Annotated in this window: 34 protein-coding genes; 27 read left to right on the forward strand and 7 right to left on the reverse strand. The window is 54.1% G+C overall.

Translation table 11 applies throughout. The annotated features are described in order from the left end of the window. Positions 1-55: 55 nt before the first annotated feature. Together FD38_RS05775 and FD38_RS05780 are read right to left on the reverse strand one after the other, a co-directional pair. Positions 56-904 (reverse strand): C39 family peptidase, encoded by an 849-nt coding sequence (locus FD38_RS05775; protein WP_057732207.1) that lies wholly within the window; start codon positions 902-904, stop codon positions 56-58. Positions 905-1,070: 166 nt separating this feature from the next. Further along, positions 1,071-1,625: a cysteine hydrolase family protein gene (locus tag FD38_RS05780; RefSeq protein ID WP_057732209.1), complete on the reverse strand. Its 555-nt coding sequence runs from the start codon at positions 1,623-1,625 to the stop codon at positions 1,071-1,073. A 172-nt stretch (positions 1,626-1,797) separates the two neighbouring features. Between FD38_RS05780 and FD38_RS05785 the strand changes: the two genes are divergently transcribed. The 12 genes from FD38_RS05785 to FD38_RS05840 all read left to right on the forward strand — a co-directional run bounded on the left by FD38_RS05785 (position 1,798) and on the right by FD38_RS05840 (position 15,517). Beyond that, the gene (locus tag FD38_RS05785) at positions 1,798-2,106 is read left to right on the forward strand and encodes a PadR family transcriptional regulator (RefSeq protein WP_057732211.1); all 309 of its coding nucleotides are present in this window, start codon (positions 1,798-1,800) and stop codon (positions 2,104-2,106) included. A gap of 4 nt (positions 2,107-2,110) precedes the next feature. After that, positions 2,111-2,734 (forward strand): DUF1700 domain-containing protein, encoded by a 624-nt coding sequence (locus FD38_RS05790; RefSeq protein WP_057732213.1) that lies wholly within the window; start codon positions 2,111-2,113, stop codon positions 2,732-2,734. Beyond that, positions 2,731-3,690 carry a DUF4097 family beta strand repeat-containing protein gene (locus FD38_RS05795; RefSeq protein WP_057732215.1) on the forward strand — a complete coding sequence of 320 codons (960 nt, stop codon included), beginning with the start codon at positions 2,731-2,733 and terminating at the stop codon, positions 3,688-3,690. The genes FD38_RS05790 and FD38_RS05795 overlap by 4 nt, the downstream gene beginning before the upstream one ends. A 401-nt stretch (positions 3,691-4,091) precedes the next feature. Then, positions 4,092-5,090: a tRNA dihydrouridine synthase gene (locus tag FD38_RS05800; protein ID WP_057732217.1), complete on the forward strand. Its 999-nt coding sequence runs from the start codon at positions 4,092-4,094 to the stop codon at positions 5,088-5,090. Positions 5,091-5,608: 518 nt separating this feature from the next. Then, a complete protein-coding gene (locus tag FD38_RS05805) occupies positions 5,609-6,061 on the forward strand; it encodes a flavodoxin domain-containing protein (protein WP_057732219.1) in 453 nt (150 codons plus the stop codon). Between the two features lie 18 nt (positions 6,062-6,079). Further along, on the forward strand, positions 6,080-6,646 hold the full coding sequence (locus tag FD38_RS05810; RefSeq protein ID WP_057732222.1) for a GNAT family N-acetyltransferase: 567 nt from the start codon (positions 6,080-6,082) through the stop codon (positions 6,644-6,646). Positions 6,647-7,218: 572 nt separating this feature from the next. Further along, positions 7,219-8,583: an amino acid permease gene (locus FD38_RS05815; RefSeq protein WP_057732224.1), complete on the forward strand. Its 1,365-nt coding sequence runs from the start codon at positions 7,219-7,221 to the stop codon at positions 8,581-8,583. A gap of 13 nt (positions 8,584-8,596) precedes the next feature. Then, positions 8,597-9,259: a hypothetical protein gene (locus tag FD38_RS05820; protein ID WP_057732226.1), complete on the forward strand. Its 663-nt coding sequence runs from the start codon at positions 8,597-8,599 to the stop codon at positions 9,257-9,259. 208 nt (positions 9,260-9,467) lie between these two features. Further along, positions 9,468-10,088 (forward strand): WxL domain-containing protein, encoded by a 621-nt coding sequence (locus FD38_RS05825; RefSeq protein ID WP_057732229.1) that lies wholly within the window; start codon positions 9,468-9,470, stop codon positions 10,086-10,088. 262 nt (positions 10,089-10,350) lie between these two features. After that, positions 10,351-11,397, forward strand: a complete 1,047-nt coding sequence (locus FD38_RS05830) for a WxLIP family cell surface protein (RefSeq protein ID WP_057732230.1) — start codon at positions 10,351-10,353, stop codon at positions 11,395-11,397. Positions 11,398-11,443: 46 nt separating this feature from the next. After that, positions 11,444-13,198, forward strand: coding sequence for a WxL domain-containing protein (locus tag FD38_RS05835; RefSeq protein WP_057732232.1), 1,755 nt, complete (start codon positions 11,444-11,446; stop codon positions 13,196-13,198). A 186-nt stretch (positions 13,199-13,384) separates the two neighbouring features. Further along, the gene (locus FD38_RS05840) at positions 13,385-15,517 is read left to right on the forward strand and encodes a WxL domain-containing protein (protein WP_057732234.1); all 2,133 of its coding nucleotides are present in this window, start codon (positions 13,385-13,387) and stop codon (positions 15,515-15,517) included. A gap of 84 nt (positions 15,518-15,601) precedes the next feature. On the opposite strand, the gene FD38_RS05845 is transcribed toward FD38_RS05840, so the two are convergent. After that, positions 15,602-16,837 carry an ArgE/DapE family deacylase gene (locus FD38_RS05845; RefSeq protein WP_057732236.1) on the reverse strand — a complete coding sequence of 412 codons (1,236 nt, stop codon included), beginning with the start codon at positions 16,835-16,837 and terminating at the stop codon, positions 15,602-15,604. Positions 16,838-17,224: 387 nt separating this feature from the next. Between FD38_RS05845 and FD38_RS05850 the strand changes: the two genes are divergently transcribed. The 4 genes from FD38_RS05850 to FD38_RS05865 all read left to right on the forward strand — a co-directional run bounded on the left by FD38_RS05850 (position 17,225) and on the right by FD38_RS05865 (position 22,141). Beyond that, positions 17,225-18,172 carry an ABC transporter ATP-binding protein gene (locus FD38_RS05850; protein ID WP_057732237.1) on the forward strand — a complete coding sequence of 316 codons (948 nt, stop codon included), beginning with the start codon at positions 17,225-17,227 and terminating at the stop codon, positions 18,170-18,172. Then, entirely contained in the window at positions 18,159-19,685 is a 1,527-nt protein-coding gene (locus FD38_RS05855) for an ABC transporter permease/substrate-binding protein (RefSeq protein ID WP_057732239.1), read from the forward strand. Before FD38_RS05850 ends, FD38_RS05855 begins: the two co-directional genes overlap by 14 nt. 464 nt (positions 19,686-20,149) lie before the next feature. After that, positions 20,150-21,277: a vitamin B12 independent methionine synthase gene (locus FD38_RS05860; RefSeq protein WP_057732240.1), complete on the forward strand. Its 1,128-nt coding sequence runs from the start codon at positions 20,150-20,152 to the stop codon at positions 21,275-21,277. Positions 21,278-21,448: 171 nt separating this feature from the next. After that, complete coding sequence (locus FD38_RS05865) at positions 21,449-22,141, forward strand: glycerophosphodiester phosphodiesterase family protein (RefSeq protein ID WP_057732242.1); 693 nt, start codon at positions 21,449-21,451, stop codon at positions 22,139-22,141. A gap of 392 nt (positions 22,142-22,533) precedes the next feature. On the opposite strand, the gene FD38_RS05870 is transcribed toward FD38_RS05865, so the two are convergent. Further along, the gene (locus FD38_RS05870) at positions 22,534-23,049 is read right to left on the reverse strand and encodes a GtrA family protein (protein WP_057732270.1); all 516 of its coding nucleotides are present in this window, start codon (positions 23,047-23,049) and stop codon (positions 22,534-22,536) included. A gap of 146 nt (positions 23,050-23,195) precedes the next feature. Beyond that, positions 23,196-23,750 (reverse strand): NADPH-dependent FMN reductase, encoded by a 555-nt coding sequence (locus tag FD38_RS05875; protein ID WP_057732244.1) that lies wholly within the window; start codon positions 23,748-23,750, stop codon positions 23,196-23,198. 78 nt (positions 23,751-23,828) lie between these two features. On the opposite strand from FD38_RS05875, the gene FD38_RS05880 reads away from it, so the two are divergent. The 5 genes from FD38_RS05880 to FD38_RS05900 all read left to right on the forward strand — a co-directional run bounded on the left by FD38_RS05880 (position 23,829) and on the right by FD38_RS05900 (position 29,731). Next, the gene (locus tag FD38_RS05880; protein WP_057732246.1) at positions 23,829-24,266 is read left to right on the forward strand and encodes a MarR family winged helix-turn-helix transcriptional regulator; all 438 of its coding nucleotides are present in this window, start codon (positions 23,829-23,831) and stop codon (positions 24,264-24,266) included. A 114-nt stretch (positions 24,267-24,380) separates the two neighbouring features. Next, a complete protein-coding gene (locus FD38_RS05885; RefSeq protein ID WP_057732248.1) occupies positions 24,381-25,043 on the forward strand; it encodes a TetR/AcrR family transcriptional regulator in 663 nt (220 codons plus the stop codon). A 30-nt stretch (positions 25,044-25,073) separates the two neighbouring features. Then, on the forward strand, positions 25,074-26,861 hold the full coding sequence (gene lepA / locus FD38_RS05890) for a translation elongation factor 4 (protein ID WP_057732250.1): 1,788 nt from the start codon (positions 25,074-25,076) through the stop codon (positions 26,859-26,861). 170 nt (positions 26,862-27,031) lie between these two features. Further along, positions 27,032-28,441 (forward strand): hypothetical protein, encoded by a 1,410-nt coding sequence (locus tag FD38_RS05895; RefSeq protein ID WP_057732251.1) that lies wholly within the window; start codon positions 27,032-27,034, stop codon positions 28,439-28,441. Between the two features lie 441 nt (positions 28,442-28,882). Beyond that, a complete protein-coding gene (locus FD38_RS05900) occupies positions 28,883-29,731 on the forward strand; it encodes an aldo/keto reductase (protein ID WP_057732254.1) in 849 nt (282 codons plus the stop codon). A 54-nt stretch (positions 29,732-29,785) separates the two neighbouring features. Here FD38_RS05900 and FD38_RS05905 read toward each other — a convergent pair whose 3' ends face one another. Further along, positions 29,786-31,696, reverse strand: coding sequence for an oxidoreductase (locus FD38_RS05905; RefSeq protein ID WP_057732256.1), 1,911 nt, complete (start codon positions 31,694-31,696; stop codon positions 29,786-29,788). Between the two features lie 161 nt (positions 31,697-31,857). Between FD38_RS05905 and FD38_RS05910 the strand changes: the two genes are divergently transcribed. Continuing rightward, positions 31,858-32,469 carry a TetR/AcrR family transcriptional regulator gene (locus tag FD38_RS05910; protein WP_057732258.1) on the forward strand — a complete coding sequence of 204 codons (612 nt, stop codon included), beginning with the start codon at positions 31,858-31,860 and terminating at the stop codon, positions 32,467-32,469. A gap of 65 nt (positions 32,470-32,534) precedes the next feature. Here FD38_RS05910 and FD38_RS05915 read toward each other — a convergent pair whose 3' ends face one another. After that, positions 32,535-33,743 (reverse strand): MFS transporter, encoded by a 1,209-nt coding sequence (locus tag FD38_RS05915; RefSeq protein WP_057732260.1) that lies wholly within the window; start codon positions 33,741-33,743, stop codon positions 32,535-32,537. A 743-nt stretch (positions 33,744-34,486) separates the two neighbouring features. Here FD38_RS05915 and FD38_RS05920 point away from each other — a divergent pair. The 5 genes from FD38_RS05920 to FD38_RS05940 all read left to right on the forward strand — a co-directional run bounded on the left by FD38_RS05920 (position 34,487) and on the right by FD38_RS05940 (position 40,551). After that, complete coding sequence (locus tag FD38_RS05920; RefSeq protein ID WP_057732262.1) at positions 34,487-37,243, forward strand: HAD-IC family P-type ATPase; 2,757 nt, start codon at positions 34,487-34,489, stop codon at positions 37,241-37,243. A 139-nt stretch (positions 37,244-37,382) separates the two neighbouring features. Then, positions 37,383-38,018 carry an HAD family hydrolase gene (locus tag FD38_RS05925; RefSeq protein ID WP_057732264.1) on the forward strand — a complete coding sequence of 212 codons (636 nt, stop codon included), beginning with the start codon at positions 37,383-37,385 and terminating at the stop codon, positions 38,016-38,018. A 540-nt stretch (positions 38,019-38,558) separates the two neighbouring features. Continuing rightward, a complete protein-coding gene (locus FD38_RS05930) occupies positions 38,559-38,780 on the forward strand; it encodes a hypothetical protein (RefSeq protein ID WP_057732266.1) in 222 nt (73 codons plus the stop codon). A 14-nt stretch (positions 38,781-38,794) separates the two neighbouring features. Continuing rightward, on the forward strand, positions 38,795-39,034 hold the full coding sequence (locus FD38_RS05935) for a hypothetical protein (RefSeq protein ID WP_057732268.1): 240 nt from the start codon (positions 38,795-38,797) through the stop codon (positions 39,032-39,034). Between the two features lie 92 nt (positions 39,035-39,126). Next, entirely contained in the window at positions 39,127-40,551 is a 1,425-nt protein-coding gene (locus FD38_RS05940; protein WP_083485289.1) for a C69 family dipeptidase, read from the forward strand. Positions 40,552-40,671: the final 120 nt, after the last annotated feature.

Below are 40,671 nucleotides of genomic sequence, written 5' to 3' on the forward strand. Positions count from 1 at the left end.
CAAAAAAGCCAATAACCACACGCCTTTGGCGTGATTATTAGCTTTCAAGTTTCAGTTAATAACTTAATGCCCGGTAGGCATCGTGTTGCCGATGGTTAGCCAGACCAACCTGAGTCATGCTGGTCTTCTTGTGGGTCCAGGGGTCGTTGTAGTAGGCCCGCGTGGCGCTGTACCCGGACAGGGTGATGGCATGATTGACGAAGCCGTCCACCCCGGCGACCCAGACGACCACGGGATGTCCCTGATCAATCTTGGCCTTGAGCTGTTTAAACGACGCTCCGGTCAGATCTTGGGCGCTGCCCACGTGGTGCCGCACAAGTTTCAACAGGGCCGGCGGGTAGATCCACCAGCCGGATTTCGAATAGGGGCTACCGACGAACCCCTTGTTTCCGTTATGGGTCTTGGTCTTGGGCATTTCCTTGGCCAGACTCATCTTGGTGACCTTGGCGCCAGCGTATTTCAACATCATGGTGGTGGCGGTGATTTCACAGCCGGTCGGTAGTTGTGGCCGTTGGGCGATCAGGGGCACCTTTAATTGGCGGCGACTTTTGACCGTGCCGTTGCGGTGAATCCAGCCGGTCTGGGTGTGATTGTATGTGAATTTGAGCCAAAGCCCGTCGTTGAGCCGTTCCTCCCGGGTAATGTGGACCATCTTGCGGGCGTATTGCCGGCCCGTGGCGATGGGGGTCAGGTTCTTCGCACTGGTCTTCGCCCCACCCGTGGCGTAGACCTGGTAGTTGTGCTTTAGGTTCGACCCAATCTGGGTGTAGTAGTTGACCGTGGTCTTGGCCAGGATAGGCTGATAGGTAGTCGTCGCGGCCTGGGCGCTGGTAGCCAGTGCGAGACTGCCGCCTAACGCCAGTAGGCCACTTAATAGGTAGCGGTAGAACCGGTGATGCAACATGGCAATCCTCCTTTGATTGCTAAACTATTCAATTAACCCCACTATTATAGGACTAAACGATTCGAACAACAATACGGCTGAAGACGGGATAGCCGGTAGTTGGCGCTAAAAAAACGCCTCGCCAGAACGATGAAGGTTCTGTCCGAGACGTTTTTCGCAGGTGGGGTTAAACGATTTTTGCACCCAGTGCGTTCTTAAAATGCCGAAGCGCCCAGTCGTGGCCGGCCTGGTCAAAACTGGCTACACCGGCGCGGTGGATCACCAAGTGATAACCCAGGTTATACGCGTCCACGGCGGTGTGCAGCACACAGATGTCGGTGCAAACGCCGACCAGGTGCAGCGTGGTGACGTGGCGTTCGCGCAACCGTAAGTCGAGGTCGGTACCGGCAAAACTACTGTAGCGGGTCTTGTCGAACTGCCACACGTTGGTCGCCGCTTGGTGCTGGTCGAACCAGTCCTTTAAGGGACCGTACAACTCCCGGCCCCAGGTCCCGCGCACGTTATGCGGCGGGAAAAGCTTACTTTCGGGGTGGTAGGGGTCGTGGGGCGTGTGCACGTCGGTCGGCAGTAAGACCCAATCCCCGCGCGCCGCCATGGTATCGGCTAATTGGACGATGGTTGGCGCCAGAACTTGCCCCGGTTGGCCACAGGTGAGGGCGCCCTTATCCGCCACAAAATCGTTGGTGTAATCGATAATCAGTAAGGCTTGATCAGTTGCCATTGGCAAAAACCTCCTTCTCAATTGGGTTTAGTATGCGGGGCGGGGGCCGCGTCTGTCAACGGTTCGGCCCATCAATTTATTTATAATTAGGGTTTGACAAGGACCTATTTGACACGCTATACTATGGATGAATTGATATTATACGTCATATAGCATAGGGGGCAACGGGATTATGGCGATACAAGTACCCACGGAGCTCTTAGATGGTTGCGTGTTGGGCGTATTGACGCGACAAGATTTCTACGGTTACGCGCTGACCCAGGAGGTCCGCCAACGGTTACCGATTTCGGAATCAACTTTATATCCGGTCTTACGCCGGTTGAAAAAGAACGGCTGGTTAACGACCTACGACGAACCCTTTCAGGGCCGGAACCGCCGGTATTACCGCTTAACGCGCACGGGTCAGGCGCAACTGACCGTGATTCGCGCGGAGTGGGGCGACTTTAGTCAGGCCGTCACGACTTTGTTAGAGGGGGATTAACAAGATGACTGAATACATTCAGGCGCTCCAAAAGCTGCTCTTGCAGCTGACGGCCGCCGAACAACAGGACGTGGTGGAGTACTACCGCGAATACTTACAGGAAGCGGACATTACCACCTACGAGGCGGCCGTGGCCGAACTGGGCACGCCGCAAACGGTGGCCCGCAAGGTCTTAGCCGACTACTCGATTAAAATGACGGAACAACCCGCTGGCCGGCAATCGACGCCGGCGGGAACCAAGGCTAACGTCAAAATGATCTGGTTGGTCATTTTAGCGCTATTGTCTACGCCCGTGACCATTCCATTGATTCTGGTGGTGGGCGCATTAGTCGTGGCCGCCGGTAGCGTGGTGTTTGCCGGGGTCGTGACCGTGTTGGCCCTGCTGGTCGCCGGGTTTGCGGGCGGCATCGTGGGTGTTATCGTCGGGTTGATGACGCTGTTAACGGCGCCGTGGACCGGGCTATTTTACCTGGGTCTCGGGCTGATTGCCTTAGGGGTCAGTTGGCTGGTCACGGTCGTGGTGGTCCGGCTCGTCCAGTGGCTGATTCAGGTGATCGCGGAAGTCGCCAAGTGGGCTTATCGTCGCTGGGTTACGGACCGCAAAGATAAACGGGGGGATCAAGCATGAAACGCTGGAATATGATCAGTTTAGTGGCCATTGTGGTCGGGTTGATTTTGGTGATCTTGGGCGTCGGCCATCACGGCGTCAAGGCCCTGACTTGGAACAACGGGGGCTTTCAGGTCGACGAACGCCGGCAGACCGTGGTGCATCCGGGGGCCTTCGACAAGGTCGTAGTCAATACCAAGTTACCGGTCACCATCAAGCCGGGGAACGTGAACCAAATCACGATTCAACAACACAGTGTCAATCAGAAAAAGCATCCAGTGACGGCCAAGGTGGCTAACCATACCTTGACCGTGGCGGGCGGGGACAACCGCCAGAACATTTTCCGGATTCACGGCTTTTCCATGGGGTGGTCCGACGACGCTTACGATACCAGCGGCAAGATCACCATTGTGGTACCGAAAGCCACGACGGTCAAGACGGTGACGCTCCAACGCAACTGGATTGTGCGGCTAGAGGATTTGACGGTTAAAACGGTCACGGGGTCCCATAGTGGGAGTTTCCAAGCTAAAAATGTGACGTTTAGTCAGCCGTTAGACTTGAGTCGCGGGGACGCCGATATCTTCTTGACCAACGTGACCACGCCGCGGGTCACGGCCAAGACCGGGGATGGCGACATCGTCATCAGACAGAGTCACTTCAAGCAAACCAGTAACGTCTTGCATACGGCCGATGGGGACGTCAGCGTGAAGAACACGCATTTGGGTGGTGCGGACGTGGCCAGTAATGACGGGGACCTGCACATCGGCCACAATCAGGTGACCCGCAGCGTCAAGGCCCACACCGATGACGGCGACGTGTACGGCATCGTCAGCGATACGGCGGGGGTATCCGTTCAGACCAACGACGGTGATATCCAGTTAATGGGAAGAAGCCGCAAGAGTGGCACGCACCTGCGCCCCAACGCCAAGGTCCAGTACGCCTTTAGCACCGACGACGGCGACATCACCGTGCGTTAAGCCGGCAAGGACTTGACGGTGATGGTAGAATAAAGGGACTTATTGTGTAGTGTTAGTTGGGATGTACTTGCGCATGTAAAACATGACAGGCGAATGCTGAAGATTATGGAATGATTTTCGTCAACATTAACATGGTGACTCAGTTTACAGCCTGGAAGCGAGCATGGGCTCAGCCAGCGAAATTATCCTTAGCTAGCGTTCTTTGCTGGCTTAGGATAAGGTCGAGTTTTGAAACTCGCGATTTTTGCGAGGTTCAAAATCGTGCCCGCAGGCGTTCCAGCCCATGAGCGCTGGAAGGCGACCAGTTTATGCTTAACTAACAGCACGCGGTAAGAAGTTGTGCCGCAGTAGCCAGCACCGTGGCACGGACTATCTTATAATTGAACAAGGAGATTTTTATCGTGTCTGATGTAACCAACTACTGGCAAACCATTGCCGCACACGCCAAAGCGGAGAACCGGCCGTTCTTTTCGTTGGCGCCCATGGAGGCCGTTACCAACGCCATTTTTCGCCGGGTCGTCGCTAAGGCGGCCGCACCCGATGTCTTTTTTACCGAATTTACCAACGCCATCAGCGTGACCCATCCCAAGGCCAAATTCACGGTCCAGGGCCGGCTTTACGTGGCGCCGGAAGAGGCCCACATGCCGGTGGTCCAACTCTGGGGCAACCAGCCGGAAGCCTTCGAAGCAGCCGCGGCCGACGTAAAGACCCGGGGCTATGAGGCCATCGACCTGAACATGGGGTGTCCGGATTCCACGGTCATCAAAAACCACGGGGGTAGCGACTTGATTCGCAACCCCGAAGACGCGGCGGCCGTGATTGCGGCGGCCAAGACGGCCGGGTTGCCGGTCAGCGTCAAGACGCGACTGGGCTACAGCCGCTTGGACGAATGGCCGGACTGGCTACGCTTCTTGTTGGAACAGGACATCCCGTTGTTAACGGTGCACCTGCGGACCAAGAAGGAAATGAGCCGGGTCGGCGCCCATTACGAACTGATCGACGACATCGTGAAGCTTCGTGATGAAGTGGCCCCGCACACGCTGTTACAACTCAACGGCGACATCGACAACTACCAGGATGGGTGCGCCTTAGCGGCCGCTCATCCCGGCGTCGACGGCATCATGATTGGCCGCGGAATTTTCACCAGCCCGTTTGCCTTTGAGCACACGCCCCAGGAACACAGCGTGAAGGAATTGCTGGGTCTGTTGAACTATCAATTGGACCTTTACGACGACTTCGCCGAGCGGTTCGACACCCAACGGTTCGCCTCGCTCAAGCGGTTTTTCAAGATCTACGTGCGCAACCAACCGCACGCCGCAGAACTGCGGAACGCCATGATGGAGACCCACAGTACCGACGAAGTGCGGCAACTGTTGGCGGACTCGCCTTTAACCAAATAAGTTACGGCAGGATTTTGTATAAAATACTTGCTGAAAGTTGAATCTCAATAGAGGGACCTCACGAGAAATGCGTGAAGTCCCTCTATTTGTCGTTTAAAAGACAATGTATAGCCCGGAGGCGAGCAGGGGCTCAGCCAGCGAAATTATCCTTAGTCGACGTTTCTTGTCGGCTTAGGATAAGGCCGAGTTTTAGCAATCTTCTGTTTTTGTAAAAGGTAATGTGTTCTTTTTGTAACAAGCAAAATCAACAACCCAATCAGCTAAAAGTGGTAAATTAGACTGGCAAGAAAGTTTTGGTGACATGATTTTGGCAGCAGGACGCCCGAACAAAACGCATTAAATCGGGGTTAACCCGATGTAAGCGATTTTTATCGATAAGCTAGATAATATAAGATTGATAAATTATTTAAGTTCAGGTATGATAGCTAAGTATTTTTTTCTGACCCAGAATTCGACCCACGTGACCCCGCCTAAAGTCTGGTGGCGGTCATCAATTAGATTGAGGAGAACAGAACTTTATGACGCCTACGATTCAGATTATCTTCGCCAGTCTCTCTGGCCGCAACCGAGCCATTGCCATGCATTTACAAGCGCACTTGGCGGCGCACGCGCAGACCCTGGTGACGGAGATTTCTCAAGCCGACGCCTTTACTGTGCCCCAAGCAGATGCGGTGATTTTGGTCAGTTACACCTACCATGACGGCGAGTTACCGGACGAAGCATTGGACTTTTACGAGGATTTAGCGACAGTCGACCTGCAGGGCACTTACTTTGCGGTCTGCGGCTCGAGTTCGACGCAACACGTTCATTACGGGCGGGCCGCGGACCGGTTGGCCCAGCGTTTGGCCGCCCAACATGGCGTGGCCGTGGCCCCGGTCTTAAAGATCGACGGGGACCCCAGTGACGCCGACCGGCAACGGTTAGCCGCACTCGCCGCGCAAGTTTTAACCACTCTAGACTCAGGAAATTAAAGATGAGGTGAAGTCAGCATGTATTTACGGAAAGCAAAAGCAGACGAATTGGACTTAGTATGTGACATTATCGAGGACGGCAAGCAACAATTGGCCGACGCCGGGATCGATCAATGGCAAGATAATTACCCGAACCGCGACACCATTCAAACGGATATCGATTTAGGTCGCGCCACGATTTTTAACAGTGACGACCACGAAACGTTGGGTGTCGCGGCGGTGGTCCAAGCGCCCGATGATTCTTACGATACCTTGATTGGTAACTGGTTGAAGGACACCGAGAAGTACGTGACGGTCCACCGGGTCGCCATCTTCTCGCACCATCAGGGGAAGGGGTACGCGTCTAAGCTCTTCCAAGAACTCTTCACGTACATTGCCGAACACCACCCAGAAGCCGAAAGCATTCGGATCGATACGCACCGGGACAACACCAAGATGCAACATCTGATCGAAAAGTTTGGTTTCAAGAAGGTCGGCCGCATTGTCGGCGTTTACCAACCAACTGATGAATGCTACGTGTACGAAAAGTTGATTCAAAACACCCAGGCGGGGACCGACACGGCCCACACGCCGCACGTGGCCTAACCATGAAAGTTTTCTCATGTGACGTTTCCGCCGCGATTTAGCGCGGTGACGGGACCGAGAAGCCGGCTAACAACGGGCTCAATGGCGCCGATGGCTAATCGGAGTCACGTGGCCTAATCAAAAAATTTTTAATCTCACGGGTCGTCACCGCGAAATCGCGGCGGACGGCCCGTTTTTTAACGGTTTTGGTTTGAACGGGACGCGGACTTGCGAGATAATGTGACCGGTGTCATGAAGGATTAACCCTTGCGTTTAGACGCATAACCGGGTAACCTATGACATAATCTTATTGTTTTATCATAATTGGTGCGCGGCGGATTTCAACGACGACTAAACGAGAGTCGGCGCTAGCCTGGCAGCAGATTGGTCCAACCGCCAGTTGGGTAGAACGAAAAGATAGTATGCGTGGTGCGGGTTCGGTCAGCGGACGGGACCTGCTCTCGCCGAGCGGTGCGGGTAACGGGCCTGAATCCTTGGCGGCATGTCGCGTCGGTTGTTAAATTGACGAACGTGCGTCACGCTCCCATTGACAATTGAATAGCTGACACAGTCAGTAGAAAGAAGGAATTAGATTGCAGAGAAGACTAAGCTCTCGCCAAATGCAGATGATTGCATTGGGCGGAACCATCGGCGTCGGATTATTTATGGGGTCTGGTTCCACAATCAAGTGGACGGGGCCATCCGTCCTCATCGCGTACATTATTTCTGGTATCTTTCTGTACTTAATCATGCGGGCCTTGGGGGAAATGCTTTACGTGCACCCCACGACCGGGTCGTTTGCCACCTTCGCTTCCGAATACATGCACCCGGTTTTCGGTTACCTGACCGCTTGGAGTAACGTCTTTCAGTTTATCGTGGTTGGGATGAGTGAAATGATCGCGTTAGGCGGTTATTTCCGGTTCTGGTGGCCCAACCTGCCAGACTGGATTCCCGGGTTAGTGGCGATCACCTTCCTGTGTATCGCCAACCTGATTTCCGTGAAGATGTTCGGGGAACTCGAATTCTGGTTCGCCCTGATCAAGGTGGTCACCATCGTCTTGATGATCATTGCCGGATTAGGCGTCATCCTCTTCGGGTTCGGTAACGGCGGTCACGCGGTCGGTATCAGTAACCTCTGGAGTCACGGTGGGTTCTTCACCGGGGGTGCCAAGGGGTTCATCTACGCGCTGGCCATCGTGCTGGCGTCCTACCAAGGGATTGAACTGATTGGGGTCACGGCCGGTGAAGCGGAAAACCCGCAACACACGCTGGTCGCCGCCATCCAATCCACGGTTGCCCGGATCTTGATCTTCTACGTCGGCGCCATCTTCGTGATTGTCAGCATCTACCCGTGGAACCAATTGAACCAGATTGGTTCCCCATTCGTGCAGACCTTCGCTAAAATTGGGATTACCGCCGCCGCTTCGATCATCAACTTCGTGGTCATCACCGCGGCGCTGTCCGGGTCGAACTCCGGGATCTACAGTGCTAGTCGGATGACCTTCACGTTGGCCGAGAACCACCAGTTGCCCCGGAAGATGACCCTGTTGAACCGTCACGGGGTGCCGTTTTACTCCGTGCTGGCCATCTCCTTAGGGATCGCCATCGGGATCGTCTTGAACGTGGTCTTGCCGATGTTCTTTAAGGACGCCAGCCAGATCTTCGTAATGGTCTACAGTTCCAGTGTCTTGCCAGGGATGGTCCCGTGGGTCGTGATTCTGGTCAGCGAAATCGAATTCCGCAAACAAAATCAACAGCACATGGCGGAGCATCCGTTCAAGATGCCATTATCGCCGTGGTCCAATTACGTTACGTTGGCGTTTCTGGGGATCACCTTACTGTTCATGTTCATGAACCCCGAAACGCGGATCTCCATTATCGTGGGGGTCATCTTCTTGATCGTGATGACCATCATCTACTTCAAGAAGTACCAACCGCGTGAAGCGGCCAAGAAATAAGGGGGACTGAGTCGTGAGTCGTCCAGGAAAATTTGCGAAGTCTAGTCGGGTCAAGCAACTCCGGCAGTTTAAACGTCGTAAGCAACAACAGGCCGGCAACGTGATTGCCTGGGACCGGGTCACCGATTTCCTATTGGGTCGCTACCAGTTGACCCAGGGCCGGAAGTTACCGGCCACGGTGGCCGCGACCGTCCAGCGGTTCTTTAGCGAATGGCTGACCACCGCGCAGGCCGCCGGTCCCACCCAGTTACAGTGGTCGGTCAGTGAGTTGACCACCGCCACGCTGGCCCGCATAGGTAACCAAGTCCCGTGGCAGTTCTACGCAGTCCTGGCCGGGCAGTTCGGGTCGTGGCAACGGTTCATCCGCCGCGAAGGTCCCGCAGTCCCCATTGAGCCGCGGCGACAAATCGTGGCGTTGATGACGCCGGCAACCTTTAATCGGGCACTGGCGCATCAGTTAGCGGTCAATTTATTGACCGTGACCGCCGCGCCCATTACGCCTGCGCAGGAGGATCAGCTGGTTCATAGTCTGTTAGATGAAGACCAGCTTAATTGGGCGGCCGTCGGGGCGTTATTTACCCCGTTAGGCTTCCAAAACACCGCCGAAAAACGTAGCGACACTTACCAGTGGCTCAACGATTTACAGATGTTAACCGTGAGCGACTTCCATCACTAAACACCTAGATACGAAAGGTCAGCTAATCGCTGGCCTTTTTTTGTTGGGCCGACTACTATCTAAAGTGAATCACCGGTTCAGAAGAAACTTTTGGAAAAAGTTAGTTTTAAGTTATGATTTGGAATACTTTACGACAGATTAAGCATTTACGTTCAAACGCGCAAATCACGAGGTCTGAACTTCAACAGTTTATATAGGAGTTGAGATTATGAAGCGCACATTACGTGTTTCTTTGTTTAGTGGCATCGCTGCTTTACTGTTAGGCTTAGGAGCTGCGGTACCTGCTTCTGCCGCAACTGCCGGGACCACCAGTGCCACAACGAATGCTGCCACTGACTTTACCCCCACTAACGAACCCTTGAATCTTGATTCAGCACCAAACTTTACCTTCGCGGCAACCACGGTTCCTGATACCAAGACCAACGGGAGTTACAATCCTAGCACGATTGATAACCCAGTCGAGGTTTCTAACCCTGGCTTGGCTAGTGGCTGGAACGTTAAGGTCGCCAACACCGAATTCAAGAATTCGGATACAACCGCTACGGCTGGTGATGGGGCCGTCTTGGGCGGTGCTGTTTTGAACCTGTCCGCGCCAACTGCTGCCGCAGCTAACGCCGGCAACCCTTCTAGTGGACCAACTACCAGTGCCATCAAGCTGTCGGGTGACGGGACCGACCAATTGGTTCTGTCGACCGCGGCTAATGAAGGCTTAGGGGTCTGGGATTCGTCCTATGTTCCTGGCGACGTCACACTCGACGTACCAGCTGGGCAAGAACCAGGCAGCTATACTTCCACGATGACTTGGACGTTGGGTGACACGGTTCAATAAAATCGCGTTCTGACATCGAGGTTATGAGATGAACCGGCGATGCAAAAGGCCGGTACCATGGACGCATGGTACCGGCCTTTTGGGACCAAGAAATCATTATTCCCATTAATGATGAACTGATGTGACGAAGCCCTCGTTGAGGGTATGGGCACGGTTTGTCGGGGGTCGCTGGACCGACCGTCGATAAACCGGTGGGCAATCCGGCAACGCTTTTTGTTCGGGAGTCCGTCAGTGATGGGATCATTGAGAGGAAGACAGTCACATGAGAAAGCTTTTGAAATGGGTTTTCATTTTAGTCGGCTTACTCTTGGGTAGTCTGCTGGGCGTCCCAATTGCACACGCCGCCAAGGTTAATCCGGCGGTCGCTGGGGCCGGTTATACGGTTCAGATGGTGCGGCCCCGGGGACAGGTCAATTCAACATCCGGGTATTTTAATCTGAAGGTTCAGCCGGGTGAGCAACAGCGATTAGTTGTGATTCTTCATAACTTGCAGGCTCAGCCGCAGAAGCTGACGCTAGGCATCAATCAGGCCTACACCAATCCGGACGGGGTCATCGACTATGATCGCTATAACGTGAAGCCGGATCCGACGTTAAAGGTGCAATTAAAACAAATTTTCAAGGAGCCGCAACGCACAATCACGTTACCAGCGAACGGTACGGAACGGGTCGGCTTGACCTATGAAGCGCCCGCCAATCCCTTTACCGGCACCGTTTTGGGGGCGGTCTACGTCAGCCAGACGAAACCCGGCAAGAAGTACGGCAAGGGTAAGATTACCTTACAGAACCTCTATGCCTACGCCATCAGTATTGAGATGCGCGAAAGTCTAAAGGCGATTCGTCCCGTTATGGCGATGCATCACGTCGGGGTCGGCCAGGTCGACCGGCAGAATATGGTCATGGCCAACCTGCAGAACAGTCGGCCAACCGTGATGGAACGCCTGAACACCCAAGCGGCGATTACCAAGCAAGGGTCCACGACCGTCTTGATCCACCAGACCAAGAAGGGCATGGGCATGGCGCCCAACAGCAACTTTAATTACCGGATCCCGTGGGGGACGACCACGTTGAAGCCCGGCAACTACACGCTGCATTTAAGCGCACAGGCGACTAAGGGGACTTGGCACTTTACCAAGAACTTCACGGTCACCCAGCAGCAATTGAACCACTTAGCGAACTTGGCCAAGCAACCTAAGCCGAACTACTGGTTGTACATCTTGTTAGCCGTCGTGATTGCGTTGCTGCTGGCCCTGGTCGGATATCTGATTTACAAGAATCACAAGAACAAGCAACAGTTAGCACAGAAATAAGGACATGCGTCAATCAAAGACGCGTGAGTGATAGGGGGGCAGTCATATGCTTAAACGGTGGTTAAGTGTCGGTTTAATCCTGATAGCCGTAGGTCTGACTAGTGGCGTGACTGCACACGCCGACAGTGATGATAGCGCACTAGCTACGGCACCAACGGGGGTGACGTTAACGGGGGCTAATCCGCCCTTAACGCCGTCGACGCAGGCGTTGAACCGCGCGCAAATTGCCCCCAGTCATGCACACTCGCAGGTCGTAACGTTGACTCAAGGCGCGGACCAATTTGGGGCCGTGTGGTCCACCAACGACCACGCGTTTCGCCTGAACCGTAACCAGACCGTCTCCGCTTGGCTTGATTTAGGACAACCGGCGGACGGAGGGATGGCTTTCGTCTTGCAAAACGATTCCCAACTCCTGAACGCGATGCCGAAGTTTACCACGCCAATCGCCGAAACGTTGGGCGTCTGGGGCGTGGACACCACGCCAACCCAGAGTTCGGCTAAGGCGCTGAGTCAAACGGCGATTCAAAATAGTTGGGCGTTGGCGTTCGATGCTGGTAATCACGCGCAGACTAACGCCCAGGCACCGGGACAGGCCAATTCGTTTGACGTGGGGGCAGCTAGTCCGCACGTCGCGGCGGGGTACCCCGGGGCCGCGGCCACGTATCAATCCCACAAGGTGTCCGGTGCACTGGGCGGCTTATTAACGCCTAATCAATACGCCTATAGCTTGGTCCATCAAGGCTTACTGCCGGTGGCGGACCTCGCTAACGGGCAGTGGCACCACGTGACGTTGCGGTGGCGCGCGGCGGCACGCACCATGACGGTGACGGTCAACGACCGCAATCCGCGGACCAATGCCGCACAAACCGGCCAGCGGCGGACCATGGCGGTCGACTTGAATCAGGTCGATCCCAGCCATACCGGTTACGCGCGTTGGGGCTTTACCGCGACGACGGGGCCGCGCGCGACGTCTGACCCGTTGGTGGTCTTGACTCAATTGCCACAACGGACGGTCGCGCCCGGTAAGGTCACCTCGCGGGCGACTAAGGCGATCACTACCCAGACCACAACGTCCCGGGCAACTCAAACGCCGGTGACGGTGCGTTTACAGGGGGCGCGGACAATTAAAATCGCACCACTTCAGCGAGCCATGTTGAGCGGGCAAGTCACCGCTACGGCCAGCCGGTTGCCGGCGGGGTTACGAGTTACCCCCGTGGTAGATGGTCACCGGTTAGCACCGGTTCGTGTCACGGCGACCGGGCAACTGACCACGGGTATCGCCGCGGTACGCCTTCAGCCGGGGACCAACCGGGTCAAGTGGGTCGCGCGGATAGGGACCCGGCAAGTGGCCCAGTCGCCAACCGCGACCGTTGACGTGACGCCCGGACAATTAACGTTTACGGCGTTATCGACAACGGCGGGGTTCCAGCGCACGAAGTTACCCACGACCAGTGAGTTGGTTCCCCGGCAGGCCGGCTGGCAGATCGAAGTCCAGGATACTCGAGGAACCGGGAGTCGCTGGACACTGCTGGCCCAGGCCGGTCGGTTCACGAACAGTGCCACGGGCCGTCCCATGGCCGGTACGCCGGTCTTCGTCAACGGGCAGACGATGACGCCATTGGGCACGACCCCGACGCCCATCATGACCCATACCACCAACGATGGCCGCGCCGCGGGCAAGACCAACGTGGTGGCCCACTGGTCGACCAAAACGGGAGTCCTGTTGCACGCCCAACCCGGCACGGCGGCTGGTCGTTACCAGGGCAAGTTGACCTGGACCCTGACCAATGCGCCGGAATAAGACTAGTTGCGCACAATTGACCCGAAATTAAAACTTTAATTGCGTTTTGGGCCGCTGGGGCTGGCGATTCGCTACTATAGAAGTATCCGACATTGTAAGTCTTTTACAATGTCCACGACTAAATTAATTTGGAAACATCCCGCCCCACAACGGGATGTTTCCGTCAGAGCATAAGGGGGAATGGAGATGTTGAAACGGTGGCTATGCGTTGGCCTGACCGTACTGGCGGTCGGCCTCACCGGTGGGCTGCGCGCCCACGCCGATAGTGACTTTGACCAGGCCTTAGCGACGGCGCCACAGGGGATTTCATTGAACAAGACCAATTCGATCATCGCGTTGGGAACGGCACCGATGAGTCATGCGGCAATTGAAGACACGACCAACGCGAATACCCCGGGGACGCAGGCCGTCGTGGTCAATACGGCCCCCTACCAATTCGGAACGGCGTGGTCGACGGATGAAAATTCCATCGATTTGACCCATAACCAGACCATTGGTTTTTGGTTTTACTTCGGGAACCAAGGCGTCCACGCCGGCGACGGGATGGCCTTCGTGATGCAAAACGATCCACGAGGCCTCGCCGCGACGCCGGACTACACGGACCGCCCAATCGGGGAAACGCTGGGAGTCTGGGCCGTCGATACGAATCCGGACCAGGCCTACGTCAGCGAGTTTGCGAAAACGGCGATTCAGAACAGCTGGGCGTTGGAATTTGACACCCACTATAACGGACTGTCCGGCAAGAGTGCGCTGGGAACCGCCAACGCCTTCGACCTGGGAGAACCCGCGGTCCACATCGCCTCGAATTATCCGGGCAGCGGCGACACCTACGACAAACGCACGGTTTCTGGTGGGTTACTGGGGAAGGACCACTACTATTACAGCATGCACCACAACGGGGTCATCGCGGATAACGACCAACCCAACTTTCTGTCGAACGGGCAGTGGCACCACATGACGCTAAAGTGGGATGCCACGGCCAAGACCATGACCTATACCTTTAACGACCGTAACGCTAAGACCGGGGTGGCCCAAAGCGGGACCAGTCAGACGGTGCCCATCGACCTGAACAAGATTGATCCGGCACACACCGGTCACGCGCGCTGGGGCTTTACCGGGACCACCGGCCAGGATTACGAAAATAACCTGATTATCCTGGATAATACGCCGGGACTGGTCGACGGGACGGCGGAAGCCAGCCTCCAAGACCTCACCCACAATCATCCGGTGACTAAGGACAGCCAAATCGTCAGTGGTGACAAGGTCGAATTGAACTATCAGCTGCACTACAACGGCGGTCGGCAGTCCTGGTCGAACATCAACAGTCGCTTGAATCTGCCCCGCGGAATCACCTATGATGCGGCGGAAATCGACTACGCCAAGGGCCCAACGCAATCCTTGAAGCTTAGTGATATTCAGGATTCTAAACTCGCGATGACGCTCGATCAGTCCCTGGACCGGGATAACGACACGGCGACCGTTAAGCTGTGGGGGACGGCGGACAAGGTAGACGAGACCCTGTACAACCGGACCCAGCCCAACACCTTTTCGTCCAACACGCTGGTGACGAACGCCGATATGCCGGCGTTTGCCATCAACCCGAGCGTGGACTTGGACTTAAACGTGACCTCGGCTAATCCCGTCACGCTGCATACCAAGGAGGACGGGACCGTCACCGGGAACGTGACGGTGACCACCACGGCGGCCGTAAAACCCAGTGTGGCCGTCCAAGCCACGTTGAACGGGAAGGACCTGCCGGATACGGCGGTCGCTAGCGACGGCACCTTTCAATTGAATTTGAAAGCCGACCAGCTCCAGATGGGGACTAACCGGTTACGGTTGACCGCCGCGACGCCTCATGGGGACACGTCGTTAGTCAAAACCGTCCTGATTACCGTGGTCGGGACGTTGGAATTTAGCAACGTGGACACCACCAGTAGTTTTGTGACCAGCACTTTAACGGGGAACCCGCAATTGGTGGCCCGCAACGATGACTGGGCCCTCGACGTTAAGGATACGCGCGGGACCGGTCAACGGTGGGCGTTAAGTGCCCAGAGTACGGCCTTTACCGACGAAAAGACGGGCCGCACGTTGCAGGGAGGTCCGGTCTACGTGGGCCGGTACGGTCGCCAACCACTGACCGACCAGTCCGTGCAAATCATGACCCACACCACCGACGACAGTATCGATGATGGTCAGGTCAACGTCGCCAACTCCTGGGGCGCGCGCAATGGCGTGTTGCTGGACGTCGACGGGGACGCCTTAGCGGGAAACTATCAGGGGACGATCACCTGGTCGCTGACTAATGCGCCGAGTTAACACAAAAAAGGACCTAGAAAATGACTTCTAGGTCCTTAGTTAGCCCGTATGGTGATGGGGCATAACGATTTAACTACATAAAAATTAGGATAACAACCGGGTCACCATGCGTTCATAAATCTTAATGAACCGCCGATACATCTCGAGGTCGACGTATTCGTTGACCTGATGGGCCGTAATGTTACCGGGACCGAAGACCACCACGTCGATGTCGGGGTTGGCCGCCAAGAAGGACGACGCGTCGGTTCCGCCGGGTACCCCGATTTGAGGTAAGGCTTGTTCCAAAACGGCTTGACCAATATCGTTAGCGGCTTGGATCAACGGCGTGTCGGCCGCGGTGTGCATGGGCTGGAAGTCGCTGATCATTTCGAAAGATAGATTGCTTCCCTGGGCGTTCAAATCGGCGATGATGGCCTTGATGGCCGCCGTGATTTTAGCGTTAGGGAGTTCGGGGATGGTCCGAATCTTCACGGACAGGTCGGCGCTGGCCGGCACCGTGTTGACCTGTTCGCCCCCCTTGACCATGGTCACCACGGGCGTCACGGGACCCAGGACGGGATTCTGGTAGGATTTGATGGACTCGAAGTAGGCCTTTTCGCGTTGGTAGAAGGTCATCAACGCGTCAATGGCGTTTTGGCCAATTTCGGGCATCGAACTGTGGGCGGCGACCCCTTTAGAATGAATGGTGAAGGTCAAGGACCCCTTGTGCGCCAGCTCGATGAAGTGTTGCTCGCGGGTGTGGTTGGCCGCGGCGAGCCGGTCAGCGGCCGTTCCGTCGATGGCTAGCATGTGCTGGAGTTCAGGCTTTTGCAACAGGCGCTTGTCGGCTCCACTGGGTTCCCCGACGATGAGCGCACTCAGGTCCTGGGCGTAGCCGGCGTCGGCTAATTGGCGGGCGCCGTATTGGCCGTATTCCTCACCCACGGTCGCCATGAAGCGGAACGTTCCGTGAAGTGGCACGCCGGCTTCCTTGAGGTGAATCATGGCCCAGGCGCCGGCAAGTAAACCGGACTTCATGTCGGAGGTGCCCCGACCGTACATGTTGTCGTCATCGATGGCTCCGGAAAGGGCGTCGACGTGCCACTTGCTGGCGTCACCGAGGGCGACCACGTCTTCGTGACCGTCGAACCCGACCACGGGCCCGTTGCCGTCCCCAATTTCGGCGACCAGACTGACCCGGTCAGGTTGGTAGGCTAGTTGTTTGCAGGAAATTCCGTGTTGTTCGAAGAGTTTGATTAAGTAATCGGCGACTAATTTTTCCGCGCCGTTAACGGTGTTGAGCTTCACCACGTCTTGAAGTGTTTGCACAACTTCATCCATAATTGTCCACCTCGTTTGGTTTGTCAGCTCAGTTCGGGTGTCCCCGGATGAACCGCTTATCTCGATTACAGCACTTTTTATCGGGGGGGTCAAGAATCGGCACGGGGGTTAATCATTCTGTAACTGGTTTAAAGGCGTGATAAATTCACCGAGGAAGTCGTTTTGGTGGGGAATTGACGGTGAACCCGTATAATGGAAGATGATTCAAGCGTCAGACTTGGTGGCTAATCGAGGCTGAATCGAACAAGTGTTCTGGCAATAGTGGTAAACTAGAAAAATACTGGTGATTCTGCCACCAATGCCGGCAATCAGATGTTTTTACAAGCATTAGGGATTGTGCTAGAGTATTACTTGTAATTTATAAAGTTACTTGTTAGGAGGCTCTCAATGATAACGTTCGAACACGTCCAAAAACAGTATGCGGACAAGCTGGCCCTCGACGACCTCAACTTAACCATCCCGACCGGGGAATTTTTCGTGTTGGTGGGGCCCAGTGGGAGTGGCAAGACCACGACGCTGAAGATGATCAACCGGCTGATTGAGCCGACCGCGGGAATCATCAAGGTCGACGATCGTCCCTTACAGGACTACGACTTGCGGGCCATGCGGTTGCGGATGGGTTACGTGTTGCAAAACATTGCCCTGTTCCCCAACCTAAACATTCAAGAAAACATTGCCATTCAACCGGAATCGCTGGGCTGGTCGCGTAAACGCCGGTTGGAACGGGCCCGAGCGCTCTTAGCACAGGTGGGTCTCGATCCCGACCAGTACGCGACGAAACTCCCGCACGAGCTATCCGGCGGGGAACAACAACGGGTCGGCATCGTGCGGGCCTTGGCCACCAAACCCAACGTGGTCTTGATGGACGAACCCTTTAGCGCGCTGGACCCCTTGTCACGCAAGCAACTGCAGGACCTGGTCTTGCGGTTGCACCAGGAGTTACAGATGACCTTCGTGTTCGTGACCCACGACATGGGCGAAGCCTTACGCCTGGGTCAGACCATCGCGGTCATGCGCAACGGCCATATCCAGCAGATTGGGACGGGTGAAGAAATCATGCGGCACCCGGCCAACGATTTCGTGCGCGGCTTTTTCGAGAACCAGAAGACGCCGCGGGCCGCCACGGTCCAAAGCTTACTGGCGCAGGGATACGGTGAGGTGACCACCGCCCCGGCTACCCTGACGGCGACGGTCACGGTGGGGGCGCTGGCGCAGGCCCTCCAGACCCAAACGACCGTGGTCGTCGCCACGGCGCAGGATCACCGGGCCTTGACCACCGCCGATTTACTCGGTTACTTAGCCGCAAAGGAGGCGACGAGTCGTGCAACAGATTAACCACATCCTGCAAACGCAGGGCGGTGAAATCGTCCAATCAATCGGGCAACACATCGGCTTGTCGCTGATTTCACTGTTGATTGCGGCGCTGATCGCCATTCCGTTAGCCATTCTCCTGATGCCCCATCAACGGGCGGCTAACGTGGCCCTCCAGATTACCAGCGTTCTCCAGACGATTCCGAGCCTGGCGTTATTGGGGATTTTGATTCCCATCGTGGGCATCGGGACCGTGCCGTCGATCATCGCATTGGTGATTTACGCGGTGATGCCGATTTTTCAAAATACTTATTCGGGGTTGACCACCATCGACCCCGACCTCGAGGAAGCCGCCGAAGCCTTCGGGTTGTCGCGCCGGAAGAAATTAGTCCGGGTGGAGCTTCCGTTAGCCATGCCCATGATCATTTCCGGGATTCGGATCGCCATGGTCATGATCATCGGGACCGCCACGCTGGCCGCTTTGATTGGGGCCGGGGGCTTGGGGACCTACATCTTGTTGGGGATTGAAACCAACAATAACGCGCTACTGATCATTGGGGCGGTCTTGTCGGCGGCCTTGGCCCTGCTCTTTGGCGCGGCCATCGATTGGCTGGGCAAGTTGTCCTTTAAACGTGCCGGTATCGTGTTGGGCGTGGCCGTGGTCCTGATTGGTGGGGTCGCCGGTTACCGCCGCATCGTCCAGCCCCAAACCACGATTACCATCGCCGGTAAGCTGGGGGGCGAACCCGAAATCTTGATCAACATGTATAAGGATTTGATTGAACAGGACCATCCCAACATCAAGGTCCAGACCAAGCCCAACTTCGGCGCCACGACCTTCCTGTTCAAGGCCCTGCAGTCCGGGTCGATCGACATCTATCCCGAATTTACCGGGACCGTACTGGAATCGTTGGTCAAGGGGCAGTCAAGTGCCGACCACGACCCGCAGGTGACTTACCAGCGAGCGGCCAAGGCACTGAAAAGCCAGTACCAGATGACCTACTTGAAACCGATGCAGTACCAAAACGGTTACGCCATCGCCGTCACGCCGCAGTTCGCCAAGCAGTACCATTTGAAAAAGGTGAGCGACCTGCAACGCGTGGCGACCAAGGTCCACGCCGGCTTCGACCCGGACTTCTACCAGCAGAGCGCCGGTTATCCGGGATTACGCAAGGCGTATAACTTTAAGTTCGGCACCATTAAGACCATGGAACCGTCGATTCGTTACCAGGCCATTGCCCACAAACGCATCAACCTGGTCGACGGCTACACCACCGACCCGGAGCTCCGGGAATATCACCTGGTGGTCTTAAAGGACGACCGCCATTTCTTCCCGCCGTACCAAGGCGCACCGTTGATGACCGAGAAATTTGCCACGGCCCATCCCGAAGTCCAAGCGTCGTTGAATAAATTAGCGGGGAAGGTGACGACCAGCGACATGCGGCAATTAAATTATTTAGTCACGGTCAAGCACGAAAAGGCCGCCACGGTGGCCCGCGAGTACCTGCAACAACAGGGCCTGTTGTCGAAAAAATAGGCGCACGCGCTTGACAATTCTGTGAATCACGCCTAAGATTACCCTTAATTTCTAATGAATTTGTCATAAAACAGCTAGGAGAAGAGTAGTGGTGGACCAACCGTCACAGAGAACCCGGGTCGGTGGAAGCGGGTCGGTCTGGTCACCATGAAGATGAGCTCCCAATAGCTATCAAGTGGTCAACGCTGCTTGGTCGGTAGGAACCGTTAACTTTCCGGGTATTGCGCTGCAGTACCGTTGAGGCCTATTCGCGTGAGCGGTAGGTGAATTAGGGTGGTAAAACGACGCGCTCGTCCCTAGAACTAAGTGATTAGTTCTGGGGACGGGCGCGTTTTTTATTGGCCGACAAATGGCTTAGAGAAAGAACATCTGGGGCGTAACGCCAGATGAATTTAACGTGACTGGCCTACCGTAACCGGGGGACCGCGCCATTAAACCAGTTAATTTTTAGGAGGAATTTTATTATGACAACGACAACTCAAACTGTTTATCCTTACCGCTACGACGTTGTGGGGAGCTTATTACGGCCCGCCGCTTTGAAGGACGCCCGGGGCAAGTTCTCCGCCGGCAAGATTGGGGCCGACGAACTGGCCGCCGTGCAACACGACGAAACCAAACGCGTGGTTCAAGAACAACTGAACTTAGGCTTAAAGGCCGTGACCGACGGCGAATTCAACCGCAGTTGGTGGCACTTGGACTTCTTGTGGGGCCTGACTGGCGTGGGTCATTACGATTACAAGCAAAGTTATAAGTTCCACGGCAGCAAGACCCGAACCGACAACGCCGACTTGGTGGGCAAGATCGCCTTTAACCCGGATCACCCGTTCTTCAAGACGTTTAGCTACTTACAAACGTTGGTCCCAGATGACGTGCTGGTCAAGCAGATCATCCCGTCACCAACCATGCTGTTCCGGGACAACCGCAGTGACAACTGGTCCCAATTCTACGACAGCTGGGACCAATACTTAGACGACCTGTCCAAGGCCTACCACGAAACCATCGAACACTTCTACGCGTTGGGCTGCCGTTATCTGCAATTAGACGACACCACCTGGGCCTTTCTGATCAGTAAGCTCAACGAAACGGCCGATGACGCCACGGCGCACGCCAAATACGTGAAGTTGGCCGAAGATGCCGTCCGGGTGATCAACCAATTACTGGCCGGTTTACCGGAAGACCTGACCGTGACCACCCACGTTTGCCGGGGGAACTTCAAGTCGACCTACCTGTTCTCGGGCAGCTACGACGACGTGGCCGACTACCTGGGGCAACTGAACTACGACGGCTTGTTCCTGGAATACGATAGCGACCGGGCCGGGGACTTCACGCCGCTCAAACGCATCTGGCACAACGATAGCCACAAGCGCATCATTTTAGGCTTGATCACGTCCAAGTTCCCCGAATTGGAAGATCCGGCAGCCATCAAGGACCGCATCCAACAAGCCAGTCAATACGTGCCGTTAGCCAACTTAGGCTTGTCAACGCAGTGCGGGTTTGCCTCGACCGAAGAAGGGAACCAACTGACCGAAGACCAACAATGGGCCAAGTTGAAGCTGGTCAAGCAGATTGCGACCGACGTCTGGGGCCACTAACCTTTACTCAATTTTTACCGAAAATTAAGCGTGACGCGACCTGCCTTTGCTAGACTGAAGATGGTTTAGTGACCAGTGAACCGGCCGGAAAATGTGGGCATTCCGGGGGCAAAAAGGCTACACTGGGGATAACAACTAGGCCGGAACTTTCCGGCGAGGAGGGAACGCGTCATGACGAAAACAACCATGGTGTTCGGGCATCGCGGGTATCCGGCAAAATTTCCGGAGAACTCGTTGGCCGGCTTCACGTACGCCGTGCAGCATCACATTGAAGGTTTGGAATTTGACGTGCATCTGACCAAGGACAACGTGCCGGTCATCATGCACGACGAAAAAATTAACCGGACCACCGACGGGAAGGGCTACATTCGCGACTATACCCTGGCGGAATTACAACGGTTCAAGTTGGCCAACGGCGATAGTTTGCCGACCCTAGCGGCATTTTTACGGGTGGTCGCTAATCAGGATGTTCACCTGAACCTGGAATTTAAGACCGATAAGATCCAGTATCCCAACATCGAAAAGATCGTGCTGGGGATGGTCCACGCCACGCCGTTGGTCCATCCGGTGATTTATTCGTCGTTTCATCTGCCGACCCTCAAGACTTGTCAGACGTTGGCACCGGACGAAATCTACTGCTGGTTGACCGATAAACGGGTCAGAAACGCCGCCTCCTTTGTGAAAAAGGAGGGCTTGGCGGGCCTGCACCTGAGTCATTATCAGGATAATATTCCGGTGGTCGAACGCATCTGGACCGTCGACAGCGTGAAGCAAGCGACCAAGTTGTTCAACGACCACGTGGCGGGCATCTTCACCGATGACTTCGAAACCATGATGGCGTTGAAGCAACAACTACAGGGCTAATTAAAAATGCGACTCTCGCCAGATGTTGGTGGGGGTCGCATTTATTGGTTCAAAATTTAGTTCGGAGGATTCAGCGCCTCCGGGTCAGTCAGAAATGGGCTGGAACGGAGTGGGTACGGCTTCAAGCCCCCCAAACCGGGTCTTGAAGACCGACCTTTGTCTAGGCCGGCGAAGAACACCGGCCAACACAAATTTCACTCCTGAGCCCATTTCTGACTGGCCCTCCAGCTCACATTGATTAGAATGACAACTTAAACGAGTTCATTTCAACTAAAAAATAACGGATAATCAGTTAATCAATAATTGCTCCTTAATTTAAGAGGCACACTAAGTTACTCTCAATGACAATCTAGTCCATGAGCCCGGAATTAAACTATTTGTTGGTTTAAAATTTAGTTCGTGGTCTTTTGCGTTTTCTTATTAAAGATGAACCACTTGGAGAAGAAGTAGTTGCCGAAGATGGCTAGGCCGTGGCCAATCACCTTGGTAATCGTGGCGTGGAAGGACAGCAGGGAGATACCGACGTATAGAATCAAGGCTTCTAACACGTAGGTGAAGACCCGGGTACCGTAGAACTTTCCCATGTCACGGAAGGGGTGCGCCGAGGCGTGTTTGAAGACCAACTTCTTGTCGATCCAAAACGACGCCTGCACGCTGAAGACCCAGGCAATCAGGTTAGAAATTTGGTATTCAACGCCAAAGATATTGTTGAATAAGTAGAAGACGGAGATGTTGACGACCACCCCAAGGGAGCCCCACAGAAGATAGCGCTGAATTTCCTTGTGCGCTTTTTCCTCGACGGCTTCGAGTTGCTCGGCAAATTCATTTTCCGTTTCGGTGAGTTCGGCTTCGTATTCGGATTCCGTGGCGGGATAGCGATGATGCTGTAGTGGTGTTTGATTGTCCATTTCCATAAAATTCCGCAGACCTTTCTTGAACAAGTTGATGCCTTAATTATAGCGTTTTTAAACGACCCTGCAATGGTGTGGACCAGTTTTTCGGCGATAAAAAACGACCAGTCGACACCGGGAAAGGGTGGACTGGTCGTTGGAGGTTAACCTAAAACGTGAGTAAATTCCGCGCTTAGCTGGCGAACGTCAAATTTATACGGCGCCAACGATTTTTCGGGGTCCTTGAAGTGGCCCTGGTCGTCGAGTTCGGCGGCGGGCAGACTGATTTCCAGGTTGTTGCTTAACCGGTTGAATTTTAATCCGCGCAACACCAGCGAAAGGGCCAGTGCGGCTTGGTAGCCGCCCCGGCCGCCGTAGGACACCATGCTGACCGGCTTACCGCGCCATTCGCTGTAGAGGTAATCGAGTGCGTTTTTCAGTGGGGCCGGGTAGCCCCAGTTGTATTGTGGGAAGAGGAGGACGAAGCCCTGGTAACCTTGGATGCGGTCACTCCAGGCCTTGGTGTGTTTCAATTCATAATTGCCGTCGCTGGGCATCTGGTTCTCATCCAGGAAGGGCAGGTCGATTTTCGCCAAATCGAGAATATCGACGGTCAGGTCGGCCGTTTGCAAATTTTGTTGTAACCAGGTAGCGATGCTGGGGCCGATCCGACTGGGCCGGGTCGAGCCGATGATGATGGCAATTTTGGCGACACTCATAACTTAGTCAGCTCCTTATTTGGGAAAACAGTTCGTGCAACGTGCACATGGTAGCACGCCTCTGCTATAATCACAACTATGGATAACGATATTTTTGAAGCCTTATTTGAAATCATGACGTTCTTTCACCAACCGCAAGACGAACGTCAGCAGTTGCATCGCGCGGGCACGGCCTTGGAACCGGCTGCGATGCCGATCATTGTGCGGGCGGGTCAACAGCCCGGCGTCAGCGTGGGAGAGCTGGCCGGCTGGATTGGCCGTAATCACTCGTCGATCAGTCGGCAGGTCGATCGCCTGATCAAGACCGGTTGGCTGACGGAAGCCGAGCGAGACGACCAGCGGATTCGCCGGGTCCAGCTCACGGAAAAGGGCCAACGGGGGTTAATGCAGCTAAAGGCGACCCGAGAAGCGGAATTTAGCCAACGGATTCAGGCCTACACCCCGCAACAGCGCGCGGAATTATTGCGGTCGCTGCGGTTGTTGGCACAGACGTTACGGGAACCGAAGCAGGATTGAAGAGTGTCCAGTTGAGACGCTCTTTTTTAATTTGTCAAAATTGACTGATGGTTAATTTTGAGGTAAACTACGTTAAAATTAACTGACGGTCAATTTTAAAAGGAGATGCGATGAATGGCCAACATTTACACACCAGATCAAAAGAACGCTAAGCGTCAGGCGATGATGCAGGCGGCCGTTCGGCTCTTTACCCAGCAAAGCTACACGGCGATTACCATGCAACAAGTTGCCACTGCGGTGGGCAGTTCTAAGGGAACGGTCTTTCACTATTTTGCGACTAAGGAAGACCTCTTTATGAGTATTTTATTGGAAAACTATCAAGCGTACTTTCAACAGCTCATCACGGAGTTAACGGCCGGCCCGCAACTTACCCGGACGACCTTTAGCGAGTGGCTAGTGGGGCAATCGCAAAACCTGATTGAGCATCACGCGACTTTGGTCCGGTTAAACGCGATTCGGGGGCCCATTTTAGAGGGGAAGGCCAATATGGCAGAAACCGTCGCTCAGCGTAACCGGCTGTACGCCGTTAGCCAGCAGTTGGGAGATACCCTGGTTTACAAAACCGATCACTTACTTAGTCAATCTCAGTTTAGCCATTTATTTGTGATTCAAAGTGGCCAGATCAGCGGGTTGATGAACATGGCCTCGCTGGCGCGCTTCAACCATCAAACCTTAAGCGTTGCCTATCCGGATTTTGACATTCAGGTAGTTTTAGAAGCAAAGCGCCAACTGCGTTACTACTTAACGGGCTACTTACGAGACTATGCGCAGGACTAACCAATTCGAAAAAATTAAAGGAGTTTAGCTATGCAACAACAATTCATTCGTAACTTTGCCATTATCGCGCACATTGATCATGGCAAATCGACCCTAGCGGACCGCATCATGGCCTTGACCAAAACCGTCAGTGAACGGGACAGTCACGCCCAATTACTCGATGACCTGGCCGTTGAACGGGATCACGGGGTGACCGTCAAGTCGCGGACGGTGCGGAACTATTACCGAGACCAGACCGGCCAAGATTATGAATATAATTTAATTGATACCCCGGGTCACGTGGACTTTAACTATGAGGTGGCCAAAAGTCTGGCCGCCACGGAAGGCGCCATTCTGTTAGTCGATGCCACCCAGGGCGTTCAGGCCCAGACCATTGCCAATTACCGAATCGCGCAACAGGACGGTCTGACCATCATTCCGGTCCTGAACAAGATCGATATGCCGGCGGCGGATGTGCCCGCCACTTTGGCCCAATTGCACGACTTAAATCCCGCCTTTGACCGGGCCCATACGTTGATGATCTCGGCCAAGACGGGCGAAGGGGTACCCGCGGTGTTAGAAGCCATTAAGGAACGTATTCCTGCGCCGAGCGGCAAACCAACGGCCCCGCTAAAAGCGTTAGTCTTCGATTCCCTTTACGATCCCTATCAGGGCGTGATCGCCTATGTCCGGGTGCTAGACGGTCAGCTCGATTTAAGCCAACCGCTGACGTTGATGCAAGCAACTCTTGATTTCAAAGCTAAGGGCGTGGGCGTCTTTAGTCCGACCATGCACCCCCAGGCGACGCTCAATGCCGGTGAGGTCGGCTATGTGGTGACGGGAATTAAGGATCCCCGGGCGGTGCGCGTGGGAGAAACGCTGACCCGAAAAACCGCGCCAGCTACGGCGGCACTTCCGGGCTACCGACCGGCCCAACCCATGGTCTTTGCGGGGTTATATCCTAAAGATAACGACTATCCGGCTCTACGGGAAGCGGTGCTGAAACTAGGTTTGAACGACACGTCGTTTTCCTTTACGGAAGAACGGTCCGAAGCCTTGGGTATGGGCTTTCGGTGTGGGTTCTTGGGGGCGTTTCACCTGCAGATCATTCGTGAACGTCTCCGTGATGAGTATGGTCTGGAGGTCTTGGCAACGGCGCCTAACGTGACGTATCAGGTCACGTTGAAGAACGGCCAACACATGGTGATTACCAATCCAGTCCAGTTCCCCGCGTTTGGCCTCATCGAGACTGTGGCGGAACCCTTCGTGCGGGCCGAGATCACGACGCCGGACAACGGCCTAAACGCCGTGTTAAAGCTGGTTGATCACCACAAGGGGACGTTACTGGACTTGGGAAATAGTGGCGATCTCGTGGTGGTCACCGCGAAGTTCCCACTGTCCGAGGTGGCGGCACACTTTTTCTCCGAGTTAAAGTCGGTCTCCCACGGCTACGCGAGCCTCAATACCGAATTTTTAGATAACGAAGTAGCGGACCTGGTAAAAATCGAGGTTGCCATGAATTACGCCCCCGTCGATGCCCTGGCGATGGTGGTGCACCGGAGCGATGCCCCTGCCATCACGCAGGCGTTGGTTAAGCAGCTGAAAGCGACGGTCCCCCGGCAATTGTACCCAACGCCGGTCCAGGCGATTGTGGAGGGGAAGGCCCTAGCGCGAGTCGACGTGCCACCGTTACGCAAGAACGCGGCGGTCAACGGGGAGGCCCACAGCGTGTCGAAAAAAGCGGCCCTATTACGGCGACAGAGTCAAAATAAGCGCCGGGCCACGCAAAGCCAAATCAAACTCCCCCAAAGTGTGTTTAACGCTTTATTGGAATTGTAATCTACGGTCGTTTCGAGTTGATCTTTTGAGGAAGCGGTGGGGGTGACGGTGACCCCGGCGGCCCATGCAAATTCTAAAATTTCCTTAACCTCAGCCTAATTTTAAGGTTCAGGCGGTACAACTAGGCTAGAGCAAGTTAATAGCCTGCTTAATGAAAGGGAGGAATTTGTATGCCAGCAACCAAACGAAATCTAACCATCGCCTTAGCCAGTACCCTGGTTTTAGGGGGACTCGTGGCGGCACCGCAACTGTTAAAGTCACCAGTCGGTGCGGGAAATCCACCCCAAGCCCAGGCCAAGACGAAACCAAGTGGTAAACCGAGTGGCACCGCGGCGCCGGGTCAGACCAGTAGCAGTAGTGCCAAGCTTTCCGGCACCAAGACCATCACGGGGACCAAACGGCTCAGCAACACCACGGTCAAGTCCAGTACGGCGAACCGCTCGGCGCTGTACGTGAAAAAGGGCGGTAAGCTGACCCTGACCGGCAGTCAGGTCACCAAGCGGGGCAACACCACCAGTACCGATAACAGTAATTTCTTCGGCCAAAACGCCGGGATCCTGGTCACCAAGGGCGGGAGTGCTACCCTGAATAAATTGACCGAAACCACGAATTCGATTGGCTCGAACGCCATTTTCGCGACGGGCAGTCAGGCCAAGGTCACCGTGAAAAATTCGACGATTAAAACTAGTAAATCTTCATCGCGTGGGTTGGACGCGACCTATAAAGGTAAAATCACCGCTAGTAACGTGAACATCACCACCAAAGGGAGTCATTCCGCGGCCTTAGCCACCGACCGAGGCGGCGGGACCGTTAGCCTGAACAAGGGGACGCTGAAGACCGCGGGGGATGGCTCGCCGGTCCTGTACTCGACGGGGACCATCACGGCCACCAACGTTACCGGGACCGCCACGGGTGCCGAAGCCGCCGATATTGAAGGGTCGAACAGCATCACGGTCAAGAATTCGACCCTGACCGGTGAGAAGAACAACGGGGTCATGCTGTATCAAAGCATGTCCGGGGATTCCGAGGTCGGCACGTCGGTCTTTACCATGACCAACGGCCGCCTGACGTCCAAGGTCAAGAGTGGCTCCAAGGGGACGTCTAACCACACCGGGGCGTTATTCTACGTCACCAATACCACGGCCAAGATGAACCTGACCAACGTGAAACTCAGTAACGCGTCAAGTACGCTGATTCGCCTGTCTGGCGACCGGTGGGGGACCAGCGGCAGTAACGGCGGTAAGTTGACCTTTAATGCTAAGAACCAGACGTTAAAGGGGAACATCTTGATTGCCAAGGGCAGCAGTCTCAAGCTGAACTTGACGGCGGGAAGTACCCTGACCGGGGCCATCAACAGCGCCCACACGGCCGGCAAGTCGACGGTGACGTTGAAGGGCAACAACCGCTGGAACGTCACCAAGACGTCGCACATTACCGCGTTGATCAGTACCAAGAGTGCCTTGAAGAACATCCACTCTAACGGCCACAACGTGTACTATTCTAAAAGTAATAGTGCCAACAAGTGGCTCAACGGCAAGACCTACAGCCTGACGGGCGGCGGAAAGTTGATTGCGGAATAGAAAAATTAATCGTGAGATCAAAAAATGTTCGGTTACGCCCCTTTGATGGGGAATAACCGAACATTTTTTAGCGCGTTGGTCGAACAGCGCGACCAACAAATTAACCCTATTGAATCAAACTGGGATTTAGTCTGATTCAATAGGGTTATGGACATGATCACCGGTGAACGTCGTGGTAGTTTCCGGGTACCACGGGGTCGGTCATCAAAAAGCTTTAGTTTGTCGTCTGTTTGTTAAGCAATCTTTACGACAGATTTATCATAACAGAGAAATGGCTAAATTTGGGCGTTCTAGACGATTTGTAATATTACAATTTTGCCCACCGAAGAAATAAGGCTTGACGAACAATAACGTTGTTTGTGAATCCGTTACCAAAATCCTTGCCTTCCAGTGGGTCGAAGGGGGTATACTGGCCACAAGCAATGAATTGGAGGGTTATCAATGGCAGTTTTAACGGATAAGTTTAGTTTAGCTAACGGAACGAACATTCCTCAAGTGGGGTTTGGGACCTGGCAGATTCCGGGTGGGCAAACCGCCTACGACGCCGTGGCCAACGCCTTGAAGACCGGCTACCGGCACATTGATACCGCGAAGGCCTACGCAAACGAATCTAGCGTGGGTAAGGCGGTCCGCGACTCCGGCCTCGACCGTAGTGACGTTTTCGTGACGACCAAGTTACCGGCCGAAACCAAGTCCTATCAGGGGGCGCTGGCCGATTTCAAGACCACGCTCAAGAACCTGGACCTAGATTACGTGGACCTGTACCTGATCCACGCGCCATGGCCGTGGAACGAGATTGGTAAGGATTGTGACGCCCAGAACTTGGAAGTGTGGCAGGCGATGGAAGAAATCTACACGTCCGGCAAGGCGAAGGCCATTGGGGTGTCCAACTTCAACGTCCATGACTTGCAAAACATTCTGCATCACGCCACGGTAGCCCCGATGGTCGACCAGATTCAATACTACGTCGGCTACACGGAACCGAAGATTACCAAGTTTGCCCAGGACCACGGGATGTTGGTCGAGGCTTACTCCCCACTGGCGACCGGTGACATGCTAAATAATCCGGCGGTCCGCGAAATGGCGAACAAGTACCACGTTTCGCCGGCCCAACTGGCCTTACGGTTCTGCCTGGAAAACGGGGTTCTGCCGCTACCGAAGGCGACCCACCAAGACCACATCGAAGCGAACGCGCAACTGGACTTCTCCATCAACGCCGCCGATATGGCCACGTTGAACGGGATGGCTGACACGGCAGCGAACCACTTCCATAACGGAACCCAGGGTTAAATTGACTTGAGATGTAAAAAGGACGCCTGAAAGCGTCCTTTTTGTTTACGATAATTAAGCCATAACCCGAATTGCATGGTAGGCTTCGTGAACTGCATCGATAATTTTACGTGGCTTCTCGGCATCACCAACAACGGTTAAATCTACCTTATCCGCAAGAGGTCCTTCAAGGTCATCTACAGATGAGTAACCAGCCGCGATAATTGCCGTATCACAAGGTAATGTGGTGTCTTTTCCAGCAACGCTAAGCGTAATGGATGAATCCGTAATAGTTTTAATTTTAGCTCCAGTCATGATTTTTACGCCTGCAGCAGTTAAGTGGTCGCGTAAGGAAAGATCATTATTTTTAGAATGGTCCGCTGTTAGGAGAATATCATCCAGCATTTCTACAATTGTCACGTCATCAGATTGAGCGCTCATATCAAGTGCTGTCTCACAGCCAACTAGGCCACCGCCGATTACAACAACGTGTTGGCCAGGAGTTTTACGTTCAACGAGATAATCTTCAGCTTGACTGGCATTTTCAATTCCAGCAATATGGGGTGTTTTACTTTTGGCACCGGTAGCTAGGATAACTTTATCGAAATGGCCAGCTAAAACTTTATCTTCCGTAGCAACCGTATCGTAGCGAACGTTGATATCTTGGCGACTCACTTCGCGCTCTAAGTATTTCACGAATTTCATAACATCACGTTTGAAGGCAGGATAACCGGCAACATACATATTGCCGCCTAACCGAGTTGTTTTTTCCCAAAGTTCGACTTGATAACCGCGGCGAGCAGCCGTGATAGCTGCTTCCATCCCGCCAGGGCCGCCCCCAATAACTAAAATTTTTTTAGTGGTTTTGGCTGGGGTTAATTGATAGTCCTTTTCGGCGTAGCAAAGTGGATTAACTGTACAGTAATAATGTTTACCGTTAAAGCCACTCAGAAGGCATTCATTACAGCCGATGCACGGAACAATTCGATCAAAGTTACCAGCTTTGACTTTGGCTGGCCAATAAGGATCGGCAAGCATTTGATGAGCTAAGCCGACGAAATCAGCGTTGCCATCTTCCAATACCTGTTCGGCGTCCTTAGGGTTGTTGAGTTTACCTTGAGTAATGACGGGAATATTAACTGCTTGCTTAACCGCCTTGGCGGCAAAGATTTGATGCATTGGTTTTTCATAAACGGTGGTGATGGCTTTATACCAGACCTCGTAACAGCCAACGTCAACGTGCAAGGCGTCTACTCCTGCGGCTTCGTAAATTTGAGCCATTTTAACGCCTTTATCAAGTTCACGACCACCCTTAATTCCATGATAGGCAGTGAATTTCATCGATACGGGGAATTCTGAGCCACATGTTTCTTTAATCTTTGCGATGATTTCGGTACTAAATCGTAATCGATTCTCTAAACTTCCACCGTATTGATCTTTACGTTGATTCCAGAGGGAAGAATTGAATTGATCAATGAGATAGCCACCGTAACCATGAATTTCAACTCCGTCAGCGCCGGCGGCTTTAGCCAATCCTGCAGAGTAAGCCATTCGTTCTTCGAGGAACTGAATATCTTCAATCGTGAGCGCCCGACACTTTAAATTTGGAAACCAGAAGGAATGAGCAGTATCACTGGCAGAGTACGGCGGTGTGTAAGGATCTGCATAAACCATGCGTCCCAGACCAGGAGTCAATTGGACAAAAACTTTAGCGCCATAGTGATGACAACGTTCAATCATGACAGCTAATTTCTCGACATTGTGAAATTCGGATAATTCATTTTCAGGACGTGCTTCGTATTTGGTACTAACGATATTGGCACCAGTGATAATTAGACCGGCACCACCTTTAGCCCGTTCCTCAAAATAGGTAATTGAATGGTCAGAATAACTCCCGTTAGCTTCGGGTTTAGTTCCCATTGGGGCCATAATAATCCGATTTTTTAACTTAACGTCACCGATTTTTCCGCGTTTGAACAAGTCCATGATATTAGCTCCTCTCAATCGTTACTAATTTCACTATCTTTACTTAAGTAAAGATTAGCACGATTTCAATGTAAGCGCAATCATATTTTCTGAAGTTGAGCAAGGATATGCTAAAATTAAACCAATAATTGATGGGATTAGACGGATAGGAAGCGACCTGAATGGATACTCGAAAATTAATTCTACATACAGCCTATGAGCTTTTTAAAGAAAAATCGTATGAAGATGTTAGTGTTACTGATATTTGTAATGCTTGTCGGTTAACTAAACCAGCATTCTATTATCATTTTTCTTCAAAGTCTGATTTATTACTGCATTACTATGATAATGCGGTCGATCAGATTTCACTTCAAACGAAGGAGAAGAGTTCAAATTACTGGCAACAGCTGGTGTCTTGCTTTGTTCAACTGATTGAAGCGGGAACTGGTTTGGGTGTAGATATCACAAGTCAATTATTTATTGCAAATTTGACTGAGAATAAGGGATCGTTTGATTTTAATCAGCGCTTTTCTGAGATTTGCATTGAGTTGATTACGAAAGCTCAAAAAGTGGGGCAAATTCGAAATCAAAAAAGCCCAGCTGATTTATTTGTTGCCGCGTCCGTCATGTTTACAGGATATGCTGTCTTTTGGGCTGTTAAAAATGCAGATTTTGATCGTGTTAAAAATGTTGTGGCTTCATTGGAAGTCGTATTCGATGTTCCAGAGGATTTACGAACCAGTCAAAATGATATTTGTACGTGGCAGGGCAATTGTGTAATTGAAACAAAATAATAAGAAGATACGCCAATAGACTAGTAAAGGCCCTAGCAGATTTCTCCGCTAGGGCCTTTACTAGTCTATTTTACTTTCTTAGCCGCCAAGTCGCGTTGTCCTTGGCGTTGTTCCATCCGTTGCAGGATGACCGCCACACCGATGCCTAGGACCAGCATGCCAATCCCCAACCACGGGGTGTTGACCAGTTGACCTTGGGCCACGGCTTGACCGCCCAACCCGGACCCCAACATAATCCCAATGTTGAAGGCCGAGATGTTCAGCGCGGACGCCAGCGACACTTCGTTAGGCGTGTAGGTTTCCGCCATTTGAACGATGTAGAGCTGTAAGCCCGGCACGTTCATGAAGGCGAACAGTCCCATGATGACCACGGCCAATAAGCCCCAGAAGTGTAGGTTGACGGTCAACCGCACCAGTAACAGCGCGATGGCCAGGCCCGCAAACATCTTCATGATGGCCGGTAGCGGGTGTCGGTTGGCAAACCGGCCGCCCAGGGTGTTGCCAATCGCAACGGCGACCCCGTAGAAAATCAAAATCACGACAATGGCGCTAGTCGACCAGCCCATTTGCTGGTTCAGAATCGGCGTCAGGTAGGTGTAGACCGGGAACGTTGCCCCGTAGCCCAGCGCCGTGATGATGAGGATCAACAGGAGTTGCGGTTGCTTTAAGATTCGCCAAATACCCTTGATGCTGGTGGGGTTGGGCAACGGTAAGTCGTTAGGCACGACCAAGAGGTTGGTGACTAACCCGATCAGCCCCAGCAGAATCAGGAAGACGAAGGACGCGCGCCAACCGAACGTTTGCCCGATAAAGGTCCCCAGCGGCACGCCGGTCACCGTCGCTAACGTCAGGCCGGTAAACATCACGGCGATGGCGGAAGCCCGTTTCTCGGGCACCACCACGTCCGCGGCAATCAACGACGAAATCGCCATAAAGATGCCGTGAGCCAGAGCGGCTAAGACCCGACCGGCCAACAAGATACCGAAGGTCGGTGCGGCGGCCGCCAAGAGGTTGCCTAATAGGAAGGTGACCATGATGGCAATCAAGAGCCGCTTCCGGTTCCAGCGGTTGGTGACCAGCGCCAGGATCGGCGTGCCGACCGTAATCCCAGCGGCGTAAAGCGAGACGGTCGCGCCACCCTGGGCGAGGGAGATGTCGAAACTCTGAGTTAACAATGGCAATAAGCCAACACTGATGAATTCGGTGGACCCGATGGCAAAAGCACTAATGGCTAAGGAAAACAGGATCCAACCTGATGAAATGGTACGCTGCATAATGGCGTGACCTCCTTTAAATGATTAATTGATGTTGCTTAGTATACGGGCCTGGCGTGTCGCTCACAAGACGGCACTTTAAAGTGCGCTAGGCACCTGGAGGTAACCTTGCGAAACATTAGTTGAGTGGAAACTGCTCGCCTTCCAGCGCTCAGGGGCTGGAACGCCTGCGGGCACGATTTGAAGCCCCGCAAAACCCACGGGTCTTCAAACTCGGCCTTAGTCTAGGCCAGCAAAATACGCTGACCAAGACTAATTTCGCTGGCTGAGCCCCTGCTCGCCTCCAGGCTAGACATTGGTGTTCAATTGAGGGTGGGGTTATTGGTGATTCCGATTGATAGTTGATAAATTGGGCCGCACGCAATCGTGAGCGGTAGGGTAAGTCAAAATGGGCTCAGGGGTGAAATTTGTCTTAGTCGGTGTTCTTGGCCGGCTTAGACAAAGGTCGGTCTGGAAGACCTGTACTATGGGCTTCCAGCCGTGCCCACCCACAACCCGTTTCCGCCCATTTTGACTTACCCGGAAGCGCCTAGTTTGCGCTGATTGGGCTTTTTAACCCCATAAGTAATTGTGAAGTTTTTAAGACTTTCAGGGTCAGATTGTGCAGAGAGTGAACAAACCTGATAAAATAGGCTTACTCAAACTAAGCAAGGGGGTGGCCGTCTTGTACCACGGTTACGAGACTTTCCGCATACCAGACCGCTAATACACACGTTATAAAGTTGAAAGGATGATTTTTTTCTATGGCAGAACAGCCGAATCAAAGTAACACCCCAATTTCCGAAACACCCGACCCCGGACCGGCCACGCCGCTATGGCAACGTAGTACCGCCCAACTGGAGACCGATTACGCCACCAACGGCACCACCGGTCTGAGCGAAGCGGAGGCCAAGGCGCGCTTGGCCAAGAACGGGCCCAACGAATTGACCGCTAAGCCGCAGTCCAACCTGTTGCGGTTTTTAAAACAATTCAACAACAGTATTATCTACATCTTAGCGGCCGCGGCCATCATGACCTTCTTCATGCACCACTACTCCGACTCGATCGTTATCGGGTTAGTGATTGTCGCTAACGCCTTCATCGGGTTCTTCCAGGAACGTTCCGCCGATAACGCGCTGGCGAGAATCAAGGCGTTACTGGTGTCCGAAGCCGTCGTGATCCGCGATGGGCAGAAACTCACGCTACCGTCACGCGAAGTGGTGGTCGGTGACATCGTCCAACTGGAAGCCGGGGATACCGTTCCCGCCGACCTGCGGCTGATCGATGCCGATAACCTGAAGATTCAGGAATCCGCGCTGACCGGGGAGACCGATTCCGTGTTAAAGGGTGAAGATCCGTTAACTGCGAATGACCTGGCGTTAGCCGACCGGTCGAACCAAGCGTTTGCCTCGACGGCCGTGACGAACGGGTCCGGCCGCGGAATCGTGACGGTGACCGGGGCACAAACCGAAATTGGGACCATTCAGCAACACGTCGCCAAGGTGAAGACCCAACCCACGCCGTTGATGCGGAACTTAAACCGCTTAGGCCTGGGCTTGTCACTGGCCATCTTAGTGGTGGCGGTCTTGCTGTTTATTTTAGGGATGATTACCCACGTCTACAGTCTGCCAACCCTGCTGATCGCCGTGATCACCATGGTGGTCGGGTCGATGCCCGAAGGTCTGCCCGCTAGTACCTCGGTGGTGCTGGCGATGGGGACCCAACAGATGACTAAGCAAAACGTCATCGTTAAGACCCTGCCAGCCGTTGAAACGCTGGGGGCTGTGGACATCATCAACACCGATAAGACCGGGACGCTGACCAAAAACGAAATGACCGTGACCGACGTTCTGACCCCGCAGGCCTCCTACACGGTGACCGGGGTGGGTTACGATGCCGCTGGGCAGGTGCAAGACCAACAGGGCCAGACCGTGGCCTGGCAAAACGACGCCAACCTGGAATGGTTGGTTCAAATCGCCGGACAGACTTCCGACGCCGAATTCCACGAGGAAGACGGCCAGTGGGTCCTGACCGGGGAACCGACCGACGGGGCGTTGACCGCGTTGTACCACAAGTTGACCGGTCAAGATCCGGCGCCGCAAGAAATCGATTCGTTGCCGTTTGACTCGGCGATTCGTTACTCCGCCCGCCTGGTCGACCACCGCAACCAGCGTTGGTTACTGGTCAAGGGGGCGCCCCAAACGTTGCTGCGCCTGATGCAAGAGCAGGGGCAGACCGTCGATGTGGATGCTTGGCAGGAACGTTTGTCGCAACTGACCCGCCAAGGAAAACGGGTGGTGGCCTTAGGGTACCAACCCGTGCCCGCCGATGCGGACGAGGTCGACGACTTGCCAATCGGTAAGGACTTGCATTTAGCCGGGATGACCGGAATCATCGACCCGCCGCGTCCGGGGGTGGCCGACGACGTCAAGCAACTGCGCTACGCCGGCATCAAGGTCAAGATGATCACCGGGGACGACCCGGAAACCGCCGCGGCGATTGCGGCGCAACTGAACCTGGCCGAACAGCCCAAGGCGATTACCGGACCGGAATTGAATCAACTGAGCGACGTCGAATTGGTCGATAAGATCGACCAGTACACGGTGTTCGCCCGGACCACGCCGGCCGATAAACTGCGGATCGTGCAGGCCCAACAGAAGCGGGGCCACGTGGTCTCGATGACCGGGGACGGCGTGAACGATGCGCCGGCCTTGAAGCAGGCCGATATCGGGGTCGCCATGGGGATTCGGGGAACCGATGTCGCCAAGGACTCCGCCGACATGGTCTTAGCCGACGACGATTTCACTTCATTGCTGGGGGCCGTACGGGAAGGCCGGCACGTCTTCGACAACATTCGTAAGACGATTCGCTTCCTGCTGCCGACCAGTTTTGCCGAAGGACTGATCGTGGTGCTGAGTATCCTGATGGACCAGACGTTACCGTTGTTCCCGACGCAATTGCTGTGGATCAACATGGTCTCGGCCCTGACGATTCAGTTTGCTTTCATCTTCGAGCCCGCCGAAAGTGGCATCATGAAGCGCGGACCGCGAGACGTCACCAAGGGGATTCTGGGCAAGTACGACATCTTCGAAGTGGTTTACGTGTCGCTGCTGATCTCGGGACTAGGGATGTTTGCCTACGACCTGTTGACCAGCCAGGGATTAAGCGCCGTAGTCGGCAGTACCATGACGTTAAACGTGATCATTTTCGGGAAGATCTTCTACCTGTTCAACCTGCAAAACGACCATCCGGTGCTCTCGAAGTACTTCTTTAGAAATAAGATGAGTTTCGTGATTGTGGGCATCCTGTTGGCGCTCCAAGCCATGATCATCTACTGGCCCGCCATGCAGGGCGTCTTCCACACCACCAGTGCCAACTTCACTTACGGTTGGGGGATTCCGATCCTGGCCGGTATCGTGGTACTCGTGGTCACCGAAATTGCCAAGGCGTTACGCCACCGCTGGCAACGCTTGGTACAAGATAAGGAACAACGCGTGACGGCCGACCGGCAAACGGACTAAGCCCTCGCGCACGCCAAAAACACGCCACCAATCTGGGGCGTGTTTTTTTGCGGGGCTTTTTAAAAATTCTGTCAATGTTAAGTAACCGTACTGGCGTGGAACCGGAGCGGCAGGGTACACTAAAGCCTGAGGTGATGATATGCAAAACTTTTTCTTCGATTTTGATAGTACGTTAGCTGATACCAAGCAAGTCGCCGTGGTGGCCACCCAGCAGACCTTCGTGGCTCAGGGGTTAACGGCTCCCGCCGCCGACGTGGTGGTGAGCTACATGGGCGTGCCCATCGAGGTCTCGTTCGCTAAGATGGCGGACCGCCCGTTGACGGCCGCGGAACTCGAACCGTTATTCCAGGAATTTCGGCGCCAGTACGCCCTGGCCGACGGGGAAATCCAACCGTTTGCCGGGATGCTGGAAACGTTAGCCGCCCTGAAGGCCGCCGGCAAGCGGCTCTTCGTGGTTTCCAGTAAGCACTCCACGCCACTGCGCCGGAACCTGGCGCAAATCGGGATGGGCACCACCTTTGAGGCGTTGTGTGGCTCCGACATGGTGGCCCACTACAAGCCCGCGCCCGACGGTATCTTGAACCTACTGGCCCGGTTTGACCTGGCCCCGGCGCAAAGCGTGATGATCGGGGATGCCATCTACGACATTCAGATGGGGCAAAACGCCCACGTGGCAACGGCCGCCGCGCTGTGGGGTGCCGCTGATCCGATGGCCGTAAAAAAGCAGCAGCCGACTTACTTACTCCAGCAACCGAAACAGCTCCTTATCGTTTGATAATTGTTAAATTTTAAGTTGATTTTAAACAAAAGTATAGTATGATGTGGTTACAATCATTTGGGATGCCAATTATTATTAAATAAGTAAATTGCGTCCAATCAATGGTTTTGACTTTGTTTAAAACCGGTCAATGGAGATTGACCCCGAACTTGAAAGGAAGTACCGCCCATCAAAATCGAAGATATCCAGACTTGGACTGCCGCAGAGCTCACGCGTCGCGGCCGCGATGCTAGCAAATGGCAGTTATTCGCGACGTCTGCCGAAAAAGACGTTTATCTATTCCGGAACCCAGCCAAGAATGAACAGATCACGGTGTACCAACACGCCGATGGTCAACGGATTATGGGGAACGTTTGGGGCTCTTAGCCCCGAGCTTCAGCATTAAGAGAGACTTAGCAACGACCGCTTCACCGCGTTTTTTTCGGTGAACCGGTCGTTTTTAGATTGCACTCAAAGCTGTGATGTGGGTAAACTAGTTAATGATAATAAACGTCTGGGGAGACGGGGAGGAAGGACAACACGCATTTACGCACACACGTGGACCGCACGCACTATTCGCGGTGGTTTCACTTTTGGAATCAGTATGAACGACTCACCAGCTGGCCGTTACTCATCGCCGTTTTGGTGGCCTCTATCTACCATCCGTGGTGGTTAGTGGTCATCATCGGCATCGGGTTTGGTGGCGATGTGATTTGGGGCGTGAGCCTAATGATTGAAGACTGGCGGCACCACCGTAAGGGAGGCTTACGGTACCGCTAAAGGAGGATTTGGACGTGCAAACTAAGGGTCGGGTCAACCGCGAACATTACTCGCGGTGGTTTCGTTTCTTGGACTGGTGGGAACGACCGGTCTCGTGGCTGTTTCTGATTTCGTTGGTGGTGATGGTCTTTGCTAACGTCCGTTGGCTGGCCAGCGTGGTCACGGTCAGTTTTGGGTTCAACCTGGTGTGGTTGATCTCGTTAGTGGTGGAGGACCGCATCCATAAACGCCGGGGAGATTTTCGTTACTATTGATAGGCCAGCGACCTTTTCGCCAAATTTCACGGAAGTGACTGGTCAGGACCGGTTCCGACTCCTATACTATTAAGCAAAGGGGGCGGAACAGTTTGAATAACAAGAGTTCCGATTGTACCGAAATTTTAGTAGGTAAGGCCGCCAGTATGGACGGTTCCACGATTGTTGCCCGTAACGAAGATGGTTACGGCCCAGTCAATCCGATTAAGGTCGTGGTGCACGCCGCGACGGACCAACAGAATGCATCGTTTACGTCGATCACCACGGGAGTCCATGTCCCGCTACCGGATCACGCGTACCGTTACACCGGCACGCCGCAAGCCGACCAGAGCGATGGCCAGTACGAAGAAGCCGGGATCAACGAATTTAACGTGGGCATGAGCGCCACGGAAACCACGGCGACCAACGCTCGCGTTTTGGGTTACGACCCGCTCGTCGATGACGGCATCAACGAAGAGGCCATGGTCACACTGGTCTTGCCGTACATCAAGAGTGCCAAGGAAGGGGCCCAACGCTTGGGCGCCTTGCTGGAAAAATACGGCACCGGCGAAAGCAACAGTATTTCCTTTAACGATAAAAATGAAATCTGGTACCTCGAAACGGCCGGTGGTCACCACTGGGCCGCGATGCGGATTCCGGATGACTGCTACGCCATCGCGCCGAACCAGACGCTGATGCAAGAAATCGATTTGACCGATAGCGCCAACTTTCTTGGGGCCAGCGATTTGACCGACTTTGTGGCGCAACACCACCTGAACCCCGAACCGGGGCACTTCAATTTCCGTGAGATCTTTGGGACCCATAGTGAAGCCGACGCGTACTACAACACGCCGCGGACCTGGTACGGCCAGAAGCTGTTCAATCCCGAAATTGACCAGGTGCCAACCAGTCAAGACATGCCGTTTACCCGTAAACCAGCCAAGAAGATCGCCATCGAAGACGTGCAGTTCTTCCTGTCGTCACACTATAACGGCACCGAATACGACCCGTTTGGCACCTACGCCTCGGGCACGGCGAACCAACAACGCAAGTACCGGCCGATTGCCATGGACCGTAACCAGGCCTCGTCTATCCTGCAGATTCGTAACGGGGTCGACGACGCGCACGCCGCGATTCAGTGGGTCGCACTAGGGTTCTTCGCCTACAGTCCGTACATGCCGTTCTTCACCAACATCAACGACACGCCGGAAGACTACAAGAACACCACGACCACGGTCTCGACCGACAACGTTTACTGGTTGGAAAAGACCTTATCCGTGATCATCGAGCCGCACTTCCACGAGTACGTCGAGGCCATCAACGCCTACCGCGACGCGTGCCAGTCTTACGCCCGCGGGCGGGTAGAAGCCACGGATAATGCGGTGGCCGATGCCACGGACGTGACCGACTTTCTGACCCGCAGCAACGCCGAAACCGCCGGAGAAATCTCCAAGCGGACCCACGCGCTGTTCGATCAGCTGGTCAAGCACGGGTTGAACCTGTCCATGACGGCCTGGGAAAAGGGGCAAAACCTGTAATCCGGGGTCAGCCGAGTTAATTTTAAAATCGCATTGGAAATATGAGTTGAATTCAAAAAAGCAGGAGTTTGGGACATAAGTCCCTAAATTCCAGTAGTTAAAAATTGGTCCTAGAAATCG

The sequence above is a fragment of the Levilactobacillus zymae DSM 19395 genome, assembly GCF_001434115.1.
GTDB classification, from domain to species: Bacteria; Bacillota; Bacilli; order Lactobacillales; family Lactobacillaceae; genus Levilactobacillus; species Levilactobacillus zymae.

Bases quoted from the DNA above. Each gene is read 5' to 3' on its own strand.
- FD38_RS05795 (WP_057732215.1), top strand. From the start codon at position 2,731: ATGAAACGCTGGAATATGATCAGTTTAGTGGCCATTGTGGTCGGGTTG.
- FD38_RS05785 (WP_057732211.1), top strand. From the start codon at position 1,798: ATGGCGATACAAGTACCCACGGAGCTCTTAGATGGTTGCGTGTTGGGC.
- FD38_RS05925 (WP_057732264.1), top strand. From the start codon at position 37,383: ATGCAAAACTTTTTCTTCGATTTTGATAGTACGTTAGCTGATACCAAG.
- FD38_RS05860 (WP_057732240.1), top strand. From the start codon at position 20,150: ATGACAACGACAACTCAAACTGTTTATCCTTACCGCTACGACGTTGTG.
- FD38_RS05805 (WP_057732219.1), top strand. From the start codon at position 5,609: ATGACGCCTACGATTCAGATTATCTTCGCCAGTCTCTCTGGCCGCAAC.
- FD38_RS05845 (WP_057732236.1), bottom strand. From the start codon at position 16,837: ATGGATGAAGTTGTGCAAACACTTCAAGACGTGGTGAAGCTCAACACC.
- lepA (WP_057732250.1), top strand. From the start codon at position 25,074: ATGCAACAACAATTCATTCGTAACTTTGCCATTATCGCGCACATTGAT.
- FD38_RS05920 (WP_057732262.1), top strand. From the start codon at position 34,487: ATGGCAGAACAGCCGAATCAAAGTAACACCCCAATTTCCGAAACACCC.
- FD38_RS05880 (WP_057732246.1), top strand. From the start codon at position 23,829: ATGGATAACGATATTTTTGAAGCCTTATTTGAAATCATGACGTTCTTT.
- FD38_RS05910 (WP_057732258.1), top strand. From the start codon at position 31,858: ATGGATACTCGAAAATTAATTCTACATACAGCCTATGAGCTTTTTAAA.
- FD38_RS05775 (WP_057732207.1), bottom strand. From the start codon at position 904: ATGTTGCATCACCGGTTCTACCGCTACCTATTAAGTGGCCTACTGGCG.
- FD38_RS05840 (WP_057732234.1), top strand. From the start codon at position 13,385: ATGTTGAAACGGTGGCTATGCGTTGGCCTGACCGTACTGGCGGTCGGC.
- FD38_RS05875 (WP_057732244.1), bottom strand. From the start codon at position 23,750: ATGAGTGTCGCCAAAATTGCCATCATCATCGGCTCGACCCGGCCCAGT.
- FD38_RS05790 (WP_057732213.1), top strand. From the start codon at position 2,111: ATGACTGAATACATTCAGGCGCTCCAAAAGCTGCTCTTGCAGCTGACG.
- FD38_RS05780 (WP_057732209.1), bottom strand. From the start codon at position 1,625: ATGGCAACTGATCAAGCCTTACTGATTATCGATTACACCAACGATTTT.
- FD38_RS05810 (WP_057732222.1), top strand. From the start codon at position 6,080: ATGTATTTACGGAAAGCAAAAGCAGACGAATTGGACTTAGTATGTGAC.
- FD38_RS05825 (WP_057732229.1), top strand. From the start codon at position 9,468: ATGAAGCGCACATTACGTGTTTCTTTGTTTAGTGGCATCGCTGCTTTA.
- FD38_RS05870 (WP_057732270.1), bottom strand. From the start codon at position 23,049: ATGGACAATCAAACACCACTACAGCATCATCGCTATCCCGCCACGGAA.
- FD38_RS05865 (WP_057732242.1), top strand. From the start codon at position 21,449: ATGACGAAAACAACCATGGTGTTCGGGCATCGCGGGTATCCGGCAAAA.
- FD38_RS05900 (WP_057732254.1), top strand. From the start codon at position 28,883: ATGGCAGTTTTAACGGATAAGTTTAGTTTAGCTAACGGAACGAACATT.
- FD38_RS05895 (WP_057732251.1), top strand. From the start codon at position 27,032: ATGCCAGCAACCAAACGAAATCTAACCATCGCCTTAGCCAGTACCCTG.
- FD38_RS05885 (WP_057732248.1), top strand. From the start codon at position 24,381: ATGGCCAACATTTACACACCAGATCAAAAGAACGCTAAGCGTCAGGCG.
- FD38_RS05830 (WP_057732230.1), top strand. From the start codon at position 10,351: ATGAGAAAGCTTTTGAAATGGGTTTTCATTTTAGTCGGCTTACTCTTG.
- FD38_RS05905 (WP_057732256.1), bottom strand. From the start codon at position 31,696: ATGGACTTGTTCAAACGCGGAAAAATCGGTGACGTTAAGTTAAAAAAT.
- FD38_RS05850 (WP_057732237.1), top strand. From the start codon at position 17,225: ATGATAACGTTCGAACACGTCCAAAAACAGTATGCGGACAAGCTGGCC.
- FD38_RS05835 (WP_057732232.1), top strand. From the start codon at position 11,444: ATGCTTAAACGGTGGTTAAGTGTCGGTTTAATCCTGATAGCCGTAGGT.
- FD38_RS05915 (WP_057732260.1), bottom strand. From the start codon at position 33,743: ATGCAGCGTACCATTTCATCAGGTTGGATCCTGTTTTCCTTAGCCATT.